This is a genomic window from [Scytonema hofmanni] UTEX 2349 (assembly GCF_000582685.1).
Classification (GTDB): Bacteria; Cyanobacteriota; Cyanobacteriia; order Cyanobacteriales; family Nostocaceae; genus Hassallia; species Hassallia hofmanni.
The window spans coordinates 3,965,983-4,018,864 of record NZ_KK073768.1 but is presented as its reverse complement, the minus strand read 5'-3'; the positions used below and the strand labels follow the sequence as shown (position 1 = coordinate 4,018,864).

The following is a 52,882-nucleotide window of genomic DNA, read 5'->3' as shown; positions in this document are numbered from 1 at the left end:
AACGTTAAACGCCTCTGGAGACATCAGCCTCTGCATGTCGGAAGAAATTCCTTCAAGTAAGTTGAGTCGCGGAAAGAGGAAGCCCAAAGAGTGATCTTTGGAATCCTCGTACCTAAAGGTCGAGGAGGATGTCAATAAGTCCTGAATGAAACATATGTAACTAAAGCGTAAAATACATCAACTAAAGGGCACAGATAAGTTATCGTAGTGAGAAAACTGGCATTCATCGGTGATGAGTTAATATGCGAAGGCTTATATTATTGTGCTTGTTTGTCATCGGGCTGGGTGCTGCGATATTTGGTTTCCTGAACTATCAGGGACTAGCAGCCAAAGGTAATTTTGAGACGATTGTGCTGGATTTTCGCGAAGATATTTCCGCTGTTGAGGTGGAGAAAAATCTGCAAGCGATCGCTCTTCAATATAACGTTACACCCAAACTCGATAACAAATTTTCCGAAAAGGATCATGTGTATGTTATCAAAGGCGATCGGCAACGGCTGAAAGCTTTAAGAAAATCTTCATTTGCCAAAGTTACAGAATTCATCGAGCCAAACTACATTTACAAAATTCCTAATCCTGGTCAAGCTGCTAGGCTCGCAGAATTTTTGCTACCCCAAGACGATGACGATACCAAAGTTTCTGCAAGTCCCACTGCTCCCAACGATGAATATTACAGCAAACAGTGGAACCTGCACAACATTAATGTTGAAGGTGCATGGCAGCAAACCAAAGGTAGCGGCATCACGGTTGCAGTAATTGACACTGGTATTAGTCGCGTCCGTGACTTGAAAGAGACAAAATTTGTCCCAGGTTACGACTTTGTGAACGACACAGAAGAAGCCACAGACGATAACGGACACGGCACTCACGTTGCTGGTACCATTGCCCAAGCCACTAATAATAAATATGGTGTCGCTGGAATTGCTTACGAAGCGAAGTTAATGCCGTTAAAGGTGCTGAGTGCTTATGGTGGTGGAACTGTTGCTGATATTGCCGAAGCAATTAAATTTGCCGCTGATAAAGGCGCAAATGTAATTAATATGAGCTTGGGTGGTGGTGGTGAAAGCCAGTTGATGAAAGATGCGATCGATTATGCCCACAGAAAAGGCGTAGTCATCATTGCCGCAGCCGGAAACGAAAATAGTAATGGTGCTTCTTATCCAGCTCGTTATCCTCATGTTATTGGCGTTTCTGCCTTAGGCGCAGACGGCGAAAGAGCGCCTTATTCTAACTTTGGTGCTGGTGTAGATATCTCCGCCCCTGGTGGCAGTGATGCTGGTAAGATTTTGCAAGAAACCATCGACCCCGATAACAATGGCGTAGGGGTGTTTATGGGCTTCCAGGGTACAAGCATGGCTGCCCCTCACGTTGCTGGTGTGGCAGCATTAATTGAAGCTTCTGGAATCAAAGAACCAGATCAAGTCTTGGCAGTCCTTAAGGAGTCGGCAAGAACTATTAAAGAAGACACGTTGAACTACTACGGCGCCGGACAACTGAATGCTGATGCAGCAGTTAAACGTGCAGTAATTGGGCAAATCACCTTCCAAGATTTCTTTGCGTGGTTACGGGATAACGGTTATATTAACCCAGGCTTTTGGATTGATGGTGGTGCGATCGCCCTATTACCCAAGATTTTAATGGTAGTCGGTTCCTACCTGCTAGCTTGGTTTTTACGGGTTTACTTCCCCTTTACCTGGAGTTGGTCTTTAGCCAGTGGCTTAGTCGCCGGCAGTTCGGGGTTATTCTTCTTGAAAGGGATTTATATCTTTGATATTCCCCAATGGCCCCTCCGCGTCTTGGGCAGTTCAATTCCCGAACTCGGCAACGCGCTTCAGGGAACAGATGCTTTTAATCCTTTGTTTGCCAGCGTGTTGATTCCGATTATTTTAATGGCGCTGCTTTTGGGAAATCCTACCTGGAAATGGTTTGCAGTCGGTTCCACCTTAGGTGTAGCCGCATGTCTAGGAGTCAGCGCATTTTTCGATCCAGCAGTTTGGGGCTTAGGAAATGGTACTTGGTCGCGCCTTTTCCTCATCATCAACGCCCTACTCTGTTACGGACTTGCTAGGTTAGCACTGAAAAATCAGGAACAAGCTGTGTAGGGCATGGGGCATTGGGCATGGGGCATTGGGCATGGGGCATTGAGCATTGGTAATAATTTTTTTCTTTTCCCCTTTCCCCTTTCCCCTTTCCCCTTTCTCCTTTCTCCTTTCCCCTTTCCCCTTTCCCCTAAAAAATCCCCATTACCCATTTAAAACTTAAAATCATATGAGCATTACAGTTACAGGTACTATCGAACACCGTGATATTGGCACAGGCGCTTGGGCGCTTGTTACAGACGATGGCGTTACCTACGAAATCCTTAGGGGTGCTGACAAAAACTTACTTCAAGCCGGACAAAAAGCAAAAGTCACAGGAAAAGTGCGTGAAGATGTGATGACCATTGCCATGATTGGTCAGGTTTTAGAAGTAAAATCTTTTGAAGTGACGAAATAGATTTAATATCACATTCGCCAAATGACACATATTGTAGAGACGTTCCGCTGGAACGTCTTTATTATTTTCTATACGTGAATTAGATTATAGAATAAGCGTTGAAACGCTTACTACTAGTTTTCTTCAGAATTCATAAAAATCCCCCAGCAGGTATAAACCAACTAGGGGAGTGAGTTATCAGGGTGCATCTACCAATTACTTGTTCTCAGGTCATACGCTCTCTTCCGGATGAAATTGATGTATAAAAATTCTTGTGATTTTTTGTCATAAAAAACCCCCTAGCAGGTATAAACCAACTAGGGGAGTGAGTTATCAGGGTGCATCTACCAATTACTTGTTCTCTGGCTATACGCTCTCTTCCGGATGAAATTGGTGTATAAAAGATATTATGCTTTTTTTCATAAAAAACCCCCTAGCAGGTATAAACCAACTAGGGGACTGAGTTATTAGGGTGCATCTACCAATTAGTTGTTCCTAGAGAAACCAGCATACTCCGGATAAAATTGAGGAACTCTTAAAAAAGCACTTGGCACATTAGACATCTGGTAAAAATTATTATCCGTTGCCCGAAACCCTTGATTAGACATAGTAATGCTACGTCTCTACGGCTTTTCTGGAGATGTCTATTATGTAGTAAGCGATTCATCGGTTCAAAATGTAACATTTGGGTTTTTGGCTATTGTACCGTCGCTCGTATTCTTTGCCAGAGAGTAAAGCTTAAAAGGACAATAATGCCGCTGAGGGTGGCAACCATCACGGCTAAACTCATATTCTGTGTTCTCATTGCCAGCAAGTTGAAAATCAAGGTGATTGACCACAAAGTAAACCCAGCGTTGCGCTGGGATAAACCCCAAGCTAGCAAGCGGTGGTGCAAATGGTCTTTACCGGGGGTACTCATGGGATTTTTCCCTGCCATCAATCGCTTGACTACCACTTGAGTTGTATCTAGGACTGGCAACAGCAAGAATAACACTGTCGGCACGAGTGAAAACACAGTAGTTACTTGGAGTTTACCGAGAATACTAGTTGCCGCTAGCACATAGCCAAAAAAGTATGCCCCGGCATCACCCATAATGATTCGCGAGGGGTGGAAGTTGTGACGCAAAAAGCCCAGCGCCGCGCCCCCCAATGCTGCTAAAACTAAAGTTGCGGCTGCCCGATTGGGAAACTGAGCAGAAACTGCTAACAAACTCATGGCAGTGATAAAGCTGACTCCTCCTGCCAAACCATCCATCCCATCCATCAAATTGATGGCGTTGGTAATTCCTACGACCCAAAACACCGTCAAAAACATTGACAAAATTGAGTCAAAGGGTGTGCCAAAATTTATATCAATACTGATTTTATTAGCAACCAGCAATAATGCGGTGAGAATCTGAGTAAACATCCGCACAGACGGGGGTAAACTGAACTGATCGTCTATAAAGCCGACAAGAACTAATATTGAACCTCCAAGTAAAATTGTCAGCACCTGCACCAATACGTTCTGTACTTCGATTGGGCGTAAAAGGCTAGCTAGTACTAGTGCGGCGATTACTCCGGTGTAGATAGCCAAACCCCCCGCATTGGGCAAAGGTTCTCGATTTAATCGTCGTGCGTTTGGTTGGTCAGCCCAACCGACCCGCAAGGCGAACTTGCGTAAAGTCGGAATCATACGCCACGTAACTAGCCAAGCCAAAAGAAACGTAAATACTACTGCTAACCAGCCGGAACCGCTAGGTTTAGCTATACCAATAGACTGAAGGGAGTCGTATAGATTCATCTCCCGATTTAAGCATTACTGCCAATAGCCGACATGAGCATCAACTGTATATTAATCAATTTTTTTCCATTTATTTGTAAAATGAACTGCCTCCTCAGTTAGCACTCAAAGCTATTGAGTGCTAAATTGTCTATTGGAAGCGCTAGAGAAGTAAAACATGGCAAAAATTGTTGCATTTAACGAAGAATCACGTCGGGCACTAGAAAGAGGCATTAACGCCCTTGCCGATGCGGTAAAAATCACTTTAGGTCCAAAAGGTCGCAACGTCCTTTTAGAAAAGAAATTTGGTGCCCCTCAGATTGTTAATGATGGTATCACTGTTGCCAAAGAAATTGAATTAGAAGATCCGCTAGAAAATACTGGCGCGAGACTGATCCAAGAAGTGGCATCAAGAACCAAAGATGTGGCGGGAGATGGCACCACCACCGCTACAGTTTTGGCACAAGCGTTAGTCAGAGAAGGTTTAAAGAACGTCGCTGCAGGCACGAATCCAGTAGCTTTAAAGCGGGGGATCGACAAAACCATCGAAGCGTTGGTGCAAGAAATTGCTGCCATCGCCAAGCCAGTTGAAGGTAGTGCGATCGCCCAAGTCGCCACCGTGTCAGCTGGGAACGATGAAGAAGTGGGCAATATGCTTGCCGAAGCGATGGAAAAAGTTACCAAAGACGGTGTAATCACTGTTGAGGAATCCAAATCCCTAACTACTGAGTTGGAAGTTGTTGAAGGGATGCAAATAGATCGGGGTTATATTTCCCCCTATTTCATCACCAACAACGATCGCATGACGGTGGAATTTGAAAACGCTCGCATCCTGATTGCTGACAAAAAAATCAGCAGCATTCAGGATTTAGTGCCTGTCTTGGAAAAAGTTGCCCGCTTGGGTCAAGCTTTGCTAATTATCGCCGAAGATGTAGACGGTGATGCTTTGGCAACTTTGGTAGTTAACAAAGCAAGAGGTGTGCTGAGTGTTGCTGCCATTAAAGCCCCAGGATTTGGCGATCGCCGCAAAGCAATGTTACAAGATATTGCGATTCTCACCGGCGGACAAATGATTTCTGAAGAAATCGGTCTAAGTTTGGATACCGCTACTTTGGAAATGCTGGGAACTGCCCGGAAAATCGTTATTGATAAAGAAAGCACCACCATTGTAGCCGGCGAAGCGACTTCAGATGTCCAAAAGCGAATTAGTCAAATTCGCAAACAGTTGGAAGAAACTGATTCCGACTACGACAAAGAAAAACTGCAAGAACGCATCGCCAAGCTAGCCGGCGGTGTGGCAGTGATTAAAGTCGGTGCGGCAACCGAAACCGAACTCAAAGACCGTAAACTGCGGATTGAGGATGCTCTCAACGCTACTAAAGCTGCTGTGGAAGAAGGAATCGTTCCGGGTGGGGGAACAACCCTGATTCACTTGGCGAAGAAGATTGAGGAAATTAAAAAGAGCCTCGACGCAGAAGAAAAGATCGGCGCTGATATTTTAGCGCGAGCGCTTGAAGCTCCCCTCCGTCAAATTGCGGATAATGCTGGTGCTGAAGGTTCGGTTATTGTTGCCAGAGTGCGCGAGAGCGATTTCAACATCGGTTACAACGCTGCTACAGGCGAATTTGAAGACTTGATTGCTGCTGGGATTATTGACCCTGCTAAAGTTGTACGTTCTGCTTTGCAAAATGCCGCATCTATCGCAGGTATGGTTTTGACCACAGAAGCGATCGTTGTTGAGAAGCCTGAGAAGAAATCCGCCGGCGGTGCCCCTGACATGGGCGGTATGGGCGGTATGGGCGGTATGGGCGGTATGGGCGGTATGGGCGGTATGGGCGGCATGGGCATGATGTAGTCCAGGACGCTTGAACTAGGAATTGGGTAATAAAGCCCCAGCCCAATTCCTAATTTCCGTCGTCAAATCCAGTAGGGCGGGGTTCCCCTGCCCTGAAATAATTAAATACTTTAAAAAAATTAATAATTAAATTTGGCAATTTGAAAGCGATCGCTTTCAAATTGGGAATTATCACCTACTTTATAAGCAAATACAAATATTGTCATCGAATTAATTACTGACTTTTCACGTCATGTGGAAAAGCTAACGCGAAACCTAACCCCCTAGCCCCATTCCCTTGTAGGGAAGGGGGAGAATTCAAAGCCTCTCTCCTGCAAGGAGAGAGGTTTTCCAGATCCCGTGAAAAGTCAGAATTAATTAGGGATATTCCCAAAACAGAAACTTTTTTAATTCAATATTTCACAAAATTTGCTAGTCAATTTTAATTTGAATAATTAGTTGATTTAGCTGAATTTTGGAGTGGCAATGATGAAAAAATATCAAATATTCTATGTTTAAAATACTCAGATACGTTAAGATTTTTCTCATTACCGTCTGTTTGCTATTTGCTTGTCATACTTCAGCGCCACCCGAATTTAAACGCCCTCCCTTGAAAGTGGAATTTACATCTTTTGTTGGGGAGTATTCAGGCATCATTGCTCAAAAAAAAGGATTCTTCAAGGCTCAAGGGGTAGATGTGGAACTAATTCATAAACGATATATACAATTGGAACAAGCAAATTTCAGTGCGGGTAAGTATGATGGTATTTCATTGGCATTAGGAAGTTTTATCATCTTGAGTGCCACAAATCCAGATATACAAGGCGTGGTGGTTATAAATGAATCAACAGGAGCAGATGTGGTAGTCGCCCAATCACAAATTAAAACCGTCGCTGACTTGAAAGGGAAAAAGCTAGGGGCAAATCTAGGCGGTTTTAGCGAAGTTTTCGTGACTGAAATGTTGAAAACTGCCAACTTAACCAGCGATGATGTGAACTTGGTTAAAGTAGAGGCTTCCGATATTCCTCAACGCCTGAAAAATAATATTATTCAAGCCGGACACACTTGGCAACCCCATCTTTCTGAAGCTATTAAATTAGGGGGACATATCCTATTTAGCAGCAAACAAACCCCTGGCTTGATTTTAGATATGATTGTCTTTCGGGGTGAGACAATCCGCGATCGCCCTGAAGACATTCGTGCATTTGTGCGAGGATGGCTCCAAGCCACGACCTACTGGAAAGCAAATGTTCAGGAAGGAAACGCTATCATCAGCAAAGCGTTAAAAATTCCTAGCAATACAATCTCTCTGAAGGGAGTAAACCTAATTGATTTAAGTGAAAATCAAAAATTATTTCAATCTAGCAACCCTAACTCCATTTACAAAACTGCCAAGATATATGCAGACTTTTTTATTCGCTCTGGAAACCTGACGCGCATTCCTGAATTAAAAAGTTTGTTCAATTCTTCCTTCTTGAACCCTCCCTCCTAGAGGATGTTTGAAAAGTATTGGGCGAATGGAATTCGCTACTACACAAGCAAAGTCCACCTCCGTGGACTAATACAAAATCAAGGGTTTTAACCCACGGAGGTGGGTTTTGTCTGTATAGCCGAGACTTTTAGTATTGGGCGAATGGAATTCGCTACTACACAAGCAAAGTCCACCTCCGTGGACTAATACAAAATCAAGGGTTTTAACCCACGGAGGTGGGTTTTGTCTGTATAGCCGCGACTTTTAGTCGCCGGGGCTAGTAACAAATTAGACTTTTCAAACAACCTCTTAGTTTAAAGCCATGCAGCACTCTCTTTTGGGCGGCATCCGGACAAAGTTGATTGCCTCGTTTCTCATTGTTGCTTTAAGTCCGTTGCTGTTATTGGCATTTATCAACAAACAGACAACTGAAAAAGCACTAACTGACAACGCAAAACAAGCCCTATCTGCGGCGGCTAACGAAACTGCTAACAGAATAGATGCCTTTATTGATGGAAATCTCAATGCCGTGCGCGTAGAGGCGCTTTTACCAGGTTTGGCACGCTACCTCAGCCTAACTCCAAAGCAGCGAGATGACAGCCCCGAAATGCAATTGGCGACAGAAACATTAATCCGTCTCAGTCGCAAAGATATGATTAATGTTCTTTCCTATGCTTTGCTCGATTTAAACGGGAAAAATGTATTGGATACATATACACCGAACATTGGCAAAGATGAATCTGGTCAAGATTATTTTAAAGAACCAGTGCAAACTGGGTTATCCTTTGTTTCTAGCATGAAGCGATCGCCGAGAATTCCTGACCTTGTTACCCTCTTTTTTAGCAGTCCGGTTCGCAATGCCAAGGGAGATATATTGGGTGTATTGCGTGTTTCATACAATGCAACTGTTGTTCAGCAGTTAGTAACTCGACAAACTGAACGGGCTGGGGCAAAATCTTTTGCTATTCTTTTAGATGAAAATAATATTTATCTGGCACATAGCACTGCACCAAAACTGCTTTTTAAAACAATTGTGCCTCTGCCTGCCGATGTTGTAATTCAACTACAAAGGGAAGGTCGGTTGCCTAATTATCCTGTGAAAGAATTGGCAACTAATGAGTCAAAACTTAAGCAAGCATTGGATAATAAACAGTCGTATTTAATTGCATCTTTGTCAGCAGCAGGTAATCAGGTTAATCTGATTGCGATCGCTCGTTTAAAATATAAACCTTGGTCTGTGTTGTTTGCACAGCCCCTTCCTGTTGCCCTAATACCTGTGGAAAAGCAAATTCGTGACGTAATGTTTCTATTTGCATTTATCGCTGGAGTTGTGACAATCATCGCTTTTGTCATTGGACAACTGCTAACAAAGCCAATAATTTACCTTACCAATATAGTTTTCCAGTTTACCGCAGGTAACTTAGATATTCGCGCCAAAATTAGCTCAAAAGACGAAATAGGTCAACTGGCAAAATCGTTTAACAACATGGCACTTCAGTTACAAACATCTTTGGAAACTTTGGAACATCGGGTAGAGGAGAGAACAGCAGAGTTAGTAATTGCTAAAGAAAAAGCAGAAGTGGCTAATCAAGCTAAAAGTTCTTTTATTGCTAACATGAGTCATGAATTGCGATCGCCTCTCAATGCAGTTCTGGGTTTTTCTCAATTGATGTTACGCGCTAACAACCTACCTGCTGACCATTATCAAAATGCCGGGATTATTTATCGTAGTGGTGATTACCTACTGACGTTAATTAATAACATTCTCGATTTATCGAAACTAGAAGCAGGTAAAAGTACCCTTAATACCAGGGATTTTGACCTGTATAGCTTGCTCGATGATTTAGAAGATATGCTGCATCTGCAAGCAAGTAATCAAGGTTTAAATTTAATATTTCAACGTAGTGAAAATGTTCCCCGTTATATTTGCACCGATGAACTAAAACTCCGGCAAGTGTTAATTAATTTAATTAGCAATGCCATCAAATTTACTCAGGAAGGAGGAATTACTTTAACGATAAATAATAAAAGTGAAGAAATCACAGATATTTTGACTCTGGATTTTCAAGTCCGTGATACAGGAGTCGGTATTGCAGCCACAGAATTACCCAAACTATTTAATCCTTTTTCCCAAGCACAAGCCGGAAAAGAATCACAAGAAGGAACGGGTTTAGGTTTAGCAATTAGTCGCAAGTTTATCCAGTCAATGGGAGGGGATATTTCTGTTGAGAGTATATTAGGAAAAGGGACAAATTTTCAATTTTTTATTCAAGCAAAACTAGGTCAAAAAAGCAACAGTAAGACTTTAGAAGAACATATACAAGTGTTAGGACTTGTACCAGGACAACCTATATATAAGTTATTAACAGTAGATGATAAATCTATTAATCGCCAATTACTAGTTAAACTTTTAGAACCGTTAGGATTTGAGGTGAAAGAAGCTAGTAACGGAAAAGAAGCGATCGCTATTTGGGATGAATGGGAACCCCACCTGATTTTGATGGATATGCGAATGCCTGTTATGAACGGTTACGAAGCCACAAAACACATCAAGTCCACTACCAAAGGCAATGGTACAGCGGTGATAGCTTTAACGGCGAGTGTTTTAGAAGAAGAAAAAGCGATCGTGCTTTCAGCCGGTTGTGATGACTTTATCCGCAAACCTTTTGCAGAACATACGATTTTTGATACACTAGCTAAACATCTTGGTGTCAAATATATATTTGCTGAAAATAATTCTGCAAATTTGGAATATACAGAAGAAAATTATTTAATATCTGATAATCTAACTTGTATGTCTCAAGAATGGATTAATCAATTTTATGCAGCTGCTTTAGAAGCAGATAAAAATATTGTCATGGAATTAATTAGAGAAATTCCTAAAACACAAACTTATTTAGTACAATCTTTAACACAACTTGCCCGCAAATTTGAATTTGAACAGATAGTTGATTTAGTAGAACCTCTATTAAGGTAGGGGTAATTCATGAATTGCCCCTATTCGTTTGTTCTAATTACTGACAAAACTTACTCGACAATTTAAATTTGAGGAGTTAGTTGATTTAGCGGAACCCGTGATCAGTAATGAATCTTGATTCTGACAAAAAAAATAAAGGCAATATTCTCTTAGTAGATGACCTTCCCGAAAATTTACAATTATTAAGCGATTCTTTGATCAAACTCGGCTACACTGTTCGCAGCGTCACCAGTGGGCGGATGGCACTGAAAACAGTAAAGGTGAAACAACCAGATATCATCCTTTTAGATATCAAAATGCCACAAATGGATGGCTATCAAGTTTGTAGAACTCTCAAAGCAGATGAGGATTTACGCACCATTCCCGTCATTTTTATTAGTGCTTTAGATGATGTTTTCGATAAAGTAACTGCCTTTGAGTTAGGGGGAATAGACTACATCACCAAACCTTTTCAGATGGAAGAAGTCGTAGCGCGTATAGAAAATCAGTTAACCATCCAACGTCAGCAACGGCTTTTAGAACAAGAAAATATTAAGCGCAGGGAAGCAGAAGAGATACTGTATCAGTCTAGGGCAATGCTTGCCAGCGTTTTGAATAGTTCACTCGATGGGATTGCTGCGATGCAAGCTGTTCGCAACCCTGCAACCGGGGAAATTGAGGATTTCCGTTGCTTAGTTGTCAACCCAATCATTGCTAGAGCCTTCGGCAGTAGCCGTGAAGATATGATTGATAAATTAGTACTCAAAAAATTCTTAGCCCGTTTAGAACCAGAACTCTTTAATCACTTTGTTAATCTCGTCGAAACAGGGGAACCTTTCAAACAGGATTTTTACCATCCATTAGGCAATTCTTGCTGGTACCATTTTGTAGGAGTAAAGCTAGGTGATGGGTTTGCTATTACCATACGTGACATCACTGGACGTAAACAAATTGAACTAGCTCTCCAAGATGCAAATCAGAAACTAGAAAAACTGGCAAATCTAGATGGTTTGACTCAGGTGGCTAACCGTCGCTGCTTCGATAGACGACTGCAAGCAGAATGGAAATGCCTCGCACGAGAACAACAACCCTTGTCACTGATTTTATTCGATGTTGATAAATTCAAACTTTACAACGATTACTATGGTCATCTTGCAGGCGATGATTGTCTAATCAGGATAGCGCAAACAGTGCAGAAGATAATTCACCGTCCTGCTGATCTAGTAGCGCGTTACGGTGGAGAAGAATTTTTGGTACTCCTCCCCAATACTGACTTAACAGGAGCGCTCAAAGTAGCACAAAATATTCAGCAAGAAATTCACGATCAGGCTATTCCCCATGCAAAGTCTGATGTCAAGGATATTGTCACACTTAGTTTGGGTATTACTTCTGTCATACCCACTTGGGACATAAATCCAGATACACTCATCGCTTCAGCCGATAAAGCAATGTACAATGCCAAACAAGAGGGGCGCGATCGCTATTGTATTTATTGAAACATTTTAAATTATTCAGATTAATGTTAAAAAACTAAATAAATCTCCCTTGCCTTTTTGCCACCTCAAAAGTCAAGGATAGGTAATTTTTGACTAACTTATTACAGGTAAAGCTACATGATGAGAAAACTTCGTCGCCTTCCTCTAAAATTACTTAAGCCAAAAGATGAGGAGGAAGACTTTTTTCACCGACCAGGTGATATGCCGGGAACTATCATTATTGATGCCGATGCTCCACCGCCAATAATATTCCTGATTGATTATAACAACACTAACGTGATTCGCGAGCAATTGAATACACCAGAGGAGTGCGCCCCCTATCTGGATAAAGAATCTGTTACTTGGGTGGATGTGCAAGGTTTAGGCTCTGCCGACATTTTGGAACGTTTGGGAAAGGTGTTTGATTTGCATCCTCTAGTTTTAGAAGATGTAGTTAATGTACCAGAGCGTCCCAAAATAGAGGATTATGACGATCAATTAGTGATAATTTCTCGGATGGTGGTGCCAAAAGAAACAGTATGTGGCTTTTATAGTGAACAAATAAGTTTGGTATTGGGGAAATATTACCTCCTGACAGTGCAGGAGGAACCAGAGCATGATTGTTTAGAAGGAGTGCGATCGCGTATCGATAAAGGCAAAGGCATTATCCGCTCATCAGGAGCCGATTATTTAGCTTACACTCTGTTAGATGCCATAATTGATGGTTTTTTTCCAGTCCTAGAGCTTTACGGTGAGCGCATCGAAGAGTTAGAGGAAGAAGTAATAGTCAAACCTACCCCCAAAACTTTACAAAAAATTTATAAAATTAGGCGAGAATTACTGCAATTGCGTCGCGCTATCTGGCCCCAGCGGGATGCAATTAATTCTTTAATTAGAGATGGCAACGAGCTAATCAGTGACGACGTGCGAATCTACTTACGAGACTGTTATGACCATGCAGTACAGGTGATGGATATGGTGGAAACTTACCGGGAACTTGCATCTGGGTTAATGGATGTGTATCTTTCAGCTGTGAGTAACAGAATGAATGAAGTCATGAAGTTTTTGACGGTAATGTCGTCGATTTTTATTCCATTAACTTTTGTTGCTGGAATATACGGCATGAACTTTAATACCGAAAAATCACGCTGGAATATGCCTGAATTAAATTGGTATTGGGGTTATCCACTTTGTTTAACTGCAATGGCAGCGATCGCAAGTGGGTTGATATTTGTATTCTGGCGTCGCGGCTGGTTTGAGAACTTTTCCCAAATTGACAAAAATTGACAACTTTCACATGGGGAATGAATCGAATATCTATTGACATTAGCAGGGAGTTTATATTCTGAATTATGAGAGGAACAGGCGATCAGAATTTATTTGTTTTGACGTTTTATATAATTGGCGTCACTTACACATTCAATCGGATGGTTGAATCAATCGACGACCAAATTAAGTTTGAATATCAAAAAGCTGTCGTCGAAGAACAACTGAAAGAACAAAATATTCAAGACCATGTAGGAATTTCCTTTAAATTCAAACCCTCAAACTCACTTGACGACGTGAAAGAGTTGTTAATTAGCATTGAGAATAAATCCGATAATCTTGCCGTTTACGCTGACTGGGATAATAGCTCCATAGTGGTCGAACTTAACAAGCAATCGCGAAGAGTAATTCGTAAATCACCAGATTTAACCCGTGACTTAGCTGTCCCACAAAGTCCAAGCTTAGTTGCTCCCAAAAAAACACTTTCAGAAGCGGTGACAGCTGAAGATGTTTTCGAGCGTGATGTAACATCTGGAACCTACTCACCCAAAAAACCGATACTTAATATTTCAGGGCTGGAAAAAAGTCCGGTCAAGGCACTAAGGATTTTGTACAGCGACTTTATGAACAGAAGAAAGAACGTGGAATTTTCCCTACAACTGGTGCTAAGGATATCTGAAGTGCGTGTAGGTTTAGCTCCAGGTGTGAATATTCCTCCCATGTGCATTATCAATTGTCCCTTCGTAGTCAGAAAACTACCTTGGACATACGCTTTACCTTGGAATAAAAGAAGATAAGTTAATCTCAAACCGGACACACGCCCCCATCGAAGGATTACACTTGTGAATGGGAGAGAGTAGGCGCAGGCGGTTGCAGATCAGTTTCATTGAAACTGGTTTGAGGAAAGTCCGGACTCCCGAAAGACCAAACTTGCTGGATAACGTCCAGTGCGAGCGATCGTGAGGATAGTGCCACAGAAAGATACCGCCGGGACTAGGGACTAGGGACTAGGGATTAGGGACTGGGAAAGAATTTTCCTAATCCCCAGTATCCAATCCCCAGTACCCAATTCCCGGTAAGGGTGCAAAGGTGCGGTAAGAGCGCACCAGCAGCGTTGAGAAGCGCTGGCTCGGTAAACCCCGGTTGGGAGCAAGGCGAGAGGAACTACGGTTGGTCTTTTACCAGTTCCGTTCAAAGAGAGCCGCTAGAGGCGTTTGGTAACAAGCGTCCCAGATAGATAACTGCCCTCGCAAGAGAACAGAACCCGGCTTATGACCCGACTCTCTCCCCCATTTTTGTCATTAATCATTTGTTAATGACCAATGACCCCTTCGGGGTTCGCCAGGTGCTTCAAGTCGGGAGACCCGCCCAACGCACTGGCTCACCAATGACCAATGACCAATGACCAATGACCAATGACTCTCGCTTATCCACGCCGTCAACGACAGCTTGAAAACTTAGTACAAAAATTAGGTCTGTCAACACAAGCACCTATAAAGTGGCAGCTTCTGGATTTGGCGCTGACTCATCCAACTGTCTCTGAGTCGGCAAATTATGAACAACTGGAGTTTGTCGGCGATGCGGTGGTGCGCTTGGTGGCGGCTATTGTGTTGTGGGAAAATTATCCTGATTGCCCAGTGGGGGATTTTGCGGCAATTCGTTCGGTATTGGTGAGCGATCGCATTCTCGCTCAATTGGCAAAAGAATACGGTTTGGAGCTATACTTACTTGTCGCGGGTAGTGCTACCGCTGATAAAGTTGGTCAAGAGTCACGACTGGCAGATGCTTTTGAAGCCGTCCTCGGAGCGCTTTACCTCAGTACTCAAAATCTCGAACTTATTCACCCTTGGCTAGATCCCCACTTCAAACAATTAGCAACAGAAATTCGCCTCGATCCCGCCAGACTGAACTATAAAGCTGCTCTACAAGAATGGACTCAAGCCCAATTTAAAGTTTTACCTGAATATCGAGTTGTGGAAATTAATCTACCGCACCACAATCAAGAACGTTTCATGGCTGAAGTGTGGCTGCACGGCAAAAAGCTCGGTCAAGGCAAGGGACGCTCCATTAAAGGCGCCGAGCAATCTGCGGCAAAAGTAGCTTTTTTTGCAATTTTCTCACCGGATAAACCCTAATTAGTCAATGAACAGATGATTAAACGGCGTTTTAAGTTTTGGGACTACAACGTGAGTCACAATCAACTTCTAATTCGTAGCCCTAAAAATGAGGAGTTTAATACGAATATAGATATTAAGTTTATCGGCGTATCGTACTTAGACATACCTACAACCATGACGGGTTTTTTATTTTCTGAACCTAGCATTGACGAAGTGAGTAAGGTTAAGCTAAATCTTCCTGGTAAGTCCGAGTCTGATAAGATTTTTGTGCTTTCTAGTTTGAACAACAGATATATAGTTGTAGCGAAGTTCTGTGGAGTTTCAGAAAATGAACTAGATATTTTTGAAACAACTCTGGAGATATTTGGTCATGAAGCTGAAAAATGGGAAAAGCTCAAAGAAGCATACAATAACGAAAATCTATTCATAAACTTAACATAAAGCAATACTTTGGACAAATTTAAGCGGCTATAGTGCAATTGCCAATCTACCGGAAAAACAGTTATAAAAACTGGTAATTGCTTTGTTGCTGGCACAGAAATTCTTACAACAGAAGGTGAAAAGAATAATAGTTGATACTCCATAATTCAAAGTAATTTTTATAACTATTGACGATTGACGATTTACCATTAACTATTGACTATTAACTGTTGACTCTTGACTATTGACCAATGATTAAAATCGCTGTTATCGGGGTTGGACGTTGGGGTGTGCATTTGCTGCGGAATTTTTTAGAACATCCCGATGTAAGTATTGCTGCGGTAGTAGACCATCATCCAGAACGATTAGCAGCAGTAAAACAGCAGTTTAACTTAGATATTAATGTAGTATTAACAACTCAATGGTGTGAACTTAAGCATCTGCCTGGGTTGCAAGCAGTAGTAATTGCCACTCCCGCCATAACTCATTACTCTTTAATTGCTGATGCATTACGCTGGGGATACCACGTTTTAGCAGAAAAACCCTTAACTGTAGACCCAATAGAGTGCCAGGAATTATGTCAGTTAGCAGAACAACTGAACTTAATTCTGATGGTTGACCACACTTATTTATTTCACCCAGTAGTTGAGCGAGGGCAAACTGTAGTTCAGGCTGGAAAATTAGGTGATTTACGTTACGGCTACGCATCCCGCACGCATTTGGGACCAGTCCGCCAAGATGTCGATGCTTTGTGGGACTTAGCGATTCACGATATAGCCATTTTTAATAATTGGCTAGGTCAAACACCCGTGAAAGTACAGGCAACGGGTACAGTTTGGCTACAGAGAGGAGTGGGGGAGAGGGGGAGACAAGGAGATGGGGAGACAAGGAGATGGGGAGACAAGGAAGAAATTTTTCCTTCTCCCCTTGTCCCCTTGTCCCCTTGTCCCCTTGTCCCCTTGTCCTCCTCATCTCAAAATCAAGGACTAGCGGATTTAGTCTGGGTGACACTTACGTACCCGGATGGCTTTCAAGCTTACATACACTTATGCTGGCTCAATCCTGATAAACAGCGGCGTCTTGTGGTTGTGGGAAGCCTTGGCAGCTTGATTTTTGATGAAATGTCAACAGAAGCACCTTTGACGCTACTACATGGTGAATTTGAGGTGAAGGGAAATCAATTTATACCTGTGAATCAAAGCCGCGAAGTGTTAGAAGTAGAAACAAGCGAATCATTGCGACGGGTTTGTTCAGGCTTTGTTAACTGCATCCAGGAGAATACTTGCTCAATGATTTCATCTGGCTGGGTAGGCACAGAATTGGTGCAAATTCTCAGGGCTTTAACAGAATCTCTCTCTGAAGGTGGTAAATCTGTTTTTATTAAGATTAAGTAAGACGGTGTAATTCAACTGACATTTTGTAGAGACGTTCCGACGGAACGTCTCTAGGATTTATCTTAAGATTATGCAACGCCAAAATTTGCATATTTAACGACGAGTTGTCCGCAAAGTGTCTGTACCGGAAGTATCTCGCACTTCTTGCCATATTCCTATCTCTTCGGAACTTCCCATTGGGGGAAGTCTATGCTCGGATTTTTCTACTTCCATTACTCCTCTGGGAGAGGGGAAAAACTTTTCTTGAGAACTAATTTCCTCTATTTCTCTCTCCTCTGAAATTTCTTGATGTGCTGAAGTAGATAACAGCGAGATATCTATTAAGGGTAAAGCGATGGCTATTGTGGTGCCTTGGTTAATACCCGGACTCTCAAGACTAATCGTACCTCCCATGAGTTCGATTAAGTTTCGTGAAATCGCCAGTCCCAGTCCTGTACCTTCAAATTTACGTGTGCTTGCATTATCTGCCATCACAAAGGGGCGAAATAGCTTATGCTGTTGAGCCGGATCGATGCCTACACCTGTATCTGTGACGGTGATGATCACCTGGGATTGACTAAAACTATTTTCGATTTCTGTGGCGATCGCAATGCTTCCGGTTTCGGTAAACTTAGTTGCGTTGCCAATAACATTAATTAAAACTTGTTTCAGTTTGGCTGCATCTGCCTTAATTGCAATTACTTCCTCTCCTAAATCAATTTTTAATTGCAAGCCTTTTTTTTGCACATTAACTGATTGTAAATTAATCACCTCTTGCAATAATTTTCGCAAGTCTATCGGTTCTGTGACAACTGAAAGCTTGCCTTCTTCAATTTTGGAAATATCGAGTAAATCATTAATAATTCCTAACAAATGAATTGCGGCTTGATCGGCATGTAAAAGATACTCTATTTCTTCTTCACGGCTATCGCACATCCCATCTTTAACTAGCTGAACACAATTAATAATGGTATGAAGTGGATTTCTCAACTCATGGGAAGTTGTCGCTAAGAACTTGCTTTTGAGATGATTAGCGGTTTTCGCTTCTTTCCAAGCTATTTCTAACTCTTCTGCCCAAGCTTTAAGCCTTTCTACCATTTGGTTTAGTGCTTGCGCGAGTTGATTAAATTCTCGAATTTGAAAGTTGTGGGGAACTAATTCGGCGGAATGGTGGCTGTTAAGATTTAGGGCATAGTCTCGCAATTGTTCTACGGGACGTGCTAAGTAACGACCTAGATACAAGGATGCCAAAACACTCACGGTAATTAAGCCAAATGTTAAAGCGAGTAGAATTAGTTTGATTTCCCCAAGCCCAAACAAAGCATTATCTAAATCTGTAACGGCTAAAACAATCCATTTTTGCTGCCGTTGATTTGTAATTGGATTGGGAATAGCCGTGTAAGCAGCTACTAATTCTTTTTCTTCTCCTTCTTTGAAATATAAAGTTACAGAATCTTGTTTCCCGGCGATCGCACGTTTCAATATCATTTCTAGCCGAGAAGCATCTGGATGCTGTTTGATATTAGTCCCCACTCTTCCTGGCAGTGGGTGTGCTAAAATTGTCCCATCTTCGGCAATTACTACTGTAGAGCCTGTTAATGAACCCCGCTTATTTTGTATTTGTTGGTGTAATGCTGCCTTAATTCTTAAGGCGTAATGCAAGTTACCAAATGTATCGTAAACTGGGGCAGATAAAAGTAATTGCAGTTGATTTATTGAATCTTTTTTACCAGTTTTCCCGTTTAGTGATGATGAAATTGCCTCAACTTCAATTTCGTCATTAGGTAAAGGTAATTTTAATTGGGCAATTGATTCGTCACCACAAGTACTAGCAATAATGTTACCGTTTCGCAGATTTGCTAATTGAATACATTCTATGTGGGTTGGCAATTGCTCTGCGAGTGCCTTGATAAATTGTTGCGCTTCCCAAGAAGAACCAGACTTAATAACTGTTGTTTGACTGGCACTTGACAAGTTAGATTTTAGGGCAGCGATCGCATCCACAATCTTCTCACCTTTAATCTGAGAGCTTTCTGTTAACTTTTTCCTTGCAGTTTCTAATAGGCTAGAACGTGCCTTATTTAATGCGAGAATTTCTCCTGCTAATAAAACTGGAACGAACAGCAGTAAAATTCTTGACACTAAAATTCGACGGAAAGATGATTGACTGGGTTTAGCCATCGACAGTCTCACTTGGAAGAAAGCAAACCAAAATAGTAACGATATGCTCTTAAAAAAGCTAGATGCGACATTTTGTCAATTTATAACAATTTTCTTTCTAGCTATTAAAAGTAACAAATCGGGAAATTCCAAAAAGAAACTTGCTATACAAAAATGTGTGCGATAGTAACTATAACAGAATTTGTTACAGATAGATAGACTTGTAAAATAAAGCAAAACAATTTTTACAAAGCATGTGGATTTTTTGATAATTGACATATCAAGAAGGAAAATCTTAACAAAGCAAATCAACTTAATGATGCAACATCGTCCTCATACCACTGTTGTTATGGCAATGAGTGCAGATGGCAAAATCGCAGATGTCAGGCGATCGCCTGCTCGATTTGGCTCCTTAGCTGATAAAGCACACCTGGAAAAGCAAGTAGCTGCCTCTGATGCCATTTTGTTTGGTGCTGGTACTCTTCGGGCTTACGGTACAACACTCATCGTATCGCATCCACAATTGCTGCAACAAAGAACAAATTTAGGTAAATCTGCCCAACCAGTTCATATAGTAGTTACACACTCAGGCAAGCTAAATCCGGAAATTAACTTCTTTAAGCAGCCAGTTAAACGCTGGTTGCTGACTACAACAGCAGGAGCAGTGTTTTGGCAAACCACGACAGAATTTGAGCAAATTCTCATTTTTGAAACACCAACAGAAAAAATTGACATTTCTACTGCCTTACAACATCTGACGAATCTAGGTATAACACGCGTAGCCGTACTCGGTGGTGGTAGTTTGGCTGCCTCCATGCTGGAATTGAATTTAATTGATGAATTATGGCTTACTGTCTGTCCGCTGATTTTGGGGGGTGCTAGTGCGCCCACACCAGTAGATGGTATGGGATTTTTACCACAATTGGCTCCCAGATTGCAACTACTGGAAGTTCAGACTGTTGAGCAAGAAGTGTTTCTGCACTATACGTTTTGTCCTACCTCAGACTTAAGTAGTATCGGCTAATAGCACAAGTCCCTTGAAACGGACTATTAAATGTAGGAATGAGCGCAAAAAATCGCGAATTGTAGGGGCAATTCATGAATTGCCCTACGAAAATTCACTCTTTTTGGCGATTTTTTCCGTCAGTCCTGAAATGGTTTGAGTCGGATTTATCCGACTTTAGCTATGAGACTGGGACTTAAGTCCCAGTCGGTTGTGGAGATGTTGTTCAGAAGGCACTTATGCTGGAGGCAGAAGGCAGAAGGCAACCCACCCTTACTCATAGTGGGATTGAAACAAGGACGTTTTATACCGTCCGTGCAAGCCATCTTGAGTATAATTATTTGTTTCAACTGGGCTTTAAACCCACAAAGTAAGTTTTAATTGATACTCCTAACATAAGTGCCTTCTGCCCTCGAACTTCTGCCTTTCTTGTAATGACAAACCTTCCAGTCTGAGGGCATGAGGAGTAAGTTACCCTAAAAAAAGCTTTTGCAAAGTTTTGTATTTCTAAAGCCTCCAATGGTCGAACAACTCAAGCCTCGCTATTCTGCCGCCTGGATTAACAAAATTGCTGAAATCCCCCGTCAGGCGTGGGATGCTTTAGCAATGCCACTCAAAACCCCGTTTTTAGAGTGGGAATGGCTGAATAATCTAGAAACTTCCGGCAGCGCAACTCGAAAAACTGGTTGGTTGCCAAATCACTTGACATTGTGGCGAGACAGAACGCTGATTGCTGCTGCCCCACTTTACCTGAAAGGACATAGTTATGGCGAATTTGTGTTCGATCATCAGTGGGCAGAGTTAGCCGATCGCATTGGTGTGCGCTATTACCCAAAACTGCTGGGAATGACACCGTTTACCCCGGCTGAAGGCTATCGATTTTTAATTGCACCCGGAGAAGATGAAAATGAAATAACATCGCTCATGGTGCATGAAATTGACGCTTTCTGCATTAAAAATGGCATTTCTGGCTGTCATTTTCTCTATGTAGATCCCCAATGGCGACTTGTTTTAGAACGCCTTGGTTTTACAACTTGGTTGCACCACAGCTACATTTGGGAAAATCTCGGCTTTAACACTTTTGATGATTATTTAGGCGTGTTTAACGCCAATCAACGCCGCAATATCAAACGCGAACGCAAAGCGGTGGAAAAAATCGGTTTACGATTGGAAAAATTGACAGGTGATGAAATTCCCCAGTCGCTGTTTCCTTTAATGTACGATTTCTACGCCGACACTTGTGATAAATTTGGCTGGTGGGGTAGTAAGTATTTGACAAAGCAATTTTTTGAGCAATTACACGCCAATTATCGCCATCGGGTATTATTTGTTGCTGCATACAGCGAGCAAGATAATCGTCAACCTGTAGGAATGTCTTTTTGTTTATATAAAGGCGATCGCCTGTATGGTCGTTATTGGGGTAGTTTTCAAGAAATAGATAACTTGCATTTTGATGCTTGCTATTATTCACCAATTGAATGGGCGATCGCTAACGGAATTCAAACTTTTGACCCTGGTGCTGGGGGTCGTCATAAAAAACGTCGCGGTTTTCCAGCTATGCCCAATCACAGTTTACACCGCTTTTACAATAGTCGTTTAGAACAGATTTTGCGTCCTTATATTCGTGAGGTGAATGAACTAGAACAGCAAGAAATTGATGGGATGAATGCAGAGTTGCCGTTTACTCAAAAAGATTCTTAATTTTAATGAGGCGATGAATGTGGTGGCGGATGCCGAATAATGTCTCATATTATGTCCGACAAATTACCCATAATGTAGAGACGTTCCACCGGAACGTCTCTAGGATTTCAGATCATATCAAAGTAGCTTTCCAAGCATGAAAAGGGAAGGAAACAATTACACTTAAGAAGAAGTGTAAAAACCTAGATAAAATTTGATTTTTAGAGCGACTATGGATTTGACAGTTGAAAATTTGGCGGCAATTGATGACAAGCTTTCTCAGCGTCATATTGACCTTGACCCCAGTGGATATTTTATTATTTATTTGGATCGGGAGGCGGGTTTGATTTCTGCCAAGCATTTCACAAATGTGATTTCTGAGCAAGGTTTAGCTGTCGATCCAGAAACGGGAAAAGTGATTCCAGCACGGGGGAAGGTGCAAAGAACTCACACAACAGTATTTACAGGGAGGACAGCTAAGGAACTTTGTGTAAAGATTTTTGAAGAAACTCAGCCCTGTCCGGTAAGTCTTTTTGACCATGCAGCTTATTTGGGTCGAGAATTTGTCCGCGCTGAGGTTGCTTTGCTGACAGGGCAAGAGTATGTTCAAGATTAGTTGGAGCGTTGATGGTGGATGGTTGTTAGTGGATGGTTGGAGCGTTGGAGCGTTGTTCTACTAACTCCGCAAACTCCTAACCCCTAACTCATACTTTGTTCTCCTAACTCCTAACTCCTAACCACTATCAACTACCAACTATCAACGCTCCAATTCCTATTGCCCGTCAGAAGATGGTTGAATTACTAGATAGATGTAGTAAGTTGCCATTGGGATGACGGTAGCGGCGATTAGAAGTCCTACTACCCAAGCTGTGGCGTTACCTTTGATACTTTCGGTTTCTTCTGCTTTTTTAAATGTGCCTTCTACTTGGACAGTTTCGGCGATTTGGGGTGGTCCTGGGTCGGGTTGACCAGAGAGGACGGCAACAAGGCGATCGCTTGCATCGAGAAATGCTTGATTGTATTTGTTACCGTTTCGTAATGGTTCTGCCAAAGTTTGAGATGCGATACTCAGTGCGATCGCTTCTGGCATCAAAGACTTGACTTTATCGCCACTAATAATAGCCGTACCATTGGTAACGGTGTCAATCATCAGTATGCTTTGATTTTCTTGAGCCTCTTTTGTGGGAAACCATTTTTCAAAAAGGGCTTTGGTGAAGCTTTCCGGTGTCTCTCCGTAGTCGAGACGATGCATCGTAACTATTCTAACTTCATTGCCTGTTTGCTTTGCCAAGTCTTCCAAGGCACTGCTAATTTTACCTTCATTAGAAAAGCTAATAACTTCGCCTTTATCTACAACCCAGGTGCTGCCTGGTGTAAGATTCGGCATATCATACACACTTGTCGCGAAAGCCGGTGTAGCAACCAGGGACGAAGCCAAAATTATCATCACCAGCGGCAGAATAAGCCGTACTAGGTGTTTTGTCATGGTAAATACTTGATTGAGGAGCTGTTTCATCAGATGAATCCTTCATACCTTCTTTCGACAAAATACTACACAACTACTGTAAAAAATCACGTCCTTAACTGCTTTTCTCCACTTTTCCGTTTCCAGATGGGTTCCAATCCTGATCCAAATCTTCCCATTATCCAGTCCCCAGTCCCCCTTTTCAATTTTCAGTGCTTAAGTTTGGGGAAAGGTCATCCAGCCAAATCGAACATTCGACCAGGTGGGATATTGTGCAAACAAATTATGATATAACTTCAAAATTAGGCAAATTTCTGTTACAGCTTCATTGAAGAAAAACCGTCCCAGCCTTGAGTTTTGGGATTAACCCAAGTGCTTGGGAGCGGACTCTGTAAACGATGTTTTAATTATATCCTATGGAGAAATTTTACAGCAATTTGCTTGATAGTTTGCAATATTTCAGTAGAAAAAGATAAGGCACTTGCACGCGATAAAGATACCAGTCCAACGAGAGAATCAGTTCGAGGGTTAGAGAGCGTTGAGCAAACTGGGATATTTTTTTTGCCCTCTCCCCTAGTAGCGATCGCTCAGGTGAATTTACTCACTCAAATGCAACTCAAAAAGCAAAAGTACAGCTGCATATATTAAAGCCAGATTGATGATAATATGCAAATATAATTCAGTTAAATCTGATACTCAGGTGAAAAGATGTTTGCAATTAGTATTCGTTATCACTGGTTACAAGGACTTGGAATAGTAACAAGTAGTGCGTTCTTTTTTGCAAATTGTGCTCTTGCTCAAATCACCCCTGATATAACTTTACCTACTAATTCTCGCGTTAGAACCTCTGGCAATACCAGCATCATTGAAGGAGGAACGCAAGCTGGAACAAACTTGTTCCACAGTTTTCAAGATTTTTCAGTACTCACTGGTAGTGGGGCATATTTCAACAATGGGGATATTCAGAATATCATTAGCCGGGTAACAGGTCAATCTAGATCCAATATTGACGGTCTTATTAGAGCAAATGGTAGCGCCAATCTGTTTCTCATCAATCCCAACGGAATTGTTTTTGGACCGAATGCCAGTTTAAATATTGGCGGCTCTTTTATTGCCAGCACAGCCAGCAGCCTGAAGTTTGATGATGGCTTTGAATTCAGTGCAACTGCCCCTCAAATTGCACCTTTATTGACAGTCAGTGTTCCCATAGGGCTGCAATTTGGCTCAACGGCTGGAAATATTATTAATCGCTCTCAAGCACTTCCAATTAATGCCAACACCGGATTTCCCGTGGGTTTGCGAGTCCCAACAGGCAAAACCCTAGCGTTGGTTGGCGGTGATGTCACCCTGGATGGAGGCAACTTGACAGCAGCACAAGGAAGAATTGAGTTGGGTAGCGTTGCCGGATCTGGTTTAGTCAAACTAACTTCTATTGGTCAAGGTTACGCCCTCGGATATGCAGATGTACCAAACTTTGGGGATATTCTGCTAACTCAAGGAGCTATTGCCGATACTAGTGGAAACACTGGTGGCACAATTCAGGTACAAGGCAATAGCTTAAGTCTGGTGGGAAGTTTTTTACAATCTGGGACAACCCTTGGCAGTAGTCAAGGGGGAAACATCACCATAAATGCCCCTAACTCAGTGACACTCAGCGATAGCAGTCAGATTACTACTGCTACTCAAGGAACCGGAAATGCCGGAAATGTGAGGATTGACACTGGCAAATTAGTTGTCCGAGACGGGTCACTAATACAAACACTGACTCTGAGCAATGGTAACGCAGGAGATTTGACCATCAACGCCGGAGATTCAGTAGAACTTATTGGTACTTCCAATAATAGCGATAGCAGTCAGATTAGTACTGCAACTCTAGGAACCGGAAATGCCGGAAATTTGAGGATTGATACTGGCAAATTAGTTGTCCGAGACGGGGCACAAATACAAACACTGACTCTGAGCGATGGTAAAGCAGGAGATTTGACCATCAACACCAGAGACTCTGTAGAACTTATTGGTACTTCCTCAAATGGTGAGTTACCTAGTAGCTTGCTTTCTCAATCTATACGCCTGGATGAAGTCCCCAGTAATGGAGATGCCGGTAACATAGCCATTAACACCGATAAGCTGATTGTTCGAGATGGGGCATTTATAACCACAGCGACGGTTGGTAATGGAAAGGCAGGCAATTTAAATGTTGTGGCTTCTGACTCGGTAACAATTAGTGGAACTGGTAATACTATAGTCGGACCGGTGGGCAGTTTCTTATCAAGTTCAACAGCTGGATCTGGAAACGCTGGAGACATAAGCATTGACACAGGGAAGTTAGTTGTTCAAGGTGGGGCGCAAATACTTACACTCACTGATACTAATGCTGCTGGGAATGGTGGGAATTTGACAGTGAATGCGCGAAACTCGGTGGAAGTGACAGGTAGAGGGGGAGCCAATGCTGAAAATCCTAGCATCTTAACGTCTAGAAGTAATGGTAATGGAAACGCTGGAAACTTAACAATCAACACCGGGCAATTAATGGTGCGTGATGGAGCCGCAATTTCCGCTTCCAGCAATGGTAGGGGTGCAGGAGGAAAATTAGATGTAAATGCCTCCGAATCTGTTGAGCTAGCTGGAAGTGTGCTGAATCCAACTGGATTGGCTCGCAGCGGTCTTTTTGCTCCAGCTAGAAGCACTGGCAAATCTGGAGATTTGAATATTTCCACGAGGCAATTGATTATTCGGGATGGAGCTATTGCGACTGTCAGTAGTACCAGTACTGCCAATGATGCTAGAGGTGCAGGGAACATTACAATCACCGCTCCAATTATCCGTTTGGATAACCAGGGACAAATCGTTGCTGAAAGCAGATCGGGTAATGGTGGAGATATCAGACTACAAAACTCAGACTTACTGCTGTTACGTCGAAATAGCGGTATCTCTACTAGTGCAGGTAGCCTGGGGGCTGGAGGAAATGGTGGCAACATTGATATCAACGCCAAATTTATCGTCACCCTTCCCCAAGAAAATAGCGATATTACAGCAAATTCTTTCCAGGGTAGAGGGGGAAATGTCACCATTAACACAGTAAGTAACTTTGGGCTGATTCCACGCAGCTTAGAAGAACTGAGAGCTTTACTGAGCGATCCGAATAATTTAGATCCTCAAGGGCTTGTTAGTAGTGACATTACAGCTATTTCATTAACAGGTAATCCTTCATTAAGCGGTCAAGTGACTATTAATAGTCCAGAGATTGACGCCAGTCGAACACTAGTTAGTTTCTTCCCACAGCTTGTTGATCTCTCACAGTTGATAGCCCAAAGTTGTAGTCCCAAAAATAGGACAACAGGTGGTCAATTTATAGTCACTGGACGGGGAGGCTTGCCACCCGATCCTTACGAGCCACTCAGCAGTGAAGTTGTGTGGTCAGATACTCGCCTTCCATTTGTAACCACACAGAATTACTCCCAACCAGTCACTGTCAAGCGTGCGGCTTCCCCTGATACGGTGAAAATTATCCCTGCAATAGGTTGGGTGTTCAACGATAATGGCGAAGTTACGCTTGTTGGCGAAGATACTCAAACTAATTCTGATAATTTGCAGTCTTTTTCAATACCTTGCCATTAGGCATTGGGTAAGGGGCAATGGGGAGGTAGTGCGCTATATGCCAGTTCCCCGCTACTCCGCGTATAGCCGCATTATAGGGCATTGGAAAATTTTGCGTTGCTGAATCGCGGTATGAATCTAGATGTAGAGACGCGATATATCGCTTCTCTACAAGGGTTTTGATATCATGTCCGTTTAATTAACACTAATAAAAACCTACCTACCGTCGTAGAGACGTTCCGGCGGAACGTCTTTACATTGTAAGTAATTTACCGACATTATATGAGGACACGTAATCAATTGAATTTAATATTGCATTTTTTATACAACCATGCAATAGCCGTATGTATCTTTACTTAGATTTTATTTAATAGTACTGAATATATTTTTTTCATAAAAACTTAAGTAACTGGATTGTCTCTTAGCAAAAAATCTGAGAATCTATGGGTATATTCCCTGGTTTTGGTTAGACAACGAGAGACAGCAGTAAGTTCCCAAATACACCGAATGAAAGTTTTTATGATGCAAAGATGGTTTGTAAATAACGAGAAATTACAGTTTATATCTGCAAGCTTACACTGGAAACGCTTGGGAGCGATCGCGTTCTTGACATTAACTGGTTTAGCAACAATAGCACCACAAGCCAAAGCATTAAGAATTAATCTAGGTTTCAGTAACATTTCTCCACCACCATTAAACGTTACCGGCTCAGACCCTCTGGATACAGGATTTGTGGATACTGATATCAGCTTACCAAATGGAAATTTAGTAAATGTCCAACCAATAGAAAGGTTACTTAACAATTCAGTTGGTGGAGGTAATTTTTATGACATAGTTAGAGCAGCGGCAGACTATTGGGAGGGGGCTGTTAAAGATGACTCTGTTGTACTCAACCTCAGTATTGGAACTGCTTCGTTAGCTCCACTGACTAACCCTAGAGATACATATGATTATGGTGAGCCAAAAAATCAAACTGACTTTTATGGGGAACTGGGACTTCATCTTTTGAATGCAGGGCAGAAGACTACACTAGCAGATGGAACCAGAGTTTTCCGAGAGACAGAAGGTACTATTCTCTTTAATAGCGACCCTAACATGGTATTTTTTCTAGACCCTACTCCCAGAACGAGCGAGGAGTTTGAGCCGTTTGAGACTAGCGAGGCAGATTTAGGAGGAGGCATAGTCAATGTAGGACGCAGTGCCTTTGCCAATGACTTATCTACCTCTAACACTACCCCAGCAGCTACCGGATTTGATTTATTCACAGTTGCTCTGCATGAAATTGGACATGCGTTGGGACTAAGCAGAGTCAATCCTAGTGCGATCGCAGAGCTTCAAGGTGACTCTATAATTAATGTTGGGTCAGGGCTGCCGTTTGCCGGTACACAGATACCTACTACTTTCGCACAAGATGGAGTGGTTCATCTGGCTCCTCCCTTATCAACATTTTCTCCGGCTCCAGTAGGCAGTTCAACTCTTCGTCGGGGAGAGCGGAGGCTCTTGTCTGGAGTTGATATTCTAGCAGCTGCCCAGATCAGTAAGTACGCAAATGTGGATCTTAACCCTCCATCCCAGAAGGTTCCAGAACCTTCCTATCTTTCTGGATTATTTGCTGTAGCAGGAGTACTGCTGATGAGTAAGAAACGTTTGGGTGTTAAGCCAGGGCAAAGTGACTCCTACGGAGTATCGCCTAATTTTCAGAAAAGCGTTTAGCAAAAAAGCGCTCTTCATACAAGTCAACAGAGATGTTACATTTAATGTCTTTACAATTTGTATTGGACGCTTTCAGAGAACCGCTATATGACTCTCATTCTCACCAATGACGACGGAATTGACGCTCCCGGAATTAAATCGCTCCTCAAAGCTGTTAATGGTCAAGATATAATTATTGCCGCTCCAAAAGACCATCAATCGGGTTGCGGACATCAAGTGACTACAACTCGTCCCATTCAGTTACAACGACGTTCTGACCGCGAATATGCGATCGCCGGCACTCCCGCCGATTGTATCAGAATAGCTGTATCACAAATTTGTCCAAATATCAAGTTTGTTTTATCGGGAATCAACGCTGGTGGAAACTTAGGAGTTGATGCGTATATTTCCGGAACTGTGGCTGCTGTCAGAGAAGCTGCGATGCACGGTATTCCCGGAATCGCGGTTTCTCACTATCGTAAAGGCAAGCTGAATATAGATTGGGATGTAGCGGCAAGATGGACAGAAGGGGTTTTAGCTGACTTACTTCAGCGACCTTTAGAATCTGGGAGTTTTTGGAATGTCAATTTACCACATTTAGTACCCGGAGAACCAGATCCAGAAGTGGTATTTTGCCAAGCTTGTACCAAACCATTACCGATTAATTACCGAATTGACGGCGATGACTTTTATTATGCAGGGGAATATAGCAAACGCGATCGCACTCCAGGCAGCGATGTCGATGTATGTTTTTCCGGTAAAATTGCCGTCACTCAGTTAAGAGTTTAACTTGCTGGGTGTAAGTGGCACTCATATAACGGGGAAAAGCAAGTCCGAAAGAAAAATTAAATATAAGCAAGTAGTTTCACCGAAGAATGTTCACTTCCTAGTTTATACTTCGGATATCCTCGCCATTATGCGAACGTTATAAATTAAAGGTGTTCAATTCACCTTTATCCTTCAGGTGCGCCTTGAATCAATGTCATCAGGCGGTCTAGAGTATATGTCAGATGGTTTAGCCTTTGCAGTGTATCGTCCTGGGATTCAGCAAGGCTCTGCACTGCATCACATAATGCCAAAATTTGATAACCCTGTTGCTGTACCTGCTTTCCCTGTTTTTCTACTTGCACGCTGATAGTATCTACTCTTTCAGCGAGACGTTCAATAGTTTCCGTGGTAGCAAGCACTGCTTCCCCTATTTGTTCAACAATAGATTCTAGGCGATTTATTTTAACTTCGACCCCTGCTGATACCATGTCTCTAGCACCCCAACTTTGAGATAGCATAAAAGTGATGTCACTACTAATGTTTAAATAAGCTAATACAGGTAGCACAATGCATTCGCTGCTATTGTGATACTATTTGCGATTTTATTCCTCGGTGCTTTTGCTGAATATATAAAGATATTGCTCTTTAGTTGTGATGAATGCTTTCGCATTAACTCACATTTTCATTTTGCACTACCATGCCATCTGTCACATTATTTAGTAAAATCTATCCTTAAAGGATGGATTTTATATCTATGTCAGATATTTTTGAATTTATCAGCCGACCTTTTTGCAGAGCTTGACTAACGGCGGAAGGAGTGAAGTGGGAAATTTTCTCCAGTATATGCACTCATTTGGTAGAATATCATAACATAATTTTATCTTGTCTTCACATTTACAGGACTTAGCATACTGCCTTGGAATGAAACTGGACAAAAATGGACAGCCTTCTTCTGAGTGACTCGTTGGGTGTTGCGGATCTTTAATACAAGGCTGTCCATTTTTGTCTATCGTTTGTGAATCCCAACGCGCAACGCGTCTCCCCGAATCGAGAAGAAATAAAAATCCTGTGCCGTCAAACAAACGATCCACTTCCCTTGGGGAAACGCGAAGTGCGAACGATACCCACGAATAATTTCAACACCCGTAACGTAAGGCTATTTATTTTTATAGTTCACTCTAACTGCTAATTTAAAAATTTTTTCATCCACCATAAGTAATATTTAATTAACTTTACATTAAGTTTATCAAAAGTGATGATCTCAATCTTATTGATGAAGATTCAGTGAAATTACTGGTAAGGCGGATTTTAATTTTTGGGAGCTAAGTATATAGTCGGATTAAGGCTACGCGATTTTACTTTTTTAGCTAAATATTCGGCTTGGCAATGTACCAAACATCATTAAAAACCGTTTTACAGGGTGCAACTTCACAATCTTGGGAATTAGAACTTACCCCTCACCCATCAGTGCAGTCTAAACTTAAACGTTGTTTAGATATTTTGGGAAGTTTGATAGGACTTTTGATTTTAGCGATCGCCTTTGTGCCAATAGCACTGGCAATTAAAATCGATAATCCTGGTCCAATTTTCTTCGCTCAAGAACGATATGGACTACAAGGATGTCGATTTCGTATGCGTAAATTCCGATCAATGGTTGTTGATGCCGAAAAATTAAAATCGTTAGTGGATAACGAAGCTAATGGACTTTTGTTTAAAAATAAAAATGACTTCCGTATAACAAAAGTGGGACGCTTTTTAAGAAGTACCAGTTTGGATGAACTTCCCCAGTTTTGGAATGTGCTAGTAGGTGAAATGAGTTTAGTCGGAACCCGTCCACCTACCGCTGATGAAGTAGCTTACTACAATCAACGTCACTGGCAACGTTTAAATGTTAAACCAGGGATGACTGGTGAATGGCAAGTTAACGGTCGTTCAAGCGTGAAAAATTTTGAGCAAGTAGTCGATTTAGACTTACGTTATCAAGAAAATTGGCATCCGCTATATGACTTGCAGTTGATTTTGAAAACAATCTACGTCATATTTGCAAAGGTAGGAGCTTTCTAAGCACTTAGTTTTTTAGGGGTAATTGCTAATAGGGGATTGCATAAGCGTGGGATGAATCGTAGAGACGTTCCGGTGGAACGTCTTTACCTTCCGCAGGAACGTCTTTACAATATGTTAAATTTTTCACGTATAATGCAAAATCATCCCAAAAATATGCGAAGTCGCTAACAAGTTTAAACAAATAGTATTTAGCAATTACCGTTTGCTTACATTATAGAATAACTAAGAAAAACGATGCCCATCGCCCAAAAAGCGAAGCCAGTAAAACGCATATTCTGAAGTTTTCCGACGCTAATTATATTGCCAATTTCTCTGGCACTCATGGCAACAACATATTGAGTCAAGGTTAAACCCAGCATATAAGCAATTTGTGAACTGATTGGTGTCTCTAAAATTGCTGGACAATAAGTGTAACCGTGGAATAAACCAGCTGTAGCAGTGAGCAGCACCAGTACCATTAGATTTGGTTGATTGGTGATCGCTATCATAACCGCAAAAATAATTGTGAAAAAGGCGATCGCTGTTTCTGAGCCTGGTATATTTAGATAGAGTAAATGATTGATTGTTCCTAACAGCGTTGCTAACACAAAGGCTACTGGTACTAAAGCACCACGCACAACTACACCAGAGAGTAAGCCAATAGCAACTACAGTAACCAAATGATGCAAGCCTAGTACAGGATGTGCTAACCCCCCCAGAAAGCCATCAAACCAGTTAGAAATGGCTGGAGGTTGTGAAAGCATAAATGAACTCACCAGGCTAATTACAAGTAGAGATGCGATCGCGTAAACATGACGATACAGTAACTTAGATCCAGGAAACTTCTCGGAAACAGGATTTGATAACTGAGTCTGAAACATCGTTTATGCCAAATAGTTTTTTTGAGGTTATTTATACTGCCCAAATCTCAAACAAAACTAACGCATGTTTTCATCTTTCAGATTCCCAATTTCTCCCTCGAAGTCGGGAATCTTGTGCTAAAGTGCATCTGGATCAATATTCAACTCTCTAAGTTTAGCGGCTAATTTTTGCGCTCTTTCCTCAGCTTGCTGTTTAGCTTCTTCGGCAGCTTGTCGTGCGGCAGCTTCTTCTTCATAAGTTAGCAGTGTTTTGCCTGTTGCCGCATCGTAAAAGCGCATATCCCCAGATTTAACTCGTAACTCTAACCCTAAAACTTCACTGGTTAGAGACACAGTACCATCTTCTAAGGAATTACTAGCAATGGGGAAATAATTGCCTTCAACTAAGCGTAAACCCTGAAGTTGAGGAGTAAGATAATCACCTGTAGGGTCATATTGGAAATATTCACGCACTCCTACACTCCTAAAAAAGCGTAGATTCCTTTCTTTGCACCTTGGTCTTTACTGCGGGTTGCTTTTGATGTAATTTCTAAAACAAAATCAGGACTTTTATTGTTTTCTTCCCAAGTTTTGTAAGAACGACGTTGGTGATTTTCAACTCCAAAAACTACAAAGACATCTGGGGCAACAACCGCTTCTGGATTACCTTGTTCGTAGTAAATAAATAGATTTCCAGCAACATATACATCAGAACGGCTTTGAAAATATAGTTTTAGCGCACTTCTACCATAAGTTAAGTAGCTGCACTGGATATCACCTTCAGCCATTGGTTTACCGTCCTCATCCGGGTATTCAATTGGAGTAACGGGGATATACTCTATAGAGACTGTCATTGCTAATCCCTCAACTCAACTAGGATTAACTTGAATGTAGCAGTAATGTGAGGTGAATGCCGCAATCTATCAGTATAGTCATACCTAATTTTTGTATTAAGTAAGTCGGCGCAATAAAACCAAACTGTGTGAAGAAAAGTAAACAAGGCTCAAATGCTTTTTCCCCCTCCTCCCTGCCCCCTGCCCCCTGCCTTGTCATAACGATAAATTTTAACGCCAACCTACTTAATATGGCATTTACATCCAATCACCTTTATTATTAATCAACAAACTCACATCATTGTGTTTGTTATTGCCAAAATATTTAGAGATTTGGAACTGCAATTATGTTTAACAGCTGTCAATAATTTTTACTCTTTAGACATCTGGTAGAAATGAACTATGCGTTGCCCAAAACCCTTGTAGAGACGTTCCGACGGAACGTCTTTACGTTTTATTCTTAATGCAATAATTCTTCTACTTGATGTTGACTCCATAAAGTTCTGTAAAGCCCCGGTTGCTGTACAAGTTCTAAATGATTACCTGTCTGGACAATTCTACCTTTATCCATCACAAGAATGCGATCGGCAACAGCAGCGGCAGATAATTGATGAGTGATAAAAACAACAGTTTTACGTTGTGTACCACCAGAGAGATTTTTTAAGATTTGTGTAGCTGTTTGATTATCAACGCTGGAGAGGGCATCATCCAAAACTAACACTGGGGCATCAACTAACATTGCTCTAGCTAAAGCTGTGCGTTGTCGCTGACCGCCAGAAAGAGTAATACCACGTTCACCTACCAAAGTTTCGTATTGATGCGGAAAATTAATAATTTCTGGGTGAATTTGTGCCAAATGAGCGGCTGATTCTACATCTTGTTGTTCACTGAAAGGATCGCCGTAGCGGATATTATTTTTGATGGTGGTACTAAATAGAAAACTATCTTGAGGAACGTAGGCGATCGCATTTCTTAAATCTGCCAACTCTATTTGGGTAATGTCTTGACCATCTAAAAATAACTGCCCTGATTCAATATCTAACAAATGTGGTAAAGCATTCGCCAAAGTTGATTTACCCGAACCGATCGCCCCCACAATTGACACAGTTTCCCCAGCAGTAATGGTAAAGTTAACTTTATCTAAAGCTGGGCTGGTAGCACCCGGATAAGTGAAACTGAGGTTTTTTGCTGACAATTCCCCTTTAATTCTGTCTAAAGGTAGATGTATAGCAGCACTTGTGTCTTCAATTTTTGGTATAACAGAAAGAATCGCCTGAATGCGATCGATACTAACTTCACCCCGTTGATAAGCAGTAATTGTAAATCCTAACAAAGCGGTGGGGAAAACCAAACGCTCTACATAAATTAATAGTGCGAGAAAATCGCCGACACCGAGGCTTCCCGAAGCTATTCGCGTTGCCCCCAACCAGATAATAATTAGTGAACTGAGACTAGCGAGTCCGCCAATGAGAGGGAATAATCGATTTCGGGTGTTCGCTAATTTCAGGTTAGCGTCAAATAAATTCTTATTTTTTTCACTGAAAGCGCGACGCTCATTTTCTTCTTGAGCGTAGATTTTGATTAAAGCAATACCGCTGATATCTTCTTGGATAAGATCGCTGATGTCGGAAAGTTTTTCTTGAACTGCTGCTTGTTGGTTGCGTAAGCGATCGCTAAACATATGCACCAACACAAACATTAAAGGATAAACTGCCAGAGAAGCTAATGTCAAATCCACACTCAAAGACAGCATCACCGGCAGCGTCAAAGCGTAGGCAAACAGAGTATTTGCCAAACTTAATACAGCAAAACCCAACAACCTGCGGATATTATCGACATCACTAGTCGCTCTACTAATCAAATCACCAGCAGTATTCGTCGCAAAATAAGCCGGCTCTAGTTTCAGTAGATGTTCAAAAATCTGTTGTTTCAAGTCAAATTCTACCTGACGCCCCACCCCAAACAGCCAGATGCGCGAAGCCATACGCATTAACCACATTGCCGTACTCAGAAAGAAGATTGGTACTACAGAAAAGAGTACTTGGCTCAAGCTAAAGCTGGCTGAGAGTTTGTCAACTGCCGAACGAATTAATAAGGGGATATAAACCCCCAAACCGTTGACAATGAACAAAGCAATAATGCCTAAAGTTACCTCCCGCCAATGGGGACGCATGTAAGCACCGAGTTTAGCAAGTCGTCGTGATTGTGGCATTTAAGTGAAATGGGGACTGATAATCTGAAGGATAAAGTATGAAAAAAAGGAGATGAAGTATATTCTTTCTTTTTTCATCCTTTAGATTTCATCCTTCATCCTTTTATTGTACATGGGTGCTTTTTACCTGGCAGCACGCCGCTACCTAGCACGCAAGAAGAAGTAAGTCTGGTTGAGATAACTTTCCCAAACTCGCGTTGTTAGTGACAGTGTTTCTGCATTAGGTACAAAGTCTTCTAGTCGCAATCCTCGTCTGGTAATATCCCCAGGATTTTGCAACAGGTACGGTGGAACTGCGATGGTTGCCACAGTTGTATTTACACCAGGTAGAATGCGCGAACCGACGACGATATCAGAAATAGTTGCACTCTCAGGTGATTGCCCCAATGCTACTAGTGTCCCAGATGTTGACGCGAGGCGGTAATTCTCGACTTGACTGGCGATAGAAGGTTCGCCGACCATTGCAACAGGGGATCTAACCAAGAAATAGGCAACAGCTGGTGTACTTGCCAACAGTAAAATCGTTAACGCCCAGCCAAGCAAGTATCCGCCTGGTTTGTTTATTCCTCCATCCTTAATTTGTTGAGCTGCAAACATCATCATCAACATTGATGCTCCCAGAGGCTTGAGGGGAAATGACACCACTCTCCACAACGAAGCCACTGCCGGTTCATTCGGGTTAATAAACGACAGCGCTAGGACGAGGAAGAAAATAACTAAGACCAATCGTCCGGCAAAACTTCCTTTAGGATAAAATCTCTGAAACAAAGAATAGACGATTGTGCCAACAAGCAGCCACAGAAGTACCCGGCTTAATAGTAGAAACATACATTTACTCTCAAATCTTCGCTTTGCAGTGAGCGCTAGTTTGGTGAGTCTACCACTGCGTTACAGTTAACTGTCACGCAAATTAGTAGTAGGCACGAACCCAATACGGGTCAGCCTAGAGGTTTTGTGCCGTTGATTGATTTTATTGTCAAATTGTAAACACATTGTTACCTGACTAGAAATACATCACAACGCCACTCCCCAAAAACGGGGGGTGACTCCCCTCACACAAAGACTACCGTCGTAGTGATTTTAGAGCAATTTTGTGATATTGCACCCAGTATTTATAATTTTTCAAGTCAAATAAGTATATTCGCGTAACGTTTTTGCGATTGAGAAGGATAAAGTTAAGACTCTACGGTAGTTGTGGAGGATTTAAGGTAAGATTATTTACTTATTTTTTTTCTCCACAAATAAACCTGGAGGTAAGCAAGCAGCTATGAAGGATAACAAAGGAACTTTTTTTACCGTTCATACTTTCTTCAAACAGTCATATGCCATGACTAATTTAAATTGATTGAGTGGTTGTGAAATTAAACATGAAAACTATGTCAGCAGAAAAGCCTTGCATTTTGGTTACGGGAGGAGCTGGATATATTGGCTCTCATACGGTGCTTGCTTTATTGCAGGCGGGATATGGAGTGATAATACTCGATAATCTGGTGTATGGACATCGTGATTTGGTAGAAAATGTTTTACAAGTAGAACTGATAGAGGGAGATACAGGCGATCGCTCTTTGTTAGATAATTTATTCTCTACCCGCAATATTGCCGCAGTTATGCACTTTTCTGCCTATGCCTATGTGGGAGAATCGGTTACTGACCCGGCAAAATACTACCGTAATAATGTTGTCGGCACTTTAACCCTGTTAGAAGCAATGCTGGCAGCTTCTATTAAGAAATTTGTCTTTTCTTCCACTTGTGCCACTTATGGTGTGCCGGAAGTTGTCCCAATTCCGGAAGACCATCCCCAAAATCCAATTAATCCCTACGGCTACACAAAGCTAATGGTAGAACGGATTCTTTCAGACTTTCATACAGCTTACGATTTTAAATCAGTACGTTTCCGCTACTTTAACGCGGCAGGTGCCGATCCTCAGGGTCGCTTGGGTGAAGATCACAACCCAGAAACTCATTTAATTCCTTTGGTGCTACAGACAGCTTTAGGCAAACGCGAATTTATCTCAATTTTTGGTACAGATTATCCCACGCCTGATGGTACTTGTGTTCGCGATTATATTCATGTTAACGATTTAGCAGATGCTCACGTTTTAGGGTTGAAATATCTCTTGGATGGTGGTGACAGCGAAGTTTTCAATTTAGGCAATGGTAACGGCTTCTCTGTTAAAGAAGTTATTGAAACGGCAAAGCTTGTCACAGGATGTGAAATTCCAGTCAAAGAATGCGATCGCCGTCCTGGTGATCCCCCATCACTCATTGGTAGTGGTGACAAAGCCAGAAAAATCCTAAACTGGCAACCTCAATATTCATCCTTGAAAGATATTCTTATTCACTCCTGGCAGTGGCATCAACAGAGGCATAAATAGAGAATTGGGGCATTGGGCATTGGGCATGGGGCATTGGTAATTCCTCCTTGTCCCCCCATCTCCCCATCCCCCATCTCCTCATCTCCTGCGTTGGAGTACGACAAATATGATGCCTCCTGCTGCTACGCAACTTAAAGCGATCGCTATTGGTAAACTAAACCCACTTTTTTTATCTTCTACAGCTTCATTGACATTTTGTACATTTTCTGGTAAAATTGCTGATGTTGTTCCGACGGCAACAGTAACTTCAAACTTTAACTTAAAGGGTTGGAAACTCCCCCCAGATGTAGGTTTGCCGCTTAGTTCTAGTAAATAAGCTCCGGGCTTGGGGAATGTAATTTCTGAACCGGGAATGCCTTGATAACGTTCGGCAGTAATGGCTTGCAAAGATGGCTCAAGCAGTGCTGGCTCTTTTGGTGAATGAGGTTCAGCGTAAACAGCTAATTGGCAATTACACTCTTTTAGGGGGATAACCTTTCCACCTTTACGGGTAAGAGCAATCCAAACTTGGGAAGGTTCCCCAGCACGAGGATTATCGTTTGGTTGAATGTGAAGCGTACCCCCAACATCTGCTGTTGTTTTCACGTTATGAGCAGAGGCTATAGAGGCAAAAGGCAGCAAGCAGAAGGCAGAAGACAGAAGGCAGAAGGCAGAAGCAAGAATTCCCTCAACTTTAGCCAGGGGAATGTTACCGCGACTTGGTTGGGTTGTCGTAGGCATCATGAGCGAATTTTCAATTTGGAAGTAGAATTTTGAATTTTTGCTGGTGGGTTTCGCCAACGCAACAGCAATACACCGAAAGTGACAATTCCTATAAACACTGTTGCTAATTTATTTCCCCAAGTTAATTGTAAAGAGCCGAGGTAATGGGAACCAATTATCACAGTATGAATGACACTAAAAAGCAAAGCTGGTAAGCTTAATAAATGAATTTGTCGCCAACGCTTGCCTAAGGACTTTTGCAAAGAGTCAAAACTTGTCAAAGCTGCGGGAGTCATCAATATCAGTGCCACAGCACCTATAGCTATACCCCACTGAAAATCAGGTGGCAAAAATAAGAATGCGGCAAAATTCCATTGCAGTGTATGTTCCATCATGTGGACTGCGTGAGCAAAAGACAAAACAAAAGCTCCTACTCCCAAAGCACGACGGTAATGCATCGGGGAAGCCCAGAAGTTGCTAATCGGACGGGCAATTAATGCCACGATCAAGCATATCAAGGCAGCGTGTCCCGTGTAGTCTACCATTGTGTTGCCAGTCCGCAACAGAGTAATAGCACCAATGGCGAGAGTAACCCAACCACCTAAGCGAAATAGCTGACTGCGTTTGTCTTGACTTATCAAAGATGTAGAGATACCCACACCTAACATGGTGGGTAAAGTTCCCAAACCAAAAGCCAGCATAGTTGCTGCCCCCATCCACAAATTACCAGTTTCCGCAGCTTTAATTTGAGCCGCATACAAAAAACCACAAGGCATCAAACCCCATGTCATGCCTAAAAGTGCTGGTGTCCACCATGTTGATTTTAAAGAAAGATTGACCATTCCTTTATTTAGGCGATCGCGTAATTTACCTGGCAATAAAGGATGTAACATCGGTATACGCGGCAATAAGTCGGGTTTTATTTGTCTTAACCCAAACCATATCAGCATTAATCCGGTGATAATTGCCATCCATTGGCGTAAATCGCTACCTACTCCCGCAAATTTTCCACTAGCAAGCAACACCGAACCTAACGCCCCAATACCTGCGCCAACTAAGGCATAACTCAACATCCGTCCTAAGTTGAGCAGTGTATGAAATTTCAATTGCGATCGCCAATTGAGACTTTCCTGTTTATTAGATAGAGAAAATGCCACCGATAAAGGACCACACATCCCCACGCAATGACCAAAACTCCCCAGGAATCCTAAAACGACAATGAGCAGCAAATCTAGCATTTTGATAGTGGTTGGTGGTTAGTGGTTAGTTGTTAGTGGTTGGTTGATAGTTGGAGCGTTGTTGGTGGGGCAATTAACAATTAACCTTTAACAATACTTAATCCGTTGTCAAAAGACGAGGCGTCAAACTTGGTATTCGGCGCTATTCTATGTCATGAGACAAGGGAGAGATTTTATGAAAAAATGGATTTGGCTAGCTCTGGTGGTGCTGGTGGCAGTTGTAGTCATAAGTATTGGCGTGTTTTTTCATCCAAGGGAAGAGATGCCAGTTATTGCAACCACGCGAGTGGAAACATCCCAAAAGCCATCAAAGCAGTTGATAAAGACTCCCCAAGTATCTGCTGACAGGTTATTTGCTCACATTCAAAAGTTGAATTTTAAGCGCTTCACTAATGTAGAGCGATCGCGTTCTCGTACTTACATTACATCGGAACTGAAAAGGTTAGGCTGGAAACCAAATGAAGAAAAATTCTCCTCAGGTGTTAATATCTTTGCAGAACGTCAAGGAACTGACAAAACAGCAGGAGCAATTCTCGTTGCCGCACATTACGATACCGTTGCGATCTCTCCTGGTGCTGATGATAACGCTAGTGGTGTGGCTGTAGTGCTGGAAGTTGCCCGACTTTTCGGTTCGCGTCCGACTCCCCGGACGTTACAACTTGCATTGTTTGACAAGGAAGAAGCGGGACTTTTGGGTAGTAAGGCTTTTGTGGCAAATAACACTCGTTTGGCAAATCTGCGTGGTGTAATTGTGATGGATATGGTGGGTTATGCTTGCTACACAGTTGGATGTCAGCAGTATCCACCGGGTTTACTTGTTACTCCACCCAGCCATAAGGGCGATTTTTTGGTAGCGATCGGTGATGCAGAACACTTGCCTTTACTTAATGCTTTTCAAGACTCGTCAAGAGAAAATTTACCAGCAGTACTAACACTGCCGATTCCTTTGAAAGGTTTGCTGACACCGGATACTTTACGCAGCGATCATGCGCCATTTTGGTATCAAGGAGTTGGTGCAGTCTTGGTGACAGATACCGCAAATTTACGTAATCCGCATTACCATAAAGCTCGCGATACACCAAAAACAATCGAGCGATCGTTTTTCACAGGTTCGGCGCAAATTGTGGTGAATGCCATTACTGTGTTGTTAGGCGAGCGATCATTTTGACAATTCGCTCTTCGGGTTGGATGTAAGTAGGTTGGCGTTAAAATTTATCGTTATGACAAGGCAGGGGGCAGGGGGCAGGGAGCAGGGGGAAAAAGCATTTGAGCCTTGTTTACTTTTCTTCACACAGTTTGGTTTTATTGCGCCGACTTACTTATAGCGATCGCTTGCTGCTGGCTACCAAGAATTATACCGTCTTAACCCCCTCCTTTTTCGCAATCCCCGTGGCATCGCATTGGCTCGAAAGAAGTGTCTACTCATCCCAATTTCTACCATTCCACGAAGATGCCATTCCGTGTAATGGACGTTACGATCGCAATGCTTCTTCACCAAATGCCAAACGAGTTATCAGAAGAACTGTTCTCATATTTAAAATCTGCAACGCCCTAAACTTCGCTGCTGTGTCCTCACCTTATATTTTCGCGTCTCCGATTCATTGAGGAGTAAGCAGTGGTGAAGTCTGGTTCCATCATAAGAGCCAACATAGGCTTGGAAATGAGTAGGCGACAGGTCAAGATAAAATATTGAGACAAGAAACCTGCTTCTGTATGAGTGAAACTGTCTACATCGAATCTAGCATTTTGGGATATCTCACAGCTAGATCAACTAAAAACCTGATCCTGGCTGCAAATATGGAGATTACAAGGGATTGGTGGGAATATCGTCGAAACGCCTTCATTCTCTACACTTCCGAGGCTGTTCTAGACGAAGTGGCACAAGGAGACTCCGCGATCGCCGCTCAACGACTGGAGATTTTGCGTAATTTTCCCTTACTGGCATTGAACCAAGCTGTACAAACATTAGCTGCACAATTTCTCGTCCGCAGCAGCCTTCCTCCGAAAGCGAAGGTAGACGCAATCCACATTGCCGCCGCAACTGTCCACGGCATGGATTATTTGCTAACGTGGAATTGTAAGCATATTGCCAATGCTCAAATCCAGGGGAAATTGGCAGAGATTAGTCTCGATTTCGGCTATGTCCTGCCTATACTTTGTACACCCAACGAACTCATGGGAGATTAGATCATGTGGACGGATGAAATTGTCGAAGAGATCCACCGAATCCGTGAAGAGTATGCGAAGTCCTTCAACTATGATTTGGACGCAATCTTTGCAGACCTACGCAAGAAGGAAGCTCTAAGCGGCAGAGAAGTGGTGAACTTGTCGCGAAAGCCCGGTCTAACAACACGTTGGAGCGGACGGGCAAGAGATATTGATGGTGAGGCAAAGGATACTAGCCGCCGCTCAACTTAGCCGTTAGCTTGTTCAAGTTATCGGTTGAGCATTTAGAATTTAAATGCAGTTTGATCGCAATGCTTCTTCACCAAATGCCAAACGAGTTATCAGAAGAACTGTTCCCATATTTAAAATCTGCAACGCTCTAAACTTCGCTGCTGTCCCCACCTTATATTTGCCCGTCTCAGATTCATTGAGGAGTAACCAGTGCTGAAGTCTGGTTCCATTTCCCGGAGAAGACAAAATTTTCTAACGGCTTACGAGTGCGTGGGGCTAATGTTCGCTGCAACAGTTTTTCAGATAGCGTTTGCGAATCTCCTAGATAACCTAGTGCGATCGCTGCCACTGGTTCATAACCTTCAGGAATGCTGTACACTGAGCGTGATAAAGCTACATCAAATCCCGCCATTTGGTGAATAAATAGCCCCAATGCCGTTGCTTGCATTGCTAGTTGTGCTGCTGCTGCCCCAACATCATGAAAAGCGTGCCGATTTTCCACGCCGTTGCGCTCAAACTGTAGCTTCGCAACTGATAACATTAATACTGGGGCAGTATGCGCCCACTCTTGATTACCTTCTGCTAAACAGCTTAGTAAACGGTGGAATTCAGCCTGATTATCTGAAGTTGCAACGATAAAACTCCACGGCTGCTCGTTGTAAGAAGAAGCTGCCCATCGTGCTGCTTCTAAAACACTGCGTAATTTTTCTGGTTCAACCGATTTTTCTGAGAAAGCTAGAGGACTCCAGCGTTTTGATAACAAATCATCAATGGGATATTGAGTATCAGATGATTTATTGATTGCAAGATTATCAAGCTTTTGCATAAAATTTGTTTATTAAAATGACGAAGAGTTTTATTTTTTCCTTTGTCCTGATCAACAAAGTAAGTGCTTACTACTTCACCCAACGTCTATCTAGGGAATGATATCATGTCCGGGTAATTAAGCAAACAGACCCGGAACCCCACCCCGCTAAAGCTGCGCTTTAGCTCCCCTCCCCGCAAGCGGGGAGGGGTTGGGGGTGGGGTTCTTTTATTATGGGTAATTTGGCGGACATGATATGAGAGCATTTTTTCATGATTATATTCCTCAAGGAAGATGATTTGAAGGGAAAAATCCATATTTGGATAAATAGAATTAACTTAAGGCAACCCCTTAAAATATACCAATCCTAGAAATAATCAAAGAGCAGAGCAAAAATTATGTTAGGCATACTTTGGGGTATTGTAGTTGTACTAGTCGCTTTTTGGGCATTAGGGCTAGTACTTCATATTGCAGGGAATCTAATTCATGCAGTGTTACTTTTAGCGATCGCTCTTGCTATCTACAATTTTTTCAAAGCGCGTGATGTTTAAGGATGCTTAATGATTAAACGCCTGAAATTAAAATACCAGATGTTTAATCGAATCAATTATTTTTAATTAAGTAATATGATGTCCGGGCAATCACCCATAATTGATGAAGAACCCCTCCCCAACCCTCCCCGCTTGCGGGGAGGGTGCCACAGGCGGGTGGGGTTCTTTTATTATGGTTATTTATTAGGACATCATATAAGTGGGTCAATCATTATTTGTAACTGCTCGTAATCATCCGGTGTATCAATATCAATCTTTCCTTGCAAAAAAGGAACAGAAGTAACTTGGTTAATGTATTTCTTTATTATCTGCTTGGCACCTTCCCCTTGTTTAAGGTTCGCCAGTTTTGAGAAAAAAGTATGGTGAAATAAAGCTGGGACGCCTAATGTGTTTGCATACTCGGAAGCAACGATCGCTTTAGGAGTCAAACGATATGCTTCAACAAGTTGATTGATAACTTCAGGAGAAACAAAAGGCTGATCGCAAAGTGTAATCACTACTGCTTCTACATTTTGCCCCAAAGCATTTAGAGCTTCAACACCAGCCCGAATTGAAGAACTCATCCCCAAACCCCATTGAAGATTTTCTACAATTTGCACAGGTAGTTGACAAATCTCTGGTTTTATGATTTCGGCATTTGCCCCAAGTACGACGATGATGGGTTGGTTTTGGGAGGCGATCGCCACTTCTGTTATATGACGAAGCAAGCTGCGTCCTTGATACGATAACAATTGTTTTGGTTTGCCCATACGAGTCGATGCACCCGCCGCCAGGATTATAATGCCAATAGTGGGGGTTGTCATTTTAAATCCCAAAAGATTAAATATAACTTCACCGAACAAAAAATATGAGATGTCAACAAAGCTAGTTAACATTACCGAAAAATTGGGTAAAAGCGCCGTCCTTCGCTTGACAGCTTTGATAGAAGAATCCCCGTGCGTTCACGCGCCCGGAGTGTAAAATGGGAGCGCGTTTAATCTGCGGGAGTGCAAAATGTCAAAACAGCTGGGTCAAAAAATCTCACCCACACCGATGTCAACCAATATCAGCGTGGTTGATTTGATTGATAATTACTTTACGGCTTATAACTCAGCGCGTTTGCGAGAAATCTGTCAACTACTGAGTAAAGAAGTCTTAACCGAAGGTGTTACCGTGGGAGTTAGCCTTTCGGGTGCCATGACACCAGCAGGATTCGGGGTTTCTACGCTAGCACCTTTGATTCGCAACGGCTTTATTGACTGGATGATTAGCACGGGTGCGAATCTTTACCACGATATGCATTATGGGTTGGGTTTTGAACTGTTTACAGGTAATCCATTTTTAGATGATGTGAAACTGCGTCAGCAAAGCACCATCCGGATTTATGACATTATTTTCGGCTACGATGTGCTTCTAGAAACCGATGCTTTTATCCGCAAGATTTTGCAAGCAGAACCGTTTCAGAAACGGATGGGAACGGCTGAGTTTCACTATTTGCTAGGTAAGTATGTCCGGGAAGTTGAAAAGCAATTGGGAGTGCAGCATTCGTGTTTGCTAGCCACAGCTTATGAATGTGGCGTGCCGATTTATACGTCTTCACCCGGCGATAGTTCAATTGGAATGAATGTGGCAGCTTTAGCGTTAGAAGGTTCTAAATTGATTTTAGATCCTTCAATTGACGTGAATGAGACAGCCGCGATCGCCTACGCTGCACGCGAATCTCAAGGTGAATCTGAAGGCAAAAGTGCTGCTGTAATTCTCGGTGGTGGCAGTCCAAAAAACTTTTTACTACAAACCCAACCGCAAATTCACGAGGTATTGGGACTAGAAGAACGAGGACACGATTACTTTGTTCAGTTTACCGATGCGCGTCCAGATACCGGCGGTTTATCTGGGGCTACTCCCTCGGAAGCGGTCAGTTGGGGTAAAATTGACCCAGAAGAATTACCCAACACGATTGTTTGTTACACCGATAGCACGATCGCTTTACCACTAGTAACAGCATACGTGATGAACCAGTGCCAGCCTCGTCCTCTAAAGCGAATATACGACAGACGAGAAGAAATAACCGAGAAACTGCGTCAAGACTATCTTGCAGCCAAAACCCAACCAGTAGATAAAATCCCCGCTGCTATGGCTGATAGTGCTTCTGCTGAAACTCCTACTTATCCCTGTGGGAGGTTGATTCCAAATACTCCGTAGTGGTTGGTTGGTGGTTGTTGGTTGTTAGTGGGCATTGGGCTTTTGCGCTCTGAAAATTCCCACTATCAACTATCCACCAACCACTATCCACCAACGACTAACAACTCCTCACTTCCTCCCAATCAACAAATAAGTTGTCATTTTCCCTTTACCTTTAACTTCGATTTCACCGCGCTTTTCAAACAAAAATTCATCACGCAAGTTTTTATAAGTAGTTTCCGATACTTGAATTTTGTTGGTAAAACCTTGGGATTCCATGCGGCTAGCGATATTTACGGTGTCTCCCCAGAGGTCATAAGTAAGTTTTTTGATACCGATTACTCCGGCAACTACAGAACCGCTATGGATACCGATACGAATGGAGAAGTTTTGCTGATTTTCGGCATTAAATTTAGCGATCGCTATTTGCATATCCAGAGCCATTTGGGCGATCGCTTGGGCATGATCTAGGCGACGCCGGGGTAAGCCACCAACTACCATATAAGCATCACCTATAGTTTTAATTTTCTCTAAATTATATTGCTCGCTGAGGCGATCGAAATCTGAAAAAATTTGGTTGAGTAACTTTACCAATTGAATTGCACTTAAAGAAGAAGCAATTTTCGTAAAGCCAACGATATCTGCAAATAAAACTGTAACATCAGCAAAGTCTTCGGTGATTGTGCCTGGTTGTTGTTTGAGACGGTTAGCTATTGCTTCTGGGAAAATATTCAGCAACAAGGTTTCAGTTTGTTTCTGTTGATGATGCAGTTCTTCTTCAACTTCTATTCGCTGGGTGATATTACGAAAAATGCCGCGAGTTGCAACTGGTTTTCCTCTCACCAATTTACAATTTATGTTTCCTTCTACAAATATTCTTTGACCGTATTTAGTAACGAAGGCAGCTTGAAATTGCTCGATTTTTTCTCCTGACAGGACACGATAAAACATTTGCCGACAAGAAGGTTGAAAATCCGGATGTATAATGTCAAATACATTCATTTGAATAACTTCAGTTTCGCTATATCCGAGAGTTTCTCGCCATGCACGATTGACATATTCAAAACGACCATAAGCATTAACAGACTGAATCAAGTCGTTAGCATTTTCAAATAAATCTCGATATCTTTCTTCACTTTCTAAAAGAAGCTCACTTGCTTTTTTGTGTTTCAAAAAATGAACAATTTGGCTACTAATAGAAGCCATCATTTGTAGTAAGTCTACATCTTTTGGTTGCACTTCCCGGCTGAAGAAAACCATCACCCCTAAAATTTCGCTGTCATCCACAATCGGGAAACCAAATGCAGCGTGCAATCCTCTGGCAGTAGCTTTTTGCGTTTGCGAAAAGTCAGAACTGTGCATAATATCCCTAGTCCAAAGAGGGGAATGTTTTAGCCAAATTCGTCCCGGAAAACCAACACCAAGGGTATATGTAGTTTGCCACGCGATCGCTTTAAATTCTCGAACGCTGATTGTTCGACTCGACCACATTTCCACACATCTGAGTATCGGATTTCTTTTAACTTTCTTTTCTCTAGACACTGATGTGGTTAAATATTCATTTGCTGTCCAAAGTTGCCCTAAATCCCATCCCAAATTTTCACAAATTGCTTGCAAACTTTTCGATATTGCCTGCTTGATGCTTTGAGATTCTGATAAAATGCGAGTTATCGCATACTGGACTGCATGACGCTGTTGTCTGCGCTCTCTCGCAGTAATATCCCGACCAATATAAACAATATCTTCTAAACCATCTTTTTTTTTCTGAATAAATGAACAAGAAAATGCAATTAGCAGCTTTTCTCGTTTTTTCGTTCTACAAACTAATTCTATATTTTGGAAATATTTATGATATAAATAATGCTCTTTAATCGCTCTTTGTAGTAAAAAGTTTTCATCAATTATTAAAGAAATGGGCTGATTGATTAGTTCTTCTTCGCTAAATCCAAATAATTCTTGTGCAGATCGATTTACTTTTTTTATTTTTCCGCTGTTATTTGTCACCAAAAAGGCATCTGCCATTGAAGTGATAACTTGATCCATGTAATTTTTGTAGGTGACTAACGTCTGTAATAATAAATTAGATTCATTAACTTTCTGGTTAAGGTTTTGTTGACAAAACATTGTTTCGGTAACATCTTCAAGCAAAATAACTAATCTATTATCAGATTCGTTTTCACCTGTTTCGCTAAAGATATATATATTGATATATATGTCTGATTGATCTTCAGAAAAGCGTCCAATACTTTCTAATTCAAATAGTTCTTGTTTTCCTTGTAAGATAGACATGAGAATATCTTCAATCCCAATAAATTCCGGAAAACTTAGCCGGATATCTTTTCCTAGCATTAGCTCTTCAGGGCGATCGGCAAATCGTTGAACTTGCTCGGATGTATCTGTAATGCAGAACTTTTCATCAAGTTCCAAGCGTTCAAATTTGCGTAAAGACAAAGTTTTGTTAAAAATCCGGTCTAGTACCTGGTATTTCATTGTGGTGGGGGAATAGTTATTCAGGCGTCATGAGAGGGACACAGCAAATCAGTAGACACTTGAGATGATTAACTCCGTGCCTTCATACTTCACAACGTCATTTGCTTTAACTGAGGTTCATAAAGGAAGTTCTGATGTTTGAGACATACATCGCTCTTCCCATGAAGAAACTTGCACCCGTGCTGGTTTCTCAGCACCCAAAATTCAACACCACTGATGATTCTATAAGCTAGTTTTTCAAACATTTGCTCAATACACAAGCCGGTCTAGGTAGAAATTTGAGAATTTGCCGCTTGCTTTTTAATTAGTGATGCGCCTGAAAGGTCAATTTTTGCGATAATTAGCATATTCTAGGGATGCGATCGCACCCCTATTTTATTGGCGTTACGTATGAACGTCTCGCAGCTAAGATTTATTTTATACGACTCATTTATTCTCAAAATCTTCATAACCTGCTGATTTATACTGTTTACGGTGGGATTACAATCGGAAATACTTAACTAATTGATATTTAGATCACAAAAAACTGCCAAAAAAGTAGTATTTGTTACAATTCATTGAAACTTAAAAATACCTAAATATACGTAAATAATTGATAAATATTTTTGTATTGAGTTTATATAAATTTTCTTAATAGCTACTATTGTAAGATTTAGGCACTATATAAATTTCTTGCTGCCATGTTTTCCCTAAAAGCGCATTCCCAAACGCTATATGAGACTGACTATTTGCAATGGATAGAAAAGACTGTGGAAAAATTGCAAAATCAGGACTACGCAAACGTGGATTGGGAGAACTTGATCGAGGAAATTGCCGACATGGGAAAAAGTGAGCGTCGGAGCCTCAAAAGTAATCTCATTGTCATTTTAGTACATTTGCTCAAATGGCAGTTTCAGCCGGAAAAGAAAAGTGGTAGCTGGGAAGCAAGCATTATTGAGCATCGTAGACGTGTTAAAGAAGCTCTAGATGATTCGCCTAGTCTCAAATCTTATCTTGAGAGCGTTTTTGCAGAGTGCTATGCACAAGCAGTTAAGCAAGCAAAAGCCGAAACTAATTTGCCAGTGGAATCTTTTCCTGTGATGTGTCCATACGATGTCCCAGAAGTGACAGATGATGAATTTTTACCTCATTGACTTGTACCTGGTAAAGAGGTATAATCTCACTCACAAGGAAGGGGAGTAGCTGCTGGCAAAAGAATATAAAAGCCAGCGCATTTGAATCAACATACTGGCGATGAGCCTGGTTCAGATGGCAAGTATTTAGATATTTGAAAGCGAGACCTTCACTGAGTTCACACAAAAAAGTGTGAAGCTTAGTGAAGTTTCACGACTCTCATTTAGCTTCACACAGGAAAAAAATCCTTAGGAGCTTGAGAAGAGTGTTAACAGGTTTTACCGCAGGTTTATTATTAATCACAGTTTCCGAATTAGGAGATAAAACCTTTTTTATCGCTGCTATTTTAGCGATGCGTCACTCGCGACGGTTGGTATTAATCGGTGCGATCGCGGCTTTAGCTGCCATGACAATAATTTCTGTAGTAGCGGGGCAAGCGGTATCTTTCTTGCCAAAGCCTTATATTCATTACGCAGAAATTGTTTTATTTATCAGCTTTGGTCTCAAGCTGCTATATGATGCAAGTCGGATGGCTGGATCTAGTTGTGACTCAGAAGTAGTTGATGAGGCAAAAGAAGCGGTAGAACAGGCAGAAAAGCAACGGAATAAGAAAAAAACGCCACTGTCAATTGTACTAGAAGCCTTTGTATTAACATTTATGGCAGAGTGGGGCGATCGCACACAATTTGCCACCATTGCTCTAGCCGCTAGCAACAACGCTTTTGGCGTAACTGTCGGTGCCATATTAGGACATTCTATTTGTGCAGTCATTGCCGTAACTTGTGGACGACTCATCGCTGGACGAATTTCTGAGCGTCAACTTACCCTAATTGGCGGATGCTTATTTATCGTCTTTGGTGTAATAGCAGCGATGGAAGGAAGTTAGGAGTCAAAAGTCAAAGAGTCAAAAGTTAGTTTACTTGTCTCCAAGGAGTCCCCCACTCCTCCCGACTCCTCACGGATACCGTTGGCGAATGGTAGGTCTGACCCCTCATTTTATTAAAAAACCTCGTAGAGACGTTCCGGCGGAACGTCTCTACAATTGTGTGGAATGACGAAAAATTGTGAGATAAGGGGTAATACCCCTGATTCGCAATAGCTGTATCCTCACGGAGTGGGAGAAGCCGTCGGACTAGGTGATGCTGTTGCTTGTTGGTTAATTTGGTCTTTGTATTGAGCAGGTGCTAAAGTGGCAGCTTTGTCAAATAAAGGTTTTGCCTCGTCAATTTTGCCTTGTTCTTTGATGAGCAAAGCCTTTGCCAAAACTGGGCGAAAATCTTTAGGATCGCTTTTGATTGCTTGATCGTAAATAGAAAAAGCTTGAGTGTAGCGTTTTTGGAAAGCGTAGACATTGCCCAAAAGCACTTGAACTGCGATCGCATCTACACTTCCGGGTTGAATTTTATTTGCCTGGGTTGAGGTAGTCAGAGTATCTTGCAGCAAACCGATCGCGGCTTCTGGGCGTTTTTGAGATAACAAAAGAGCCACCATTCCTTGTAAAGCTTCAATATCGCCTGGTTTCGTTGCCAAAACAGACCTATAAGCTTGAGCAGCTCCTTCTTTGTCGCCTATTTGCTGTTTTGCTTGTGCTAGTAGCACCGCGTATTTCGTTTGTTCAGGATTCAGCTTAACTAGCTTTTCTAAAGGTTCGATTACCGCTTGAATGTCAGCTGACTGAATTTCACCTTTTCCTTTTTGACTCAGCAGCTGTAACCTAGCTTGTAATAGCCCTTTAAGCGCGGCTTGATTTTCTGGTTCGCGTTGCAAAACTAATTCATAACCCCGTACTTCGTCTTCCATTTTTGATTTTGGATCAGAAGTAGGCGAAGTGGCGACTTTGGCGCTACTGGTGTTTTGAGTTTGGGGTTGCGTATCATTAAATGCCGTAATTAAGGGAACCACAGAAACCCCGACAAAAGCAAGTACTGCCAGCAACAGCACTATTTGAACCATCCAACGATTGCCTTTTTGAGACACAAAACCGTCCTTCTTCTGAATAATGACATTATCGGTAACACAGATGCAAAAGTTAAAAATTTTAAAAAGTTTACGGAATACGGTTATTTAGCTGTGAAATTTATAACAATTAGCAATTTACACTGCTAGAGTAGGTGATGATTTTCGGGGAAATCCTCTGAAATTGTAGCTATGTTAAGCTGTCGAAACTAGTGTAAAAGCGTTAAATTACACATTTAGTATCTAAATGGTAAGTTTAGCGTTTAGATTATCACACAGAGCGCTCTTCTGCGTGGCTAACTTGAAAGAAATATACTTTTAAGCGCCGCACAAACGCTCTTTTCAGCTGCCTTAGTAAAATCCCACAATGGGATGTGTCTCCGCCGCAAGGAGTTTATATGAATTCCGACCTGATGCCGTCTTCTGAACCGTCCAAACCTGCTTCTAATCAAGATCCAACTCTTATAGAGGCAGCAAATCAAGTTGAAACTGAAAAACCGGAACACGTCTCTAAACCTGAGAATTCTTTGGTTGACGAGTGTGAGAGTGTCTCAGATGCCGTCCTTAGCAATCGGCAGCAACCGATTCCCCCTCCTAGCGAACCGATGCAATATCGAGCGATCGGCTTAGTCCGAGGTCGCTATGTTGCTAGTAGTGAACAATTCACTCAAGGAATGCTCCTGACTAAAGATGGTGTAGAACTCAATGCCGTCCTTCTTGGTCGGATAATGAGTTTAGTTAAGAATCATTTAGATTTAGAAAAAGAACATTTGTGGGTAGTATATCCGCGTACAAGGCAAGAAAATGATGCACTACACCTACAAATTGTCGGGGTTTGGGAGCCAGAAAACCTGGCGAAACATTCCATAGAAGATGAAAATCAAGACTCAAAGTCACAAGAATTAGTTTCTAGTGATGAACCTTCATCAGAATCGGCAGAAACTACCAGCGATCTTACACCTTCATCAGAAATTACAGATGGTGGTTTTTCAGTTCGTGGTGAAGTAGTTTACCAGTCTTTTGACGCTAAAAGTTTGGTGGTCAAGATTAAACAAGCCCCCCGCAAGACAGATGACAAACCCAAGTATTTCAAGTTGAAACTTACGGGTGTACTTGGTACTAAAGCTGTCGGTAAGTTTTGGGACTTCCAAGCCAAGCGAGAAGCTGATTTATTGATGATAGAAAACGCTACGGCGATCGCTGATTTGCCCAAAAAACGCAGACCACCTGAAAAAGGCGGTTTCCGTGGTGGTGGCGGTGGCGGCGGTTTCCGTGGTGGTGGCGGTGGCGGTGGTGGCAGAAAACCATACCCGCCCAGACGCAGTAGCGGCGAAACCCCCCGCCCAATCAAGAAAGGCGAATCCTCGCCAGTGCCAAATCCCGTACCCAAAGCACCGGCTCCTAAGCCAATAAAACGACCGAAGCCACAGCAGTAGTGGGCAATGGGTAATGGGGCATTGGGCAATGGGCAATGGGCATTGGGCATTGGGCATTGGGCAATGGGCAATGGGCATTGGGCAATGGGCAATGGGCATTGGGCAATGGGCATTGGGCAATGGGCATTGGGCAATGGGCAATGGGAATTAAAGATCTCGATTTTTGATACGCGTTTTATATCTAAATAGAACTCTTT

46 protein-coding genes and 1 other RNA gene are annotated in these 52,882 nt (G+C 42.1%); 30 read left to right on the top strand and 17 right to left on the bottom strand.

Translation table 11 applies throughout. From position 1 onward, the window contains the following. Positions 1 to 242 precede the first annotated feature (242 nt). Positions 243 to 2,102: a S8 family peptidase gene (locus TOL9009_RS0123125; RefSeq protein ID WP_029634999.1), complete on the top strand. Its 1,860-nt coding sequence runs from the start codon at positions 243 to 245 to the stop codon at positions 2,100 to 2,102. Here the strand turns inward: TOL9009_RS0123125 and TOL9009_RS47650 are convergent. Then, on the bottom strand, positions 2,084 to 2,251 hold the full coding sequence (locus tag TOL9009_RS47650) for a hypothetical protein (protein WP_186227628.1): 168 nt from the start codon (positions 2,249 to 2,251) through the stop codon (positions 2,084 to 2,086). The two genes, TOL9009_RS0123125 and TOL9009_RS47650, sit on opposite strands and share 19 nt — an antisense overlap. Positions 2,252 to 2,268: 17 nt before the next feature. Between TOL9009_RS47650 and TOL9009_RS0123120 the strand changes: the two genes are divergently transcribed. Further along, positions 2,269 to 2,496: a hypothetical protein gene (locus TOL9009_RS0123120; protein WP_029634997.1), complete on the top strand. Its 228-nt coding sequence runs from the start codon at positions 2,269 to 2,271 to the stop codon at positions 2,494 to 2,496. A 676-nt stretch (positions 2,497 to 3,172) separates the two neighbouring features. Here the strand turns inward: TOL9009_RS0123120 and TOL9009_RS0123115 are convergent. Beyond that, the gene (locus tag TOL9009_RS0123115; protein WP_029634995.1) at positions 3,173 to 4,258 is read right to left on the bottom strand and encodes an MraY family glycosyltransferase; all 1,086 of its coding nucleotides are present in this window, start codon (positions 4,256 to 4,258) and stop codon (positions 3,173 to 3,175) included. 157 nt (positions 4,259 to 4,415) lie between these two features. Here TOL9009_RS0123115 and groL point away from each other — a divergent pair, with 157 nt between their 5' ends. From groL to TOL9009_RS0123065, 10 genes are all read left to right on the top strand, one after another. Then, positions 4,416 to 6,092, top strand: a complete 1,677-nt coding sequence (gene groL, locus TOL9009_RS0123110) for a chaperonin GroEL (protein ID WP_029634993.1) — start codon at positions 4,416 to 4,418, stop codon at positions 6,090 to 6,092. 490 nt (positions 6,093 to 6,582) lie between these two features. Continuing rightward, positions 6,583 to 7,563 carry an ABC transporter substrate-binding protein gene (locus TOL9009_RS0123100; protein WP_029634991.1) on the top strand — a complete coding sequence of 327 codons (981 nt, stop codon included), beginning with the start codon at positions 6,583 to 6,585 and terminating at the stop codon, positions 7,561 to 7,563. Positions 7,564 to 7,864: 301 nt separating this feature from the next. After that, positions 7,865 to 10,519, top strand: a complete 2,655-nt coding sequence (locus tag TOL9009_RS0123095) for a hybrid sensor histidine kinase/response regulator (RefSeq protein WP_029634989.1) — start codon at positions 7,865 to 7,867, stop codon at positions 10,517 to 10,519. 107 nt (positions 10,520 to 10,626) lie between these two features. Further along, positions 10,627 to 11,994 carry a diguanylate cyclase domain-containing protein gene (locus TOL9009_RS0123090; RefSeq protein ID WP_029634987.1) on the top strand — a complete coding sequence of 456 codons (1,368 nt, stop codon included), beginning with the start codon at positions 10,627 to 10,629 and terminating at the stop codon, positions 11,992 to 11,994. Positions 11,995 to 12,111: 117 nt separating this feature from the next. Continuing rightward, positions 12,112 to 13,260 carry a magnesium/cobalt transporter CorA gene (gene corA / locus TOL9009_RS0123085; protein WP_029634985.1) on the top strand — a complete coding sequence of 383 codons (1,149 nt, stop codon included), beginning with the start codon at positions 12,112 to 12,114 and terminating at the stop codon, positions 13,258 to 13,260. 65 nt (positions 13,261 to 13,325) lie between these two features. Then, the gene (locus TOL9009_RS0123080) at positions 13,326 to 14,036 is read left to right on the top strand and encodes a hypothetical protein (protein WP_029634983.1); all 711 of its coding nucleotides are present in this window, start codon (positions 13,326 to 13,328) and stop codon (positions 14,034 to 14,036) included. Positions 14,037 to 14,092: 56 nt separating this feature from the next. Then, positions 14,093 to 14,527, top strand: an RNA gene (gene rnpB / locus TOL9009_RS42375) — RNase P RNA component class A. 127 nt (positions 14,528 to 14,654) lie between these two features. Continuing rightward, entirely contained in the window at positions 14,655 to 15,374 is a 720-nt protein-coding gene (gene rnc / locus TOL9009_RS0123075; protein WP_029634981.1) for a ribonuclease III, read from the top strand. Between the two features lie 15 nt (positions 15,375 to 15,389). Next, entirely contained in the window at positions 15,390 to 15,797 is a 408-nt protein-coding gene (locus tag TOL9009_RS0123070; protein WP_029634979.1) for a hypothetical protein, read from the top strand. 230 nt (positions 15,798 to 16,027) lie between these two features. Further along, on the top strand, positions 16,028 to 17,170 hold the full coding sequence (locus TOL9009_RS0123065) for a Gfo/Idh/MocA family protein (protein ID WP_029634977.1): 1,143 nt from the start codon (positions 16,028 to 16,030) through the stop codon (positions 17,168 to 17,170). A 93-nt stretch (positions 17,171 to 17,263) separates the two neighbouring features. Here the strand turns inward: TOL9009_RS0123065 and TOL9009_RS40205 are convergent, their stop codons facing one another. Next, entirely contained in the window at positions 17,264 to 19,330 is a 2,067-nt protein-coding gene (locus TOL9009_RS40205; protein ID WP_084763282.1) for a HAMP domain-containing sensor histidine kinase, read from the bottom strand. A 295-nt stretch (positions 19,331 to 19,625) separates the two neighbouring features. Between TOL9009_RS40205 and TOL9009_RS40200 the strand changes: the two genes are divergently transcribed. The 3 genes from TOL9009_RS40200 (at position 19,626) to TOL9009_RS0123045 (ending at position 22,608) form a co-directional block, all read left to right on the top strand. Further along, on the top strand, positions 19,626 to 20,333 hold the full coding sequence (locus TOL9009_RS40200) for a RibD family protein (protein ID WP_051503000.1): 708 nt from the start codon (positions 19,626 to 19,628) through the stop codon (positions 20,331 to 20,333). A 498-nt stretch (positions 20,334 to 20,831) separates the two neighbouring features. Continuing rightward, complete coding sequence (locus TOL9009_RS0123050; RefSeq protein WP_029634976.1) at positions 20,832 to 22,013, top strand: GNAT family N-acetyltransferase; 1,182 nt, start codon at positions 20,832 to 20,834, stop codon at positions 22,011 to 22,013. A 211-nt stretch (positions 22,014 to 22,224) separates the two neighbouring features. Then, positions 22,225 to 22,608: a DUF4346 domain-containing protein gene (locus tag TOL9009_RS0123045; protein WP_029634975.1), complete on the top strand. Its 384-nt coding sequence runs from the start codon at positions 22,225 to 22,227 to the stop codon at positions 22,606 to 22,608. Positions 22,609 to 22,764: 156 nt separating this feature from the next. Here the strand turns inward: TOL9009_RS0123045 and psb32 are convergent, their stop codons facing one another. Beyond that, positions 22,765 to 23,508 (bottom strand): photosystem II repair protein Psb32, encoded by a 744-nt coding sequence (gene psb32, locus TOL9009_RS0123040; protein ID WP_029634973.1) that lies wholly within the window; start codon positions 23,506 to 23,508, stop codon positions 22,765 to 22,767. Positions 23,509 to 23,898: 390 nt separating this feature from the next. On the opposite strand from psb32, the gene TOL9009_RS0123035 reads away from it, so the two are divergent. The 4 genes from TOL9009_RS0123035 (at position 23,899) to surE (ending at position 29,535) form a co-directional block, all read left to right on the top strand. After that, complete coding sequence (locus TOL9009_RS0123035) at positions 23,899 to 24,105, top strand: hypothetical protein (protein WP_029634971.1); 207 nt, start codon at positions 23,899 to 23,901, stop codon at positions 24,103 to 24,105. Between the two features lie 60 nt (positions 24,106 to 24,165). Further along, on the top strand, positions 24,166 to 27,075 hold the full coding sequence (locus TOL9009_RS40195) for a two-partner secretion domain-containing protein (RefSeq protein ID WP_051502999.1): 2,910 nt from the start codon (positions 24,166 to 24,168) through the stop codon (positions 27,073 to 27,075). 498 nt (positions 27,076 to 27,573) lie between these two features. Continuing rightward, positions 27,574 to 28,767, top strand: coding sequence for a matrixin family metalloprotease (locus tag TOL9009_RS0123025; protein ID WP_186227627.1), 1,194 nt, complete (start codon positions 27,574 to 27,576; stop codon positions 28,765 to 28,767). Between the two features lie 87 nt (positions 28,768 to 28,854). Further along, positions 28,855 to 29,535, top strand: coding sequence for a 5'/3'-nucleotidase SurE (gene surE, locus TOL9009_RS0123020; protein WP_029634968.1), 681 nt, complete (start codon positions 28,855 to 28,857; stop codon positions 29,533 to 29,535). A 164-nt stretch (positions 29,536 to 29,699) separates the two neighbouring features. On the opposite strand, the gene TOL9009_RS0123015 is transcribed toward surE, so the two are convergent. Next, the gene (locus TOL9009_RS0123015; protein ID WP_084763379.1) at positions 29,700 to 30,002 is read right to left on the bottom strand and encodes a hypothetical protein; all 303 of its coding nucleotides are present in this window, start codon (positions 30,000 to 30,002) and stop codon (positions 29,700 to 29,702) included. A gap of 898 nt (positions 30,003 to 30,900) precedes the next feature. Between TOL9009_RS0123015 and TOL9009_RS0123010 the strand changes: the two genes are divergently transcribed. Further along, on the top strand, positions 30,901 to 31,578 hold the full coding sequence (locus TOL9009_RS0123010) for a sugar transferase (RefSeq protein ID WP_029634966.1): 678 nt from the start codon (positions 30,901 to 30,903) through the stop codon (positions 31,576 to 31,578). Between the two features lie 206 nt (positions 31,579 to 31,784). Here the strand turns inward: TOL9009_RS0123010 and TOL9009_RS0123005 are convergent, their stop codons facing one another. From TOL9009_RS0123005 to TOL9009_RS0122990, 5 genes are all read right to left on the bottom strand, one after another. After that, the gene (locus TOL9009_RS0123005) at positions 31,785 to 32,438 is read right to left on the bottom strand and encodes a HupE/UreJ family protein (protein WP_029634965.1); all 654 of its coding nucleotides are present in this window, start codon (positions 32,436 to 32,438) and stop codon (positions 31,785 to 31,787) included. Between the two features lie 117 nt (positions 32,439 to 32,555). Next, positions 32,556 to 32,891 (bottom strand): hypothetical protein, encoded by a 336-nt coding sequence (locus TOL9009_RS49585; RefSeq protein WP_242055477.1) that lies wholly within the window; start codon positions 32,889 to 32,891, stop codon positions 32,556 to 32,558. A 2-nt stretch (positions 32,892 to 32,893) separates the two neighbouring features. Further along, positions 32,894 to 33,271 (bottom strand): Uma2 family endonuclease, encoded by a 378-nt coding sequence (locus TOL9009_RS49580; protein WP_242055478.1) that lies wholly within the window; start codon positions 33,269 to 33,271, stop codon positions 32,894 to 32,896. Positions 33,272 to 33,710: 439 nt separating this feature from the next. Next, positions 33,711 to 35,462, bottom strand: a complete 1,752-nt coding sequence (locus TOL9009_RS0122995) for an ABC transporter ATP-binding protein (RefSeq protein WP_029634963.1) — start codon at positions 35,460 to 35,462, stop codon at positions 33,711 to 33,713. A 141-nt stretch (positions 35,463 to 35,603) separates the two neighbouring features. Then, a complete protein-coding gene (locus tag TOL9009_RS0122990) occupies positions 35,604 to 36,290 on the bottom strand; it encodes a hypothetical protein (RefSeq protein ID WP_029634961.1) in 687 nt (228 codons plus the stop codon). A gap of 548 nt (positions 36,291 to 36,838) precedes the next feature. On the opposite strand from TOL9009_RS0122990, the gene galE reads away from it, so the two are divergent. Beyond that, positions 36,839 to 37,837, top strand: a complete 999-nt coding sequence (gene galE / locus TOL9009_RS0122985; protein WP_029634959.1) for a UDP-glucose 4-epimerase GalE — start codon at positions 36,839 to 36,841, stop codon at positions 37,835 to 37,837. A gap of 78 nt (positions 37,838 to 37,915) precedes the next feature. On the opposite strand, the gene TOL9009_RS0122980 is transcribed toward galE, so the two are convergent. Together TOL9009_RS0122980 and TOL9009_RS0122975 are read right to left on the bottom strand one after the other, a co-directional pair. Continuing rightward, positions 37,916 to 38,560 (bottom strand): hypothetical protein, encoded by a 645-nt coding sequence (locus tag TOL9009_RS0122980; RefSeq protein WP_029634957.1) that lies wholly within the window; start codon positions 38,558 to 38,560, stop codon positions 37,916 to 37,918. After that, a complete protein-coding gene (locus TOL9009_RS0122975; RefSeq protein ID WP_029634955.1) occupies positions 38,557 to 39,777 on the bottom strand; it encodes an urease accessory protein UreH domain-containing protein in 1,221 nt (406 codons plus the stop codon). Before TOL9009_RS0122975 ends, TOL9009_RS0122980 begins: the two co-directional genes overlap by 4 nt. A gap of 175 nt (positions 39,778 to 39,952) precedes the next feature. Here TOL9009_RS0122975 and TOL9009_RS0122970 point away from each other — a divergent pair, with 175 nt between their 5' ends. The 4 genes from TOL9009_RS0122970 to TOL9009_RS48505 all read left to right on the top strand — a co-directional run bounded on the left by TOL9009_RS0122970 (position 39,953) and on the right by TOL9009_RS48505 (position 42,195). Further along, on the top strand, positions 39,953 to 40,945 hold the full coding sequence (locus TOL9009_RS0122970) for a M28 family peptidase (protein WP_029634953.1): 993 nt from the start codon (positions 39,953 to 39,955) through the stop codon (positions 40,943 to 40,945). Positions 40,946 to 41,043: 98 nt separating this feature from the next. Continuing rightward, positions 41,044 to 41,382, top strand: coding sequence for a hypothetical protein (locus TOL9009_RS46090; RefSeq protein ID WP_144238314.1), 339 nt, complete (start codon positions 41,044 to 41,046; stop codon positions 41,380 to 41,382). Between the two features lie 108 nt (positions 41,383 to 41,490). After that, a complete protein-coding gene (locus tag TOL9009_RS0122965) occupies positions 41,491 to 41,964 on the top strand; it encodes a type II toxin-antitoxin system VapC family toxin (protein WP_029634951.1) in 474 nt (157 codons plus the stop codon). 3 nt (positions 41,965 to 41,967) lie between these two features. Continuing rightward, complete coding sequence (locus TOL9009_RS48505) at positions 41,968 to 42,195, top strand: hypothetical protein (protein ID WP_029634949.1); 228 nt, start codon at positions 41,968 to 41,970, stop codon at positions 42,193 to 42,195. Between the two features lie 172 nt (positions 42,196 to 42,367). On the opposite strand, the gene TOL9009_RS0122955 is transcribed toward TOL9009_RS48505, so the two are convergent. Further along, a complete protein-coding gene (locus tag TOL9009_RS0122955) occupies positions 42,368 to 43,000 on the bottom strand; it encodes a nitroreductase family protein (protein ID WP_199341462.1) in 633 nt (210 codons plus the stop codon). Between the two features lie 377 nt (positions 43,001 to 43,377). Between TOL9009_RS0122955 and TOL9009_RS46085 the strand changes: the two genes are divergently transcribed. Then, positions 43,378 to 43,530 carry a lmo0937 family membrane protein gene (locus tag TOL9009_RS46085; RefSeq protein ID WP_144238313.1) on the top strand — a complete coding sequence of 51 codons (153 nt, stop codon included), beginning with the start codon at positions 43,378 to 43,380 and terminating at the stop codon, positions 43,528 to 43,530. A 191-nt stretch (positions 43,531 to 43,721) separates the two neighbouring features. Here TOL9009_RS46085 and TOL9009_RS0122945 read toward each other — a convergent pair whose 3' ends face one another. After that, positions 43,722 to 44,333, bottom strand: a complete 612-nt coding sequence (locus TOL9009_RS0122945; RefSeq protein WP_029634945.1) for a nucleotidyltransferase family protein — start codon at positions 44,331 to 44,333, stop codon at positions 43,722 to 43,724. A 190-nt stretch (positions 44,334 to 44,523) separates the two neighbouring features. Here TOL9009_RS0122945 and TOL9009_RS0122940 point away from each other — a divergent pair, with 190 nt between their 5' ends. Further along, the gene (locus TOL9009_RS0122940; protein WP_029634943.1) at positions 44,524 to 45,711 is read left to right on the top strand and encodes a homospermidine biosynthesis protein; all 1,188 of its coding nucleotides are present in this window, start codon (positions 44,524 to 44,526) and stop codon (positions 45,709 to 45,711) included. 108 nt (positions 45,712 to 45,819) lie between these two features. On the opposite strand, the gene TOL9009_RS0122935 is transcribed toward TOL9009_RS0122940, so the two are convergent. After that, on the bottom strand, positions 45,820 to 48,180 hold the full coding sequence (locus TOL9009_RS0122935) for an adenylate/guanylate cyclase domain-containing protein (protein ID WP_029634941.1): 2,361 nt from the start codon (positions 48,178 to 48,180) through the stop codon (positions 45,820 to 45,822). A gap of 680 nt (positions 48,181 to 48,860) precedes the next feature. On the opposite strand from TOL9009_RS0122935, the gene TOL9009_RS0122930 reads away from it, so the two are divergent. After that, complete coding sequence (locus TOL9009_RS0122930) at positions 48,861 to 49,313, top strand: DUF29 domain-containing protein (protein WP_029634939.1); 453 nt, start codon at positions 48,861 to 48,863, stop codon at positions 49,311 to 49,313. A 245-nt stretch (positions 49,314 to 49,558) separates the two neighbouring features. Continuing rightward, a complete protein-coding gene (locus TOL9009_RS0122925; RefSeq protein ID WP_029634937.1) occupies positions 49,559 to 50,179 on the top strand; it encodes a TMEM165/GDT1 family protein in 621 nt (206 codons plus the stop codon). Between the two features lie 221 nt (positions 50,180 to 50,400). Here the strand turns inward: TOL9009_RS0122925 and TOL9009_RS0122920 are convergent, their stop codons facing one another. Next, positions 50,401 to 51,270, bottom strand: a complete 870-nt coding sequence (locus TOL9009_RS0122920) for a tetratricopeptide repeat protein (protein WP_029634935.1) — start codon at positions 51,268 to 51,270, stop codon at positions 50,401 to 50,403. A 377-nt stretch (positions 51,271 to 51,647) separates the two neighbouring features. Between TOL9009_RS0122920 and TOL9009_RS0122915 the strand changes: the two genes are divergently transcribed. Further along, complete coding sequence (locus TOL9009_RS0122915) at positions 51,648 to 52,685, top strand: hypothetical protein (protein ID WP_029634933.1); 1,038 nt, start codon at positions 51,648 to 51,650, stop codon at positions 52,683 to 52,685. On the opposite strand, the gene TOL9009_RS48500 is transcribed toward TOL9009_RS0122915, so the two are convergent. After that, on the bottom strand, positions 52,651 to 52,812 hold the full coding sequence (locus TOL9009_RS48500; protein WP_221928651.1) for a hypothetical protein: 162 nt from the start codon (positions 52,810 to 52,812) through the stop codon (positions 52,651 to 52,653). The two genes, TOL9009_RS0122915 and TOL9009_RS48500, sit on opposite strands and share 35 nt — an antisense overlap. Positions 52,813 to 52,882 lie beyond the last annotated feature (70 nt).

Bases quoted from the DNA above. Each gene is read 5' to 3' on its own strand.
- TOL9009_RS0123125 (WP_029634999.1), top strand. From the start codon at position 243: ATGCGAAGGCTTATATTATTGTGCTTGTTTGTCATCGGGCTGGGTGCT.
- TOL9009_RS47650 (WP_186227628.1), bottom strand. From the start codon at position 2,251: ATGGGTAATGGGGATTTTTTAGGGGAAAGGGGAAAGGGGAAAGGAGAA.
- TOL9009_RS0123120 (WP_029634997.1), top strand. From the start codon at position 2,269: ATGAGCATTACAGTTACAGGTACTATCGAACACCGTGATATTGGCACA.
- TOL9009_RS0123115 (WP_029634995.1), bottom strand. From the start codon at position 4,258: ATGAATCTATACGACTCCCTTCAGTCTATTGGTATAGCTAAACCTAGC.
- groL (WP_029634993.1), top strand. From the start codon at position 4,416: ATGGCAAAAATTGTTGCATTTAACGAAGAATCACGTCGGGCACTAGAA.
- TOL9009_RS0123100 (WP_029634991.1), top strand. From the start codon at position 6,583: ATGTTTAAAATACTCAGATACGTTAAGATTTTTCTCATTACCGTCTGT.
- TOL9009_RS0123095 (WP_029634989.1), top strand. From the start codon at position 7,865: ATGCAGCACTCTCTTTTGGGCGGCATCCGGACAAAGTTGATTGCCTCG.
- TOL9009_RS0123090 (WP_029634987.1), top strand. From the start codon at position 10,627: ATGAATCTTGATTCTGACAAAAAAAATAAAGGCAATATTCTCTTAGTA.
- corA (WP_029634985.1), top strand. From the start codon at position 12,112: ATGATGAGAAAACTTCGTCGCCTTCCTCTAAAATTACTTAAGCCAAAA.
- TOL9009_RS0123080 (WP_029634983.1), top strand. From the start codon at position 13,326: ATGAGAGGAACAGGCGATCAGAATTTATTTGTTTTGACGTTTTATATA.
- rnc (WP_029634981.1), top strand. From the start codon at position 14,655: ATGACTCTCGCTTATCCACGCCGTCAACGACAGCTTGAAAACTTAGTA.
- TOL9009_RS0123070 (WP_029634979.1), top strand. From the start codon at position 15,390: ATGATTAAACGGCGTTTTAAGTTTTGGGACTACAACGTGAGTCACAAT.
- TOL9009_RS0123065 (WP_029634977.1), top strand. From the start codon at position 16,028: ATGATTAAAATCGCTGTTATCGGGGTTGGACGTTGGGGTGTGCATTTG.
- TOL9009_RS40205 (WP_084763282.1), bottom strand. From the start codon at position 19,330: ATGGCTAAACCCAGTCAATCATCTTTCCGTCGAATTTTAGTGTCAAGA.
- TOL9009_RS40200 (WP_051503000.1), top strand. From the start codon at position 19,626: ATGATGCAACATCGTCCTCATACCACTGTTGTTATGGCAATGAGTGCA.
- TOL9009_RS0123050 (WP_029634976.1), top strand. From the start codon at position 20,832: ATGGTCGAACAACTCAAGCCTCGCTATTCTGCCGCCTGGATTAACAAA.
- TOL9009_RS0123045 (WP_029634975.1), top strand. From the start codon at position 22,225: ATGGATTTGACAGTTGAAAATTTGGCGGCAATTGATGACAAGCTTTCT.
- psb32 (WP_029634973.1), bottom strand. From the start codon at position 23,508: ATGAAACAGCTCCTCAATCAAGTATTTACCATGACAAAACACCTAGTA.
- TOL9009_RS40195 (WP_051502999.1), top strand. From the start codon at position 24,166: ATGTTTGCAATTAGTATTCGTTATCACTGGTTACAAGGACTTGGAATA.
- TOL9009_RS0123025 (WP_186227627.1), top strand. From the start codon at position 27,574: ATGATGCAAAGATGGTTTGTAAATAACGAGAAATTACAGTTTATATCT.
- surE (WP_029634968.1), top strand. From the start codon at position 28,855: ATGACTCTCATTCTCACCAATGACGACGGAATTGACGCTCCCGGAATT.
- TOL9009_RS0123015 (WP_084763379.1), bottom strand. From the start codon at position 30,002: ATGGTATCAGCAGGGGTCGAAGTTAAAATAAATCGCCTAGAATCTATT.
- TOL9009_RS0123010 (WP_029634966.1), top strand. From the start codon at position 30,901: ATGTACCAAACATCATTAAAAACCGTTTTACAGGGTGCAACTTCACAA.
- TOL9009_RS0123005 (WP_029634965.1), bottom strand. From the start codon at position 32,438: ATGTTTCAGACTCAGTTATCAAATCCTGTTTCCGAGAAGTTTCCTGGA.
- TOL9009_RS49580 (WP_242055478.1), bottom strand. From the start codon at position 33,271: ATGACAGTCTCTATAGAGTATATCCCCGTTACTCCAATTGAATACCCG.
- TOL9009_RS0122995 (WP_029634963.1), bottom strand. From the start codon at position 35,462: ATGCCACAATCACGACGACTTGCTAAACTCGGTGCTTACATGCGTCCC.
- TOL9009_RS0122990 (WP_029634961.1), bottom strand. From the start codon at position 36,290: ATGTTTCTACTATTAAGCCGGGTACTTCTGTGGCTGCTTGTTGGCACA.
- galE (WP_029634959.1), top strand. From the start codon at position 36,839: ATGTCAGCAGAAAAGCCTTGCATTTTGGTTACGGGAGGAGCTGGATAT.
- TOL9009_RS0122980 (WP_029634957.1), bottom strand. From the start codon at position 38,560: ATGATGCCTACGACAACCCAACCAAGTCGCGGTAACATTCCCCTGGCT.
- TOL9009_RS0122975 (WP_029634955.1), bottom strand. From the start codon at position 39,777: ATGCTAGATTTGCTGCTCATTGTCGTTTTAGGATTCCTGGGGAGTTTT.
- TOL9009_RS0122970 (WP_029634953.1), top strand. From the start codon at position 39,953: ATGAAAAAATGGATTTGGCTAGCTCTGGTGGTGCTGGTGGCAGTTGTA.
- TOL9009_RS0122965 (WP_029634951.1), top strand. From the start codon at position 41,491: ATGAGTGAAACTGTCTACATCGAATCTAGCATTTTGGGATATCTCACA.
- TOL9009_RS48505 (WP_029634949.1), top strand. From the start codon at position 41,968: ATGTGGACGGATGAAATTGTCGAAGAGATCCACCGAATCCGTGAAGAG.
- TOL9009_RS0122955 (WP_199341462.1), bottom strand. From the start codon at position 43,000: ATGCAAAAGCTTGATAATCTTGCAATCAATAAATCATCTGATACTCAA.
- TOL9009_RS46085 (WP_144238313.1), top strand. From the start codon at position 43,378: ATGTTAGGCATACTTTGGGGTATTGTAGTTGTACTAGTCGCTTTTTGG.
- TOL9009_RS0122945 (WP_029634945.1), bottom strand. From the start codon at position 44,333: ATGACAACCCCCACTATTGGCATTATAATCCTGGCGGCGGGTGCATCG.
- TOL9009_RS0122940 (WP_029634943.1), top strand. From the start codon at position 44,524: ATGTCAAAACAGCTGGGTCAAAAAATCTCACCCACACCGATGTCAACC.
- TOL9009_RS0122935 (WP_029634941.1), bottom strand. From the start codon at position 48,180: ATGAAATACCAGGTACTAGACCGGATTTTTAACAAAACTTTGTCTTTA.
- TOL9009_RS0122930 (WP_029634939.1), top strand. From the start codon at position 48,861: ATGTTTTCCCTAAAAGCGCATTCCCAAACGCTATATGAGACTGACTAT.
- TOL9009_RS0122915 (WP_029634933.1), top strand. From the start codon at position 51,648: ATGAATTCCGACCTGATGCCGTCTTCTGAACCGTCCAAACCTGCTTCT.
- TOL9009_RS48500 (WP_221928651.1), bottom strand. From the start codon at position 52,812: ATGCCCATTGCCCAATGCCCATTGCCCAATGCCCATTGCCCATTGCCC.